The 56,310-nt window shown below is 65.0% G+C and carries 55 protein-coding genes and 1 tRNA gene (2 of these 56 running past the window's edge); 21 read left to right on the top strand and 35 right to left on the bottom strand.

The window, feature by feature from the left end:
- The 3 genes from ACOQOU_RS00640 to ACOQOU_RS00630 all read left to right on the top strand — a co-directional run.
- On the top strand, positions 1–49 hold the end of the coding sequence (locus tag ACOQOU_RS00640; protein WP_306025558.1) for a glycerophosphodiester phosphodiesterase family protein. 668 nt of this gene lie to the left of the window's left edge; only the last 49 of its 717 coding nucleotides appear in the window; its start codon lies off the left edge, out of view; it ends in the stop codon at positions 47–49.
- A 51-nt stretch (positions 50–100) separates the two neighbouring features.
- A complete protein-coding gene (locus ACOQOU_RS00635; RefSeq protein ID WP_306025557.1) occupies positions 101–1,309 on the top strand; it encodes a GNAT family N-acetyltransferase in 1,209 nt (402 codons plus the stop codon).
- A gap of 61 nt (positions 1,310–1,370) precedes the next feature.
- Positions 1,371–1,799: an HIT family protein gene (locus ACOQOU_RS00630; protein WP_109767217.1), complete on the top strand. Its 429-nt coding sequence runs from the start codon at positions 1,371–1,373 to the stop codon at positions 1,797–1,799.
- 6 nt (positions 1,800–1,805) lie between these two features.
- Here ACOQOU_RS00630 and ACOQOU_RS00625 read toward each other — a convergent pair whose 3' ends face one another.
- The 10 genes from ACOQOU_RS00625 to ACOQOU_RS00580 all read right to left on the bottom strand — a co-directional run bounded on the left by ACOQOU_RS00625 (position 1,806) and on the right by ACOQOU_RS00580 (position 9,707).
- On the bottom strand, positions 1,806–2,129 hold the full coding sequence (locus ACOQOU_RS00625; protein WP_109767170.1) for a TfoX/Sxy family protein: 324 nt from the start codon (positions 2,127–2,129) through the stop codon (positions 1,806–1,808).
- 205 nt (positions 2,130–2,334) lie between these two features.
- Complete coding sequence (gene sufA / locus ACOQOU_RS00620) at positions 2,335–2,718, bottom strand: Fe-S cluster assembly scaffold SufA (RefSeq protein ID WP_109767171.1); 384 nt, start codon at positions 2,716–2,718, stop codon at positions 2,335–2,337.
- Between the two features lie 61 nt (positions 2,719–2,779).
- Positions 2,780–3,172 carry an SUF system Fe-S cluster assembly protein gene (locus ACOQOU_RS00615; protein WP_420578894.1) on the bottom strand — a complete coding sequence of 131 codons (393 nt, stop codon included), beginning with the start codon at positions 3,170–3,172 and terminating at the stop codon, positions 2,780–2,782.
- A gap of 27 nt (positions 3,173–3,199) precedes the next feature.
- Entirely contained in the window at positions 3,200–4,444 is a 1,245-nt protein-coding gene (locus ACOQOU_RS00610; RefSeq protein WP_306025556.1) for a cysteine desulfurase, read from the bottom strand.
- Complete coding sequence (gene sufD, locus ACOQOU_RS00605) at positions 4,444–5,730, bottom strand: Fe-S cluster assembly protein SufD (RefSeq protein WP_306025555.1); 1,287 nt, start codon at positions 5,728–5,730, stop codon at positions 4,444–4,446. Before sufD ends, ACOQOU_RS00610 begins: the two co-directional genes overlap by 1 nt.
- A 1-nt stretch (position 5,731) precedes the next feature.
- Complete coding sequence (gene sufC, locus ACOQOU_RS00600) at positions 5,732–6,487, bottom strand: Fe-S cluster assembly ATPase SufC (protein WP_109767175.1); 756 nt, start codon at positions 6,485–6,487, stop codon at positions 5,732–5,734.
- A 25-nt stretch (positions 6,488–6,512) separates the two neighbouring features.
- Positions 6,513–6,710: a hypothetical protein gene (locus tag ACOQOU_RS00595; protein ID WP_109767176.1), complete on the bottom strand. Its 198-nt coding sequence runs from the start codon at positions 6,708–6,710 to the stop codon at positions 6,513–6,515.
- Complete coding sequence (locus tag ACOQOU_RS00590) at positions 6,710–6,874, bottom strand: hypothetical protein (RefSeq protein WP_306025554.1); 165 nt, start codon at positions 6,872–6,874, stop codon at positions 6,710–6,712. The genes ACOQOU_RS00595 and ACOQOU_RS00590 overlap by 1 nt, the downstream gene beginning before the upstream one ends.
- A gap of 36 nt (positions 6,875–6,910) precedes the next feature.
- Positions 6,911–8,380 (bottom strand): Fe-S cluster assembly protein SufB, encoded by a 1,470-nt coding sequence (gene sufB, locus ACOQOU_RS00585; protein ID WP_109767218.1) that lies wholly within the window; start codon positions 8,378–8,380, stop codon positions 6,911–6,913.
- Between the two features lie 184 nt (positions 8,381–8,564).
- Positions 8,565–9,707 (bottom strand): cysteine desulfurase family protein, encoded by a 1,143-nt coding sequence (locus ACOQOU_RS00580; RefSeq protein ID WP_420578760.1) that lies wholly within the window; start codon positions 9,705–9,707, stop codon positions 8,565–8,567.
- A gap of 180 nt (positions 9,708–9,887) precedes the next feature.
- Here ACOQOU_RS00580 and ACOQOU_RS00575 point away from each other — a divergent pair, with 180 nt between their 5' ends.
- On the top strand, positions 9,888–10,568 hold the full coding sequence (locus ACOQOU_RS00575) for an alpha/beta hydrolase (RefSeq protein WP_109767219.1): 681 nt from the start codon (positions 9,888–9,890) through the stop codon (positions 10,566–10,568).
- A gap of 168 nt (positions 10,569–10,736) precedes the next feature.
- Positions 10,737–11,987: a tyrosine--tRNA ligase gene (gene tyrS / locus ACOQOU_RS00570; protein ID WP_306025552.1), complete on the top strand. Its 1,251-nt coding sequence runs from the start codon at positions 10,737–10,739 to the stop codon at positions 11,985–11,987.
- 45 nt (positions 11,988–12,032) lie between these two features.
- On the opposite strand, the gene ACOQOU_RS00565 is transcribed toward tyrS, so the two are convergent.
- Positions 12,033–15,467 (bottom strand): DUF3971 domain-containing protein, encoded by a 3,435-nt coding sequence (locus ACOQOU_RS00565; protein WP_306025551.1) that lies wholly within the window; start codon positions 15,465–15,467, stop codon positions 12,033–12,035.
- Positions 15,468–15,625: 158 nt separating this feature from the next.
- Between ACOQOU_RS00565 and bcp the strand changes: the two genes are divergently transcribed.
- Positions 15,626–16,099, top strand: a complete 474-nt coding sequence (gene bcp / locus ACOQOU_RS00560; RefSeq protein WP_109767180.1) for a thioredoxin-dependent thiol peroxidase — start codon at positions 15,626–15,628, stop codon at positions 16,097–16,099.
- A gap of 145 nt (positions 16,100–16,244) precedes the next feature.
- On the top strand, positions 16,245–17,507 hold the full coding sequence (locus ACOQOU_RS00555; protein WP_306025550.1) for a M23 family metallopeptidase: 1,263 nt from the start codon (positions 16,245–16,247) through the stop codon (positions 17,505–17,507).
- A gap of 13 nt (positions 17,508–17,520) precedes the next feature.
- On the opposite strand, the gene recJ is transcribed toward ACOQOU_RS00555, so the two are convergent.
- The 5 genes from recJ to ACOQOU_RS00530 all read right to left on the bottom strand — a co-directional run bounded on the left by recJ (position 17,521) and on the right by ACOQOU_RS00530 (position 23,588).
- Positions 17,521–19,302 (bottom strand): single-stranded-DNA-specific exonuclease RecJ, encoded by a 1,782-nt coding sequence (recJ, locus tag ACOQOU_RS00550; protein ID WP_306025549.1) that lies wholly within the window; start codon positions 19,300–19,302, stop codon positions 17,521–17,523.
- A gap of 58 nt (positions 19,303–19,360) precedes the next feature.
- On the bottom strand, positions 19,361–20,341 hold the full coding sequence (gene glpX / locus ACOQOU_RS00545) for a class II fructose-bisphosphatase (protein WP_109767221.1): 981 nt from the start codon (positions 20,339–20,341) through the stop codon (positions 19,361–19,363).
- Between the two features lie 123 nt (positions 20,342–20,464).
- Complete coding sequence (locus tag ACOQOU_RS00540) at positions 20,465–21,823, bottom strand: homoserine dehydrogenase (protein ID WP_306025548.1); 1,359 nt, start codon at positions 21,821–21,823, stop codon at positions 20,465–20,467.
- Between the two features lie 21 nt (positions 21,824–21,844).
- Positions 21,845–23,062 (bottom strand): LL-diaminopimelate aminotransferase, encoded by a 1,218-nt coding sequence (locus ACOQOU_RS00535; protein ID WP_109767183.1) that lies wholly within the window; start codon positions 23,060–23,062, stop codon positions 21,845–21,847.
- A 70-nt stretch (positions 23,063–23,132) separates the two neighbouring features.
- Positions 23,133–23,588: a hypothetical protein gene (locus ACOQOU_RS00530; protein WP_306025547.1), complete on the bottom strand. Its 456-nt coding sequence runs from the start codon at positions 23,586–23,588 to the stop codon at positions 23,133–23,135.
- A 135-nt stretch (positions 23,589–23,723) separates the two neighbouring features.
- Here ACOQOU_RS00530 and ACOQOU_RS00525 point away from each other — a divergent pair, with 135 nt between their 5' ends.
- The 4 genes from ACOQOU_RS00525 to radC are packed head-to-tail and all read left to right on the top strand — an operon-like array spanning position 23,724 to position 27,953.
- Entirely contained in the window at positions 23,724–25,571 is a 1,848-nt protein-coding gene (locus tag ACOQOU_RS00525) for a PHA/PHB synthase family protein (RefSeq protein ID WP_306025546.1), read from the top strand.
- A 25-nt stretch (positions 25,572–25,596) separates the two neighbouring features.
- Complete coding sequence (gene sfsA / locus ACOQOU_RS00520) at positions 25,597–26,316, top strand: DNA/RNA nuclease SfsA (RefSeq protein ID WP_306025545.1); 720 nt, start codon at positions 25,597–25,599, stop codon at positions 26,314–26,316.
- A gap of 26 nt (positions 26,317–26,342) precedes the next feature.
- Positions 26,343–27,176 carry a type I methionyl aminopeptidase gene (gene map, locus ACOQOU_RS00515; RefSeq protein WP_109767223.1) on the top strand — a complete coding sequence of 278 codons (834 nt, stop codon included), beginning with the start codon at positions 26,343–26,345 and terminating at the stop codon, positions 27,174–27,176.
- Positions 27,177–27,179: 3 nt separating this feature from the next.
- Complete coding sequence (radC, locus tag ACOQOU_RS00510; protein ID WP_306025544.1) at positions 27,180–27,953, top strand: RadC family protein; 774 nt, start codon at positions 27,180–27,182, stop codon at positions 27,951–27,953.
- A gap of 183 nt (positions 27,954–28,136) precedes the next feature.
- On the opposite strand, the gene ACOQOU_RS00505 is transcribed toward radC, so the two are convergent.
- Together ACOQOU_RS00505 and ACOQOU_RS00500 are read right to left on the bottom strand one after the other, a co-directional pair.
- Complete coding sequence (locus ACOQOU_RS00505; protein WP_306025543.1) at positions 28,137–29,669, bottom strand: acyl-CoA carboxylase subunit beta; 1,533 nt, start codon at positions 29,667–29,669, stop codon at positions 28,137–28,139.
- 72 nt (positions 29,670–29,741) lie between these two features.
- On the bottom strand, positions 29,742–30,527 hold the full coding sequence (locus ACOQOU_RS00500; RefSeq protein WP_306025542.1) for an ATP12 family chaperone protein: 786 nt from the start codon (positions 30,525–30,527) through the stop codon (positions 29,742–29,744).
- A 139-nt stretch (positions 30,528–30,666) separates the two neighbouring features.
- Between ACOQOU_RS00500 and parE the strand changes: the two genes are divergently transcribed.
- Positions 30,667–32,715, top strand: coding sequence for a DNA topoisomerase IV subunit B (gene parE / locus ACOQOU_RS00495; protein WP_120222624.1), 2,049 nt, complete (start codon positions 30,667–30,669; stop codon positions 32,713–32,715).
- Between the two features lie 42 nt (positions 32,716–32,757).
- On the opposite strand, the gene ACOQOU_RS00490 is transcribed toward parE, so the two are convergent.
- Positions 32,758–33,393, bottom strand: a complete 636-nt coding sequence (locus ACOQOU_RS00490) for a hypothetical protein (RefSeq protein ID WP_306025541.1) — start codon at positions 33,391–33,393, stop codon at positions 32,758–32,760.
- A gap of 88 nt (positions 33,394–33,481) precedes the next feature.
- On the opposite strand from ACOQOU_RS00490, the gene ACOQOU_RS00485 reads away from it, so the two are divergent.
- Entirely contained in the window at positions 33,482–33,937 is a 456-nt protein-coding gene (locus ACOQOU_RS00485; RefSeq protein WP_306025540.1) for a MarR family winged helix-turn-helix transcriptional regulator, read from the top strand.
- 5 nt (positions 33,938–33,942) lie between these two features.
- Here ACOQOU_RS00485 and ACOQOU_RS00480 read toward each other — a convergent pair whose 3' ends face one another.
- The 3 genes from ACOQOU_RS00480 to ACOQOU_RS00470 form a co-directional block, all read right to left on the bottom strand.
- The gene (locus ACOQOU_RS00480) at positions 33,943–35,082 is read right to left on the bottom strand and encodes a DUF2336 domain-containing protein (protein ID WP_306025539.1); all 1,140 of its coding nucleotides are present in this window, start codon (positions 35,080–35,082) and stop codon (positions 33,943–33,945) included.
- Between the two features lie 100 nt (positions 35,083–35,182).
- Positions 35,183–35,788 (bottom strand): flavin reductase family protein, encoded by a 606-nt coding sequence (locus tag ACOQOU_RS00475; protein ID WP_109767908.1) that lies wholly within the window; start codon positions 35,786–35,788, stop codon positions 35,183–35,185.
- Positions 35,789–35,790: 2 nt separating this feature from the next.
- The gene (locus tag ACOQOU_RS00470) at positions 35,791–36,399 is read right to left on the bottom strand and encodes a nitroreductase family protein (protein WP_306025538.1); all 609 of its coding nucleotides are present in this window, start codon (positions 36,397–36,399) and stop codon (positions 35,791–35,793) included.
- Between the two features lie 79 nt (positions 36,400–36,478).
- On the opposite strand from ACOQOU_RS00470, the gene ACOQOU_RS00465 reads away from it, so the two are divergent.
- Entirely contained in the window at positions 36,479–37,474 is a 996-nt protein-coding gene (locus ACOQOU_RS00465) for a hypothetical protein (RefSeq protein WP_306025537.1), read from the top strand.
- Between the two features lie 19 nt (positions 37,475–37,493).
- Here the strand turns inward: ACOQOU_RS00465 and ACOQOU_RS00460 are convergent, their stop codons facing one another.
- A complete protein-coding gene (locus ACOQOU_RS00460; RefSeq protein WP_109767909.1) occupies positions 37,494–38,366 on the bottom strand; it encodes a lysophospholipid acyltransferase family protein in 873 nt (290 codons plus the stop codon).
- Between the two features lie 94 nt (positions 38,367–38,460).
- A complete protein-coding gene (thrS, locus tag ACOQOU_RS00455; protein ID WP_306025536.1) occupies positions 38,461–40,452 on the bottom strand; it encodes a threonine--tRNA ligase in 1,992 nt (663 codons plus the stop codon).
- A 198-nt stretch (positions 40,453–40,650) separates the two neighbouring features.
- Between thrS and ACOQOU_RS00450 the strand changes: the two genes are divergently transcribed.
- From ACOQOU_RS00450 to ACOQOU_RS00440, 3 genes are all read left to right on the top strand, one after another.
- Positions 40,651–40,735, top strand: a tRNA-Leu gene (locus ACOQOU_RS00450).
- A 59-nt stretch (positions 40,736–40,794) separates the two neighbouring features.
- A complete protein-coding gene (locus ACOQOU_RS00445) occupies positions 40,795–41,571 on the top strand; it encodes an NAD kinase (RefSeq protein ID WP_420578759.1) in 777 nt (258 codons plus the stop codon).
- A gap of 101 nt (positions 41,572–41,672) precedes the next feature.
- The gene (locus ACOQOU_RS00440) at positions 41,673–42,143 is read left to right on the top strand and encodes a hypothetical protein (RefSeq protein ID WP_196780241.1); all 471 of its coding nucleotides are present in this window, start codon (positions 41,673–41,675) and stop codon (positions 42,141–42,143) included.
- Between the two features lie 95 nt (positions 42,144–42,238).
- Here ACOQOU_RS00440 and ACOQOU_RS00435 read toward each other — a convergent pair whose 3' ends face one another.
- Positions 42,239–42,685 (bottom strand): fasciclin domain-containing protein, encoded by a 447-nt coding sequence (locus ACOQOU_RS00435; RefSeq protein ID WP_245412744.1) that lies wholly within the window; start codon positions 42,683–42,685, stop codon positions 42,239–42,241.
- Between the two features lie 333 nt (positions 42,686–43,018).
- Here ACOQOU_RS00435 and ACOQOU_RS00430 point away from each other — a divergent pair, with 333 nt between their 5' ends.
- A complete protein-coding gene (locus ACOQOU_RS00430; protein ID WP_306025534.1) occupies positions 43,019–44,470 on the top strand; it encodes a DEAD/DEAH box helicase in 1,452 nt (483 codons plus the stop codon).
- Positions 44,471–44,479: 9 nt separating this feature from the next.
- Here the strand turns inward: ACOQOU_RS00430 and ACOQOU_RS00425 are convergent, their stop codons facing one another.
- The 5 genes from ACOQOU_RS00425 to ACOQOU_RS00405 all read right to left on the bottom strand — a co-directional run bounded on the left by ACOQOU_RS00425 (position 44,480) and on the right by ACOQOU_RS00405 (position 49,191).
- Positions 44,480–44,833, bottom strand: a complete 354-nt coding sequence (locus ACOQOU_RS00425; RefSeq protein ID WP_306025533.1) for an AzlD domain-containing protein — start codon at positions 44,831–44,833, stop codon at positions 44,480–44,482.
- Positions 44,830–45,588, bottom strand: a complete 759-nt coding sequence (locus ACOQOU_RS00420; RefSeq protein ID WP_109767914.1) for an AzlC family ABC transporter permease — start codon at positions 45,586–45,588, stop codon at positions 44,830–44,832. Before ACOQOU_RS00420 ends, ACOQOU_RS00425 begins: the two co-directional genes overlap by 4 nt.
- Positions 45,589–45,724: 136 nt before the next feature.
- A complete protein-coding gene (gene clpA / locus ACOQOU_RS00415; RefSeq protein ID WP_109767915.1) occupies positions 45,725–48,226 on the bottom strand; it encodes an ATP-dependent Clp protease ATP-binding subunit ClpA in 2,502 nt (833 codons plus the stop codon).
- Positions 48,226–48,573, bottom strand: a complete 348-nt coding sequence (gene clpS, locus ACOQOU_RS00410; protein ID WP_306025668.1) for an ATP-dependent Clp protease adapter ClpS — start codon at positions 48,571–48,573, stop codon at positions 48,226–48,228. Before clpS ends, clpA begins: the two co-directional genes overlap by 1 nt.
- A gap of 285 nt (positions 48,574–48,858) precedes the next feature.
- Positions 48,859–49,191, bottom strand: a complete 333-nt coding sequence (locus ACOQOU_RS00405) for a phasin family protein (RefSeq protein ID WP_109767916.1) — start codon at positions 49,189–49,191, stop codon at positions 48,859–48,861.
- Positions 49,192–49,509: 318 nt separating this feature from the next.
- Between ACOQOU_RS00405 and ACOQOU_RS00400 the strand changes: the two genes are divergently transcribed.
- Positions 49,510–50,757 (top strand): serine hydrolase, encoded by a 1,248-nt coding sequence (locus tag ACOQOU_RS00400; RefSeq protein ID WP_420578893.1) that lies wholly within the window; start codon positions 49,510–49,512, stop codon positions 50,755–50,757.
- A gap of 39 nt (positions 50,758–50,796) precedes the next feature.
- On the opposite strand, the gene ACOQOU_RS00395 is transcribed toward ACOQOU_RS00400, so the two are convergent.
- The 5 genes from ACOQOU_RS00395 to ACOQOU_RS00375 form a co-directional block, all read right to left on the bottom strand.
- Positions 50,797–51,501: a DnaJ domain-containing protein gene (locus ACOQOU_RS00395; protein WP_109767918.1), complete on the bottom strand. Its 705-nt coding sequence runs from the start codon at positions 51,499–51,501 to the stop codon at positions 50,797–50,799.
- Entirely contained in the window at positions 51,498–52,232 is a 735-nt protein-coding gene (locus ACOQOU_RS00390; RefSeq protein ID WP_306025532.1) for a VWA domain-containing protein, read from the bottom strand. Before ACOQOU_RS00390 ends, ACOQOU_RS00395 begins: the two co-directional genes overlap by 4 nt.
- Before the next feature lie 81 nt (positions 52,233–52,313).
- Entirely contained in the window at positions 52,314–52,751 is a 438-nt protein-coding gene (locus ACOQOU_RS00385; protein ID WP_306025531.1) for a DUF1489 family protein, read from the bottom strand.
- A gap of 64 nt (positions 52,752–52,815) precedes the next feature.
- A complete protein-coding gene (locus ACOQOU_RS00380; RefSeq protein WP_306025667.1) occupies positions 52,816–54,216 on the bottom strand; it encodes an L-serine ammonia-lyase in 1,401 nt (466 codons plus the stop codon).
- Positions 54,217–54,391: 175 nt separating this feature from the next.
- Positions 54,392–54,538, bottom strand: a complete 147-nt coding sequence (locus ACOQOU_RS00375) for a hypothetical protein (protein ID WP_158585138.1) — start codon at positions 54,536–54,538, stop codon at positions 54,392–54,394.
- A gap of 341 nt (positions 54,539–54,879) precedes the next feature.
- Here ACOQOU_RS00375 and ACOQOU_RS00370 point away from each other — a divergent pair, with 341 nt between their 5' ends.
- Complete coding sequence (locus ACOQOU_RS00370; protein WP_109767922.1) at positions 54,880–55,836, top strand: DMT family transporter; 957 nt, start codon at positions 54,880–54,882, stop codon at positions 55,834–55,836.
- Positions 55,833–56,310 carry the start of a heparan-alpha-glucosaminide N-acetyltransferase gene (locus tag ACOQOU_RS00365; protein WP_306025530.1) on the top strand. 512 nt of this gene lie beyond the right edge of the window, so only the first 478 of its 990 coding nucleotides appear in the window; the start codon lies at positions 55,833–55,835; its stop codon lies off the right edge, out of view. The genes ACOQOU_RS00370 and ACOQOU_RS00365 overlap by 4 nt, the downstream gene beginning before the upstream one ends.

Here is a 56,310-nt window from a genome sequence, read left to right as displayed (position 1 = left end):
CCATGCCGACCAGATGACGTTTGAAGGGTTCGATCCCGACGCGGCATGAAAATCGCCGCCGCGCCTTGCGGCGCGTTTGCGATGCAATACATCTCGGTTGATGACCGATCCCACCGCCGCCACAGCCGCGCCCGAGGGCCAGCCCGCCCATGTCGTGCGGGTTCACGAGCGCATCGCCGACGTCCCCCGCGCGGTCTGGGACCGGTTTGCCGGCACCAGCCGTGCCAGCGGCGCGGCCTACAACCCGTTCATGCGGCACGATTTCCTGAGCGCGCTGGAAGAAGCGGGCTGCGCCATCGCCGACACGGGCTGGCACGGCCAGCACCTGGTGCTTGAAGATGGCGGGGGAAACGCGTTGGCAGCGGCCCCTGCCTATCTGAAGGCGCACAGCCAGGGCGAATATGTCTTCGACCATGCCTGGGCCGACGCCTGGGAGCGTGCCGGCGGCCGCTATTACCCGAAGCTGCAACTTTCGGTGCCGTTCACACCGGCCACCGGCCCTCGCCTTCTGATCGGCCCCGACGTCAACGCCGAGGCCGCCCGCGCGGCGCTGGCCAACGCGATCGCGCAACTGACCGAACGGCTGGGTCTCTCCTCGGCGCATGTGACGTTTGCGCAAAAGCCCGATCTCGACGCGCTGCTCGAGGCCGGCTTCCTGCACCGCACGGACCAGCAGTTCCATTTCATCAACAAGGGCTACGGCTCCTATGCGGAGTTCCTGGAAACCCTGTCCTCACGCAAGCGAAAGGCGCTGAAAAAGGAGCGCGCGACCGCCCTTGAGAACGGCATCACCATCGACTGGCTGACCGGTTCGGACATCACAGAAGCGGCACTCGACGATTTCTACGTCTTCTACACCGACACGGGCGAACGCAAATGGGGCCGGCCCTATCTCAACCGGCGCTTCTTCTCGCTTGTCGCCGAGCGCATGGCCGACGACATCCTGCTTGTGATGGCCAGTCGAAACGGCCGCAACATTGCAGGCGCGATCAACTTCATCGGCGGCGACACGATCTTCGGCCGGCATTGGGGCTGTGTCGAGCATCACCGCTTCCTGCATTTCGAGGTCTGCTACCACCAGGCGATCGATTTCGCGATCGAACGCAAGCTGGCCGTGGTCGAAGCGGGCGCGCAGGGCGAACACAAGCTGGCGCGCGGCTATCTGCCGGTGACTACCCATTCGGCCCATTTCATCCCGCATGAGGGTTTCCGCAAGGCCATCGAGGACTACCTGCACCACGAGCGCGCCGATGTGGCGCGGTTCGGCAAGATCCTCGCCGACGCGGGACCGTTCAGGAAGGCCGATTGAATCGCCGCGCAACTGCGCCTAGACCGGATCGGCAACGATGCCCGGAACGGCGGACGAGGACATGACAGCATACGACACCGACAACATCTTCGCCAGAATCCTGCGTGGCGAAATCCCGTCCCACACGGTGCATGAGGACGAAGACACGCTGGTGATCATGGATGTGATGCCGCAGGCCGACGGCCACGCGCTGGTCATCCCCAAATCCGCGTCACGCAACCTGCTCGATGCCGAGCCGATGGCGCTTGGCGCGGCGATTGCGGTCGTCCAGCGCGTGGCGCTAGCCTCAAAGGCGGCGTTCGCTGCCGATGGTATTTCGGTGATGCAGTTCAACGAAGCGGCGGGCGGCCAGTCGGTGTTCCACCTGCATTTCCACGTCATTCCGCGCCATGACGGCACGCCGCTGCGCGCCCATTCGGGCCAGATGGAAGACCAGGACGTGCTGACGGCCAACGCCGAGAAGCTGCGTGCGGCGCTCGCCGCGCTCTGAACAGGATTACTTGCGCGCCCGGCGTGCCGTTTCGACGGCGAGGCGCCCCCAGGGCTCCATCGCATCGGCACTTTCCAGTGCCTCGTCGGGAACCTGCCAATAGGGCATGGCCGTGGGCCGCCGGTTCTTGTGGCCCTCATAGACCCAGCGTTCCATGCCCTCGGCCTCATAGACCGGCGAGGATTGGTCGTCGCCCTTCACATAGAGCTTGTCGAAGGCAACGAGCGCAAAGATGCCGTGCGCGCAGTAGACGCCCTGCCCGCCGAACATGCGCTTGATGGTGATCGGCCCGAACGGGGCAAACAGGTCCCTGAGATAGTCTTCATCCATCGGCGTCCCTCGACGGTCCTTACTGCTCGAGACGGAAATGCTCGTGACACGCCGGGAAGGTCGCGCCCGTCCGGCGGAAGGCGGCGACCAGCGCCGCGGCGGCACAAGTCAGGCCGATGAAGAATCTGACGGCACGCTCCCGGTTGGGTTGCATTTGGTCCGCGCTGCGTTTCGAGCCGGTGGAGGGTCGAGCGCCTGTGTCGGGCTACAGTTCGCCCCGCGCCTCGGCCAGTTCCTTCAGATCGGCGGGCTTGAGTTCGACCGATTCGCCGCACCCGCACGCCGAAGACTGGTTGGGATTGTTGAAGACGAAGCCGGTACGCAGCTTGGTCACCTCGAAATCCATCTGCGTGCCCAGCAGATAGAGCATCGCCGCCGGATCGACCCATACATGGGCGCCCGCATGGCTGATATGGTCGTCCTTGGGATCGGGTTCGGTGACCAGATCGACCGTATATTCCATGCCCGCGCAGCCGCCCTTCTTGATGCCGACCCGCACGCCCTGCGCACCCTGTTCGGCGCGTCCGGCGACGATCTCGCGCACGCGATCCGCAGCCTGGTCGGTCATGGTCATGATGGCAAAGGCCATGGGTTCAACTCCTGTCGTTGCCTGAGATTTATGCACGCCCGGCAGCGCGCGCAAGCGGCCGTCAGTAGAGCCCCACCGCGATCTGCGCTTCCTCGCTCATCCGGTCCGGCGTCCAGGGCGGATCGAAGGTCATCTCCACCTCGACATCCATGACGCCCTCGACGGTGCGTACTGCGTTTTCGACCCAGCCCGGCATCTCGCCGGCCACCGGGCAGCCCGGCGCCGTCAGGGTCATTTCCACCTTGACCGTCCGGTCGTCCTCGATGTCGACGCGGTAGATCAGGCCGAGTTCGTAGATGTCGGCCGGAATCTCCGGATCGTAGACCGTCTTCAGCGCGGCGACGATATCGTCGGTCATGCGCGCCAGTTCGTCGCGCGGCAGCGCCGACGGGGTCGGCGTGGCCGCCGTTGCCGGCGCTTCGGTTTGTGCGGTTTGTGGTGTCTGGTCTTCCATCATGGGATCATCCTAGCACGACGGTGCTCATGCAAAAAACTCCCGCGCCTTTTCCAGCGCTTCGACCAGCGCGTCGACTTCGGCGCGCGTGTTGTACATGCCGAACGACGCCCGGCAGGTGGACGTGGCGCCGAAGCGCTTGAGCAGCGGCTGGGCACAATGGGTGCCGGCACGCACGGCAACACCCGACCGGTCGATGACCATGGAAATGTCGTGCGCGTGCAGCCCCTCGATCTCGAACGCGATGATCGCCGCCTTGTCGGGCGCGTTGCCGATGATGCGCAGCGCGTTGATGCGCGAAAGCTGCTCATGCGCGTAGGCGCGCAGATCGGCCTCATGCGCCGCGATGGCGGGACGGCCGATCCGGTCCATGTAATCGAGCGCGACGCCGAGCCCGATCGCCTGGGCGATGGGCGGCGTGCCCGCCTCGAACCGGTGCGGCGGATCGGCGTAGGTTACAGCATCCTCGCTCACATCGAGGATCATCTCGCCGCCGCCCTGGAACGGTTTCATGGCCGCAAGGCGTTCCGCCTTTCCGTAGAGCACGCCGATTCCGGACGGCCCGTAGGTCTTGTGGCCGGTGAAGACGTACCAGTCGCACCCGAGATCCTGAACGTCGACCGGAAGATGCACGGCACCCTGGCTGCCGTCGACCAGAACGGGAATGCCGCGCGCATGGGCGATCTCGCAGACCTTCCTGATCGGCACGACCGTCCCCAGGACGTTGGAGACATGGGTCAGCGCGACCAGTTTGGTCCGGTCGGTCAACCGCGCCTCGAATTCGGCAATGTCGAACCGACCCTCATCATCGACGGGCGCCCAGACGAGCCTGGCGCCTATGCGCTCGCGCAGGAAATGCCAGGGCACGATGTTGGCATGGTGCTCCATGATCGAAATGACGATCTCGTCGCCCTCGCCGATCGCGTCCGCGCCGAACCCGTGGCTGACCGTGTTGATCGCCTCTGTCGCCGACTTGGTGAAGACGATCTCGTCGACCGAGTCCGCATTCAGAAAGCGCCGGACGGTTTCGCGCGCTGCCTCATAGGCATCGGTCGTCGCGTTGGACAGGTAATGCAGCCCGCGATGCACGTTTGCATATTCGTGTTCATAGGTGCGCGCCACCGCGTCGATCACCGCACGCGGCTTTTGCGCCGATGCGCCATTGTCCAGATAGACCAGCGGCTTGCCATAGACTTCCCGGGAAAGGATCGGAAAGTCGGCCCTGATCGCGTCGACATTGTAAGCAGCGTTCGAGACCGGATCGGCGCTCATTACCCGTTCGCCTCCAGCCAGTCGGCAATGCGGATTTCAAGCGCCTCGATCAGCGCATCGTCGTCCAGTTCCTCGACGATCTCGTCGACAAAAGCCTCGATCAGCAGGCCTCGCGCCGTCTTGGCCGAAATGCCGCGCGCCATCAGGTAGAACAGATGATCCTCGTCGATCTCGGCGACCGTGGCACCATGGGCGCAGACGACGTCGTCGGCAAAGATCTCCAGTTCCGGCTTGGTGGCAAAACCGCTTTCATCGGAGAGCAGCAGCGTGTTGCAGGCCATCTGCGCGTCGGTCTTCTGCGCGGCCCGTGCGACGCGGATCTGACCCTGGAACACGCCCTGCGCCTTGCCGGTGACGACGTTGCGCACCGTCTCGGTCGATGTGGTGTTGGCGACGAGATGGTCCAGTTCCAGCGTCACGTCGCAATGAGTCTTTTCGCCGATCATGTTGATCGCGCGGAAGGCCAGTTCGGCGCCCTCGCCGGTCGCTGCGGCATGAACCTCCTGGCGCACCAGCCGGCCGCCATAGTTGGCGATGAACAGGGTGGCTTTTGCGTCCTTTTCGAGCGTCAGCCTGAAAGTGCCGAGATGGGACGCAGCCGCTCCCTGTTCCTGCACGATGATCCAGCGGACTTCGGCGCCTTCGCGCACCGTCAGTTCGGTGGCATTCGACGCGAGCACGTCTTCGTCCGACCCCATGTGCCGGTCGATGAAGGCGGCTTTGGCGCCGGCGCCGACGGTGACGAGGTTGCGCGTGTGCACCTGCCCGCCATCATGGACCGACTGCAGTTCGATCGGCCGGCTGATATCGGCACCCTCGGCGACGGTGAGGCGCACGCCGTCGGTCACAAACGCGGTGTTGATCGCGCCGATCGCATCGTCGGCTTCGGTCGGCGCTTCCAGGATCACACCGCCCACATCGGCGCGCAGCGCGTCGGCCACCGCCTCGATCTGACAGCCCTCGATTTCGGTCCGCTCGATCAGCTGACCGTTGATCAGGACGAACCGGTGGGCATTGTCGACAAGCGGATCGGCGGGCCCGGCAGCCACATCGCTGCGCCATTCGGGCATCGCGTTCAGAAGCCGGCGCAGGTCCGTATAGTGCCAGGCTTCCACCTTGCGCGTCGGCAGCCGGTGCGCCTTGATCGCCTGCACCGCCTGATCGCGCGCCATCACGGTATCGGCATTGCCGGGCAGATGGCTGCTGCGGTGGCCGAATTGCGCAACCAGCGCCGTTTCGGCCGCCGTCAGCGGCGCCTCGGCGGGCTTTTTCAGCGTTGCAACCATGTCAGGCCGCCTCGGCGATGATGTCGGTATAGCCCTTGGCTTCGAGCTCGAGCGCCAGCGACTTGTCGCCGGTCTTGACGATGCGGCCCTTGGACAGGACATGCACCGTATCGGGCACGATATATTCGAGCAGGCGCTGATAGTGGGTGATCACGATCACGGCGCGGTCGGGCGAACGCAGCGCGTTGACGCCATCGGCAACGATCTTCAGCGCATCGATGTCGAGGCCGGAATCGGTCTCGTCGAGCACGCACAGTTTCGGCTCGAGCAGCTTCATCTGCAGGATCTCGGCCCGTTTTTTCTCGCCGCCCGAAAAGCCGACATTCAGGGGACGCTTGAGCATCTCCATCTCAACACCGAGCGTGCCGGCCGCCTCGCGCACCTTCTTGATGAAGTCCGGTGTCGTCAGCTCGTCCTCGCCGCGCGCCTTGCGCTGCTCGTTGAGCGCCACCTTGAGGAACTGCATGGTGGCGACACCGGGAATTTCCACCGGGTACTGGAAGGCCAGGAACAGGCCCGCGCTGGCGCGCTCGGCCGGGTCCATCTCGAGAATGGATTCGCCGTTGTAGAGAATGTCGCCCTCGGTCACCTCATAGTCGTCCCGGCCAGCCAGCACGTAGGACAGCGTCGACTTGCCCGAGCCGTTCGGCCCCATGATCGCGGCCACTTCTCCGGCTTTCACGGTCAGGTTGAGACCGTTGATGATCTCGGTGCCATCCTCGGCGATCCGCGCGTGCAGGTTCTTGATTTCCAGCATTTTCTTCGTTCCCAACTCGGTCTTTTCAGTCTTGTTTCTTCTTCACGAACAGCCCGCGCATGGCGTAGCTGATGGCGGCGACACCGCCCAGAAGCCCGGCGCTCAGATAGCGGTCGCCGAACGGGTTCCACAAATAGCCGGCCACCGTCACGAACAGGATGGTGGCAGCGCCCGCCAGGCGGATCGTGCCGGTCAGATCACGGTTGTCGTCATTTTTTCGCATCACAACCCCAGGGCTGCGCGGACCGGCGGCAACAGGCTGGCTGCCACGATGCCGACGACGGCACCGACAAGAATGCGCCGGTTGCGGTTGCCAAGCGAAGGTGCGAGCGCGGCGAGCGCACCGCAGATCGCCGCGTACCAGACGATGGTTGTCGGATCGAACATGGCTGTTCTCCGGCCTGTGCCGAAAACCGGCTGCTGCTACCCAACGCTGCCTTCCAGCGAAATGCCGATCAGCTTCTGTGCCTCGACGGCGAACTCCATCGGCAGCTCCTGGATGACCTCCTTGACGAAGCCGTTGACGATCAGCGCGATCGCCTCCTCTTCGGGAATGCCGCGCTGCATGCAGTAGAACAGATGGTCCTCGGAAATCTTCGAGGTGGTCGCTTCGTGCTCGAGCTGCGCCGAGGAATTGTTGGCCTCGATATAGGGCACGGTGTGTGCGCCGCAGCGGTCGCCGATCAGCAGCGAATCGCACTGGGTGAAATTGCGCGCGTCGGTCGCCTTGCGATGCACGGACACCTTGCCGCGATAGGTGTTTTCCGACGTACCCGCCGAAATGCCCTTGGAGATGATCCGGCTCGACGTGTTCTTGCCCAGATGGATCATCTTGGTGCCCGAATCGATCTGCTGCGCACCGTTCGACACCGCGATCGAATAGAATTCGCCGCGTGAATTGTCGCCGCGCAGGATGCAGGACGGGTACTTCCAGGTGATTGCCGAACCGGTCTCGACCTGGGTCCAGGAAATCTTGGAATTGTCGCCCCGGCAGTCGCCGCGCTTGGTGACGAAATTGTAGATGCCGCCCTTGCCCTCGGCATCGCCCGGATACCAGTTCTGGACGGTCGAGTATTTGATCTCCGCATCCTCGTGCGCGATCAGTTCGACCACGGCGGCGTGAAGCTGGTTCTCGTCGCGCTGCGGCGCCGTGCAACCCTCGAGATAGGACACGTAGGCGCCCTTTTCGGCGATGATCAGCGTGCGCTCGAACTGGCCGGTGTCCTTCTCGTTGATGCGGAAATAGGTCGACAGTTCCATCGGGCAGTGCACGCCCTCGGGCACATAGACGAACGAACCGTCCGTGAAGACCGCCGAATTGAGCGCGGCGTAATAATTGTCGGAGACCGGCACCACCGAAGCGAGATATTTCTTCACCAGTTCGGGATGCTCGCGCATGGCTTCGGAGATCGACATGAAGATCACGCCGGCCTTGGCGAGCTCGGCCTTGAAGGTGGTGACGACGGACACCGAATCGAACACCGCGTCGACGGCAACCCTGCGCTCCTGCACGCCGGCCAGGATTTCCTGTTCGGCAAGCGGAATGCCGAGCTTTTCATAGGTGCGGCGGATTTCCGGATCGACATCGTCAATGGTCTTCGGGCCGGTCTGCCCCTTGGGCGCGGCGTAGTAGTAGATGTCGTTGAAATCGATCTTGGGATAGTTCACCCGTGCCCAGTCGGGTTCCTCCATCGTCAGCCAGCGCCGATAGGCGTCAAGCCGCCACTCCAGCATCCATTCGGGCTCTTCCTTCTTGGCCGAGATGAAGCGGATGATGTCCTCGTTCAGGCCCTTTGGGGCCTTGTCCATCTCCAGGATGGTCTCAAAGCCGTATTTGTACTGATCGACATCGATCTTTGCGACCTGATCGATCGTCTCCTGAACCGCGGGCATGGCGATCTCTCCTTCCAACCGAACTGCATGCAGCGCTACCGCGCGCACGATGGCCGTCTGACGCGGCCTTCATCATGGTCAATCTAGTCCATACATCAGTTTTGAAAAGTTCTAAAGAGCGAAAATCTGACTTTTTGCCATAGGTTTTCCATCATGTGGCATTTCTTGCCGCGAAGGCAAGCCGTCAGGCGGCGCGCATCCGTCCGATCAGCGGCGTCAGCGCATCGACCAACGCGGACAAATCCGCCCAACCCGTTCCCAATCCGAACGAGACACGGATCGCGCCATCGTCGCCCTCGACGCCCATCGCTTCGAGCACATGGCTCTTGCCCACCTTGCCCGATGAGCAGGCCGAGCCTGAAGACACGGCGAACCCGGCCAGGTCGAGGCCAATGGCCAGTGTCTCCGCCTTGATGCCCGGCACGGTGAAGAAAACGGTGTTGGCGACGCGCGGCGCGGCGACGCCGTGCACGACGACATCAGCGGCCGCACGCCGCAGTTCGGTCTCGAAGCGATCGCGCAACGGTGCCAGTTCGGAAAAACCGTTCAACCCCGCAACGGCGGCGTCGGCGGCCGCGCCAAAACCCGCGATCAGCGCCGGCGATTCGGTACCGCTCCTGTGGCCGCGCTCCTGCCCGCCGCCGGCGATCAGCGGCAGCGGCATCATCAGATCGGACGCTCCGGCAATGGCGCCCATGCCTTTCGGTCCGCCGATCTTGTGCGACGACAGCATCAGGAAATCGGCCAAACCCGTTGAAAGATCGACCGGAATGCGCCCCAGCGCCTGCACCGCATCGAGGACGAGGATGCCGCCGGCGCCGCGCACGACGGCGCTGATCTCCTCGACGGGCTGGATCACGCCTGTCTCATTGTTGACCCAATGAACCGCGACGAGCGGCAGACCCGCGGCCTTGTCGTGCGCGGCGAGCCGTCCTTTGAGCGTCTCAAGATCGAGCAGTCCATCTGGACCGACGCCGATTCGCGTGACCGCTTCGGGCAGGAAACGCCCGCCCGCCAGAAGGCAGGGGTGATCGGCGGCGCAGACATAAAGATGGCCCATCGTCAGCGACGACCGGCCCATCGACCAGTGCGGCGTCAGCAATGTCGCGGCCGCCTCGGTCGCGCCGGAGGTAAAGACGATGTGGTCCGGCGCGGTGCCGACCAGCCCGGCCACCTGCCGCCGGGCTTTCTGGACCATGGCGCGCAGGGCCCGACCGTTCCTGTGGACGGACGACGGATTGCCCTCGATCTCCATCGCCGCAAGCACTGCCTCGCGCGCGGCCTCCAAAAGGGGCGCCGAGGCGTTATGGTCCAGATAGTGCGTCACCGGCCGCTCTTTTCCCGCCAGGTGCGGGATTTCCTTGATATTTCGGGGTCGATGGTCATATGACGGCCTCCGCGCTTGCATTCAACCTTTTCAGACCTTGAAACCGGGCCGCAAACACGCATCTCAATGCCGGCAGCGCCGCATGCGATGGGCCGCCGACGGTTTTGCCAAGGAGACCCGATGCCAGAAGTGATTTTCAACGGACCGGCGGGACGCCTCGAAGGCCGCTACCAGCCGGCCGCCGACAAGACGGCGCCGATCGCGATGATCCTGCATCCGCATCCGCAGTTCGGCGGAACGATGAACAACCCGATCATCTACAATCTGTTCTACATGTTCCAGAAGCGCGGCTTCACCACGCTGCGCTTCAATTTCCGCTCGATCGGCCGCAGCCAGGGTGAGTTCGACCATGGCGTGGGCGAACTGTCGGACGCCGCCGGCGCGCTCGACTGGGTGCAGTCGCTGCATCCCGAATCGAAATCGTGCTGGATCGCCGGCTATTCCTTCGGCGCCTGGATCGGCATGCAGCTTCTGATGCGCCGGCCCGAGATCGAGGGCTTCATGTCGATCGCGCCGCAGCCCAACACTTACGACTTCTCTTTCCTGGCGCCATGCCCCTCGTCCGGACTGATCATCCACGGCGATAGCGACAAGGTCGCGCCGCCCGACGCGGTGCAGGGGCTTGTCGACAAGCTGCACACGCAAAAGGGCATTCTGATCACCCAGAAGACCCTGCCCGGCGCCAACCATTTCTTCTCGGGGATGGAAGAAACGCTGCTGGGCGAATGCGCCGACTATCTCGATGCCCGCCTGCGCGGCGAACTGGTGCCGGACAATGTCCGGAAGCTTGCCGGGCGGTAGAGCCCTCATGCGTCGTTACCTCGCAGACCTGTCGAGCGCCGCACCGGCTTGATCTTGACCAAGCAAACCGCCATGACGGCGTGAAACCGGAACAGACCGGTTTTGCACGGCAATGGTCCGCACCTGCGGGCAAGGCCGGCCACCTCATCTGCACGGAACACCGCACCCATGCCCGCCTACAAGTCCGACTTTCTGAACGTCCTGAACGAACGCGGTTTCATCCACCAGATCTCCGATCCTGAAGGACTGGACGCAAAGTGTATGGAAGGGCCGATCACCGCCTATGTCGGCTATGACGCGACGGCGACCAGCCTGCATATCGGCAATCTGATCTCCGTGACGATGCTCTACTGGCTGCAGCAGACCGGCCACCGGCCGATCACGCTGATGGGCGGCGGCACGTCCATGGTCGGCGACCCCTCGTTCCGCGACGACCAGCGCCAATTGCTGACGCCCGAAAAGATCGAGGACAACATCGCCGGCATCAAGACCGTCTTCGGCCGCATTCTCGATTATGGCGAGGGCGAAACCGGCGCGCTGATGGTCAACAATGCCGAATGGCTGATGGAACTGAACTATGTCGACTTCCTGCGCGAGGTGGGCCGGCACTTCTCCGTCAACCGGATGCTGACCTTCGATTCGGTCAAGCTTCGGCTCGACCGCGAGCAATCGCTGTCGTTCCTCGAATTCAATTACATGATCATGCAGGGATACGACTTCACCGAACTGAACCGGCGCTATGACTGCATTTTGCAAATGGGCGGCTCGGACCAGTGGGGCAACATCGTCAACGGGCTCGACCTGTCCCACAAGATGGGCGGCCCGCAGCTCTACGCGCTGACGACGCCGCTTTTGACCACATCGTCGGGCCAGAAGATGGGCAAGACCGCGCAGGGCGCCGTCTGGCTGAACGAGGACCTCTTCAGCGCCTATGATTTCTGGCAGTACTTCCGGAACACCGAGGACGCCGACGTCGAGAGGTTCCTGAAGATCTTCACGCGCCTGCCGCTCGACGAGATCGCCAAACTCGCCGCGTTGAAAGACACCGAGATCAACGAGGCCAAAAAGGTTCTGGCGACCGAGGCGACGGCAGTGGTGCATGGGCGCGATGCTGCCGAACAGGCCGCCGAGACCGCGCGCAAGACGTTCGAGGAAGGGGCGCTGTCGGAGAACCTGCCGACGATCGAGGTTCCAGCCGCCGACCTGTCGGCCGGCATGGGGCTGTTGAACCTGCTGGTTGCCGCGGGCCTTGCCGTATCGAACGGTGAAGCGCGCCGGCATGTGAAGGGCGGCGCCGTGCGGGTCAACGATTCGGCGGTGAGCGACGAGCGCCTGACGGTCGATGAAGGCGCGGTCGCCGACGGCGTCGTCAAGCTGTCCGTCGGCAAGAAGAAGCACGTGCTCGTCCGGCCGGTGTGACGGCGCCACTCGCCGACCTCCCCTCAAGGGGGAGGTGGACAGATGTCACCTGAACTCGAAGATCGACCGGAACAGGCCGGGCGCGATCACGGACAAGGGATTGACCGTGATCTGCGGCCGTTCGAACGAGCCTTCGAGCTTGAAGGTCACGCCGATCAGCCCGCGTTCGCGCCCATTGCCCAGGAAAAGCCCCAGGATCGGTATTTCCGAGAACAGCGAATTGACGCCGTAGGCGGGCATGAATGTGCCCGTCATCCGCATCTCGCCGTCCCGGTCATAGACCTGGCCCTGAAGCGCGAAGCCGACCATCGGGCCACGCACGATGCCCTGGCCGATCGAAAGGCCGCCCGGCGCAAAGACCGCGTTGGCCTGCGCCACGTCGAAGACGACCTCGCGCGTGTCGATGTCGCGGCGCACCGCTTCGCTCAGGCTGGCGGTTCCGTCGCCGCGCGTCGAGACGAGCTGCGACAGTTTCGGCTCGTCGAACACGCTGAAACCGGTCATCTGCACGGGACCGGACAATTGGCCGCCCGGCGCGCCGGCCAGGCTGGCATTGAGGACGCCGCCGCGAATCTGTCCGTACAGATCGAGAAAACGCAGGAACCCGCCGGCGTCCAGCGCCTCGATGCGCACGCGCCGCCCGGCGCCCTGCCCGCGAATCGCCACCGAGAACGGCATGCCGGTGTCGCTGGTGCCGGTAATCGACAGGTTTTCCACCCCGCCGTCACGGATCGACAGTTCGGTGCGCACGTCGCGCATCTCCACACCGCGAAAACCGCGCACGGTGCCGAGCGACGCCGAGACCGTCACCGGCGTGCCGCCGCCCTCGCCGCTTTGCTGCATCTGCCTGCGGACGTGGCGGATCAGCGCCCGCGCATCGACGGCCTGCCCTTCGACATCGACCGCGTACCCCGCGCCCTCGCGGCGAACATCGACGGAGACGCTGTCGCCCTCATTGAGCCGCAGTGAGCCGAAGCGGGCCTGGCTCAACCCCTTGCCATCGACCGCGATCCGCCCCTCGGCGCCGAACGGACCGCCGGTCAGGCTGAACGCGTCGAGCACCGCCGTCTCGCCGTCCAGAAGCAGATGGAAGTTCGCTCGGGCGCCGACGCCGGCGCCCTTCGACCAGCCGATCCAGGGCAACAGGAGTTCGGCCGATGTCAGATCGGCCGACACGTGGAACGCCGCGCCCGTGCCCTCCATTTCCAGCGGGGTCGGTCCACGCAGCAGCACGTCCAGCCCAGGCGCGAAAGTCTCGCGGCTGGCATCGTCGAGCCGCAGCGTGATCGACCTTGCCGCCTCGACATCCGATGCGAACGGGATCGTCATGGCGATCTCGGCGGGCAGACCGTCGATCGCCCCGGTCAGATCCAGCTCGGCGCGCGCGGGCGTGACGCTGACGGCGCCGTTCAAGCCGGTGAGAAGCGAGCCGTCGACGGGCTCGGCAATGGCCGCGTCCGACAAGTCCATGTCGACGGTCCAGTCGGGTCTCGGCCCGTCCTCGCCGCCATTGAGAAACAGGCCGATGGCGATCTGCGCATCCACATTGCCGCTCAAGTCGTCGGGGTCGTAGGCGCGATACTGCATCGCGTTGATCGGCCGGTATGCGATGATCTCGCCGAGCGCTGCGGCCGTGCCGCGGACGCGCACACTGACATCGGCGCCGACCAGCCCGTTCTCATCCTCGGGCTGGATCACCATCACGCCGTCGCTGGCCTCGGCCGTCCGGCCCGACGGCAGGAACACCGTGCCCGATCGCAGCAGCATGCGGGTGGTCTGGTCGGAATGCTCGATCCGGCCGACCGCATCGCGAACCGGCGGTAGATCGCCGGCAATGTCAAAGCGCACGCCTTCAACCTCGAGCGCGATCTCCGTGTCGCCAAGGACGCGCTGGTTCGTGCCCGGCAGGCGCCGCCGCAGCGGCTCAACGATGTCGAAACGGCCTGAAACCACCCGCCCGCCTGCGAGATTGTCCAGAACCCAGCGCCTTGCGCCGCGCGCCACCGGCGCCGGCCAGAACTGTTTGAGCCCGGCGACCGACATGTCCTCGATGTCCATCTTGAACACCGCGCTCGGCGCGGCAGCGTAAAAGCTCATCTGGCCCTCGGCGCTGGCGCCGCCGGCGTCAGACTGCATCTGCATGTCGGTGAACCGCACAAGCCGTTCGGCGGGATCGACGATGCCCCGCGCGCGCGCCGCAAAACGCAGTGATTGCTCGGGCGAATCGGCCGGCGACAGGCGCCCGCGATTGGCGATCGCATCGAATTCGAGCGGCGCGAAAGCAGCGCCCGGCGCGGGAGCCGCGTCAACGGCATCGCGCATGCGCACCGACAGTTCGAAGGTCGAGCGGCCGAGCGACCATTGCCGCGGTTCGACCGAGAGCACCCGGTCTTCGAAACCATAATCGGCGACGATCCGTCCGCCGAGCGGCACGAAATCGTCCGCCCCAAGCTTCAGGGTCAGATCTTGCGGCGCAAGCGTCGCCCGAAGCACGTTGGCGGCTGAATCGCGCGGCGTGTGGACCAGTTCCAATACCGTCTCGGTGGGCACGGGCGGCCGTTCGGCGCCGGGCTCGTGATCGGCGGCCACCTCGGAGAACAGCGTTGGCAGGCGGCGCCAGGGAAACGGCATCGCATCGACTGTCACCAAGAGCTGCGCGGGTTCCGACGGCTGGTCGGCGCGTGGAACGTTCAATTCGCCCGAAACGGCCGAGATGCTGCCGTCGAAAGCGATCTCGCCCTCGAATACGGCATTGCCCCTGGCATCGGCGCGTCCCGTCAGCCGCTCGACGGAGAGGGTCGAGACCATGCCGCCCTCACCCAGCACAAGGGTGCTGTCGGCAATGTTCAGGCGCAGTCCGCCCTCCTGGTGCAGGTGGATCGCGCCCCATCGACGCATCGCCGCAAACAGGGCGTCGAACCGCTCGGGCACTTCGGAGAGTGCGAACGGCACGCCGGGCGCTTCGTCGCCGCCGGCATTGAACGCGGCCATGGCCGCTCTGTCGATGTGCACGCCCTTGACGGCGATGCCGGCCACGCGGGGGTTGTCGCGCACAAGGCTGACGGGGTCGATCTGCACGGACAGCCGGCCGACCGTCGCCACCGGGTCGGCCTGGGGACCGGGCGCAAGCGACACGTCGTCGAACGTCACCGCCACGCTTGGCGGCCAAGAGAGGCGGACATCGGTGCTGCCCAATGTCAGCGCAAACCCCTCGGGCACCATGCGCTGCAGCGTTTCGCCGGCCATACGCTGGGCGGGACCGGCCAGAAGCCCGCTGGCGGCAAGCATGGCGGCCAGCAAGACCACCGCCACGACCGCCACAACGGAAAAGCCGATCGTCCGCCGCGCGAGGCGGCGGACCGGGGGCAGAAGCGGCGCATGCACCGGCCCCTTGCGGCGCCCGCCATGGGACGGCAGCGTTCGCAGGCGCCGGCCCGCGTCGCGCTCGAACTTCACATATTGGGTGTCGTGCCTGTTCAAATCGTTCCGACCGTTCGCGCACCTGGCAGGTAAGCGGGAATCGCCGTGGACGCCCGCGCACCATCGCTTATATGTCATGGCGTGCAAGACTGCGACGCGTCCGGCGCGACGCATGATCCGCACGCCCCGACCCAACCCGATGACGAGGAAACCGATCCGTGACGACAATCGATGCCGGCGCCGAAGCGCCCGATTTCACCCTTCCGGCCGACAATGGCGAAACCGTGTCGCTCTCCGCGTTCCGGGGCCAGAAGGTGGCGCTGTTCTTCTACCCCAAGGACGACACCAGCGGTTGCACCAAGGAAGCGATCGCCTTTTCCGGCCTGCTCGACGACTTCAAGGCGGCCAACACGGCGGTGATCGGCATGTCGCCGGACAGCGCCGCCAAGCACGACAAGTTCAAGGCCAAGCACGATCTCACGGTCACCCTCGCTTCCGACGAGGAAAAGACCACGCTCGAAGCCTATGGCGTATGGGTCGAAAAAAGCATGTATGGCCGCAAATACATGGGTGTCGAGCGCTCCACCTTCCTGATCGATGCCGACGGCAAGATCGCGCAGGTCTGGCGCAAGGTGAAAGTGCCCGGCCATGCCGAAGCGGTGCTGGAGGCGGCCGTCGCGCTCAACGGCTGATCCCGGCCGCCGCGGGGCCGCCAGCGACCGGCGGCGATACGCTTTGTTAACCCTAACGCCTTCTAATTCCGGGTCAGGATAATGACACTGGAGACGGGGTATCGTGGGTCAATCCGCCGTATTCGGACGCCGCCGGCAGCCGCACATGATCGTCATCGCCCAGGGCGACCGGATCAGGCATTTCACCGTCCGGCCCTGGGCCGTCGCGCTTGGCGCTTCGCTTCTGTTGGCGGTCGCCGCCGGCTATCTGATCGCCACAGGCTATCTGATCATGCGTGACGATCTGATCAACGCCGCAGTGCTGCGTCAGGCCCGGGTCCAGCACGCCTACGAGGACCGGATCGCGTCGCTGCGCGCGCAGGTCGACCGGATCACTTCGCACCGGCTGCTCGACCAGCAGTTCATGGAAAGCAAGATCGCCGAACTGGCAACGCGGCAAAGCGCGCTGGCCGAGCGGTCGGGAACGCTGGCGCCGCTGCTCGAACGGGCGCGCGGCCGCGGTATCGGCGCGCAGGCGGTTCCCGCGGACGCCCTGCCCGTCCCGGCGCTCAGGCCGGGCGCCGACCAGGCCGCGCTTGAGACCATCGTGCCCGCCAATCCGCTGCTGGCGCCGGCCACGCGGCCCGTTCGGGCCGGGCTCGGCTACGCGCCAGCCACGCGCTCGGCGGCGAGCACCAAGGCCGACCGTCTCGGCCCGGCCGATCCGCTCACCGCGCTCAGCAGCGTCACCTCGACGCTGGACGAGATCGAGACCGCGCAGCTTGAGCAACTCGGCGTTCTCGCCCGCGCCGCACACTCCAAGCGCAACGCGATCATCGCGGCCGCAAGGGAATCGGGTCTTCCGATCCGCTCGGAGACCACGCCGCTCGACGCGGTCGGCGGCCCGTTCGTGCCGATCGGCGACATCTCGGCGGATGAATCGTTCGAAACCGGCATCGAAGCGCTGCAGACCGCGCTTGACGCGCTTGAACGCACAAAGAGCGAAGTCACCGCCTTTCCGATCGCCCATCCCGCGCCCGGTCAGCGGATCACCAGCGGTTTCGGGCCGCGCCGCGACCCGATCCTGGGCCGCAGCGCCTTTCACGCCGGCATGGACTTCCGGGCGCCGACAGGCACGCCAATCCGCGCACCGGCGAGCGGCAAGATCGTCCGGGCCGGCCGCAATGGCGGTTACGGCAAGATGGTCGAGATCGACCATGGCAACGGGCTGAAGACGCGCTTTGCCCATCTGAGCCGCATTCAGGTGAGGGTCGGCGAGGAGGTTTCCGCCGGCCAGCGGATCGGCGCATCGGGCAATACGGGACGGTCGACGGGTCCGCACCTGCATTACGAAGTGCGCAAGGACGGCCAGGCCGTCAATCCGATGCGCTATCTGAAGGCCGGAACGCGCCTCGGCAGCCACCTCTGACAGACCCGACGGGTTATCGGTCCGGAATCGCGGCGTCGATGACGCGCAATTGCGGGATCTGCCGGCCGTTCCAGTGATTGATGGACACGGTGCCTGCCAGATGCAGGCTGCGTCCGGCATTTTCGGCCAGCATCTTGCCCAGCGGTTCGTCCCGCACCCTGAAGGCGATCGCATCGAGCGTGCCCGGCCCCATGCCGCGCAAGCCGAGCTTCAGGTGACCGTTGCCGACCGGTTTGACATGCGCGATCTGGTGACGCGGCAGGGCGAACACCGGCTCCGGATGGCCGGCGCCGAACGGGCCCGCCCTGGCGAGCTTGTCGATCAGCGCCGCCGTCACGCCCGACGCCGAGAGCGCGCCATCGATCTCCAGAGCATCGTTTTCGATCAGCCGGCCCACCGCCTCGCTGGCCTTGTCCTCGAAGAAGGCGCGCAGTTCGCCGAGCTTTTCCGTGCGGACGGTCAGACCCGCGGCCATGGCATGGCCGCCGCCTTTTTCGAGGATGCCCGCTTCCACGGCCGCGCGTACCATCCGGCCCATGTCGAAGCCGGCAATCGACCGGCCAGACCCGGTGCCGATGCCGTTGGCATTGAACGCGATGGCGAAAGCGGGCTTGCGCAGCGCTTCCTTGAGGCGCGAGGCGATCAGCCCGGCTATGCCCGGATGCCAGTCATGGCTCGCGGTCACGATCACCGAAGGCGGATTGGCCGACTGAAGCTCGCGCTCGGCCTCGGCGCGGGCCTCCTCGACCATCTGCACTTCGATCGCCTGGCGCTGGGCGTTGAGCGCGTCGAGTTCGCCGGCCAGAGCCCGTGCGCCGTCCTGATCGTCGGCGGTGAGCAGCCGCGCGCCAAGCGCGGCATCGCCGATGCGCCCGCCGGCATTGATGCGCGGGCCCAGAACGAACCCGAAATGAAACGGTGCCAGCGGTTCGCCGATCCGCGCCACCGAGGCCAGGGCGGCAAGGCCGGCATTGGTCTGGCGGCGCGCCACGGCCAGACCCTTGACGACAAAGGCCCGGTTGAGGCCGACGAGCGGCACCACGTCGCAAACCGTCGCCAGCGCGACCAGATCGAGCAGCGCCATCAGATCGGGCAGATCGCGCCGGCCTGCGCTGCGCAACTGGCGCGAGACATCGACCAGCGTCATGAAGACGACGCCAGCAGCGCACAGATAGGTGAGCCCGGACATGTCGTCGTCGCGGTTCGGATTGACGACCGAGACCACTTGGGGCAGCGGCCCGCCGACCTGGTGATGGTCGAGCACGACGATGTCGGTGCCCGAGCCCGCCACGGTTTCGAACGCGGCCGCGCTGTTGGTGCCGCAATCGACAGTGACGATCAGGTCGGCGTTTTCGGCGAGCTTGGCCATCGCCGCCGGGTTCGGGCCGTAGCCCTCGAAAATGCGGTCGGGAATGTAGATGTCCGCTGCGATCCCGAAATGCGCCAGATAGCGGGAAAGCAGCGCGCTCGACGCGGCGCCGTCGACATCGTAGTCGCCAAAGATCGCGACGCGTTCGCCTTCGGTGATCGCGCGCGCGATCCGCTCGGCCGCTTCATTCAGTCCGGTGATCACCGACGGATCGGGCATCAGCGCCTTGATCGTCGGGTCGAGAAAGCCGGCCGCCTCGCCGGCGGTGACGCCGCGCGCGGCCATCACGCGGGCGATGATCTCTTCGATGCCATGCGTCTGCGCCATGTCGAGCGCGATGTTCGCCTGTGCCGGCGTCAGCTTCTCGATCCAGCGCCTTTGCCGGGCCGACTGGCGCACATCGAGAAAGGCGGGGCGGCTGGTCATGGCCTCATGTCGCCCCTGCCGGTGGCAGCGTCAAGCGTGACCGATGGCCCGGCAGGTCTCAGAACTTGTCCATGTCCAGGTGACGCGCGGTGATTTCGCGGATCGTCTGCGAACGCGAACGCATGACGATCGTCTCGGTCTGGATGTAGTTGCGGGCAAAGCGCACGCCGGCCAGCATGTTGCCGTCGGTGACGCCGGTCGCCGCAAACAGCACGTCGCCGCTGGCCATGTCCATGACCGAATAGATGCGGCGCGGATCGTCGATGCCCATGCGTCCGGCGCGGGACAGCTTCTCGTCGGTATCGAGGATCAGCCTGCCAAGCATCTGGCCGCCGACGCAGCGCAGCGCAGCGGCTGCCAGAACGCCCTCGGGCGCGCCGCCCGTGCCGATATAGATGTCGATCCCGGTGTCCTCGGGGTCGGTGGTGTCGATCACCCCGGCCACGTCGCCGTCACCGATCAGCCGGATCGCGGCACCGGCGTCGCGCACCGCCTCGATCAGTTTGGCATGGCGCGGCCTGTCCAGAATGCAGGCGGTGATCTCGTTGACCGGCACGTTCTTGGCGTTGGCCAGCGCATAGATGTTATCGGCCGGGCTCGCGTCGATATCGATCAGCCCGTCCGGATAGCCCGGACCAATGGCGATTTTCTCCATGTAGACATCGGGCGCGTTGAGAAGGCTGCCCTTGGTGGCGATGGCGATGACGGCCAGCGAGTTGGGCTGGTTCTTGGCGCACACTGTGGTGCCTTCCAGCGGATCGAGCGCGATATCGACGGCCGGCCCGCCGCCCGCGCCCACTTCCTCGCCGATATAGAGCATCGGCGCCTCGTCGCGCTCGCCCTCGCCGATCACCACGGTGCCGGCGATCGGCAGACGGTTGAGTTCGGCGCGCATCGCATCGACCGCGACCTGGTCCGCCGCCTTCTCGTCGCCTCGGCCGCGCAGCCGCGCGGCGGCCACCGCCGCGCGCTCGGTGACGCGCGCAAGTTCGAGCGACAATTCGCGGGTCAACCCCGGCGTTTGCATGGTTTCGTTCATGAAATCAGACCCGATCCTGTTCTTGTCGGCCCGCACTGACCACAGGGGCGGCCCGGGCAAAAGGCCGAAAACGCCCCCGCCCCAAACAAAATCGATTTAGGTGCCAGCGGTTTGACCGTTGTGTCAGCCGGCCCGCTCGATACGGATGACCTGTGGGCGCGAAACCAGATGGCCGTCCTGCAAAATGCCCTCGATCGCCTTGCGGATCGCCTGTTCGGTCGTTTCGTGGGTGATCAGGATGACGGTCTTCGGGTCGGTCCCGTCCAGATCGTCGCCATAGGGGTTGTCCGGTCCCATCGGCACGGGATGCGGCGCGGCGCCGTGCTGGACGATGGATTCCAGCGAGATGTCCTGTTCGGCCATGCGGGTGGCCAGAGCGGCGAAAACGCCGGGCCGGTCGTGCACGGTCAGGCGCACGAAATAGCCGCCCTCATGGGTCCGCATACGCGCCCGCTCATAGGGTTCGAGCAGGTCCGCCGGCCGGCCGAGCGCCGGTGCCTGCTGGCGGCCCGGCTGGGCCTTGGCGATGTCGGCCAGATCGCCGATCACCGCCGATGCGGTGGCGTTGCCGCCGGCGCCGGGCCCGGACATCATCAGCGTGCCGATCACGTCGGCCTCGACGGCCACCGCATTGGTGACGCCATCGACCTGGGCGATGACCGAGCCGAGCGGCACCATGGTCGGGTGGACGCGCTGTTCGATACCGCTGGCGGTGCGCTGGGCAACGCCCAGAAGCTTGATCCGGTAACCCAGTTCCCGCGCCGCCTCGATGTCGCCGAGCGCGATGTTGGAAATGCCTTCCATGTAGATGTCGTCGGCGGCGATCTGCGTGCCAAATGCGATCGATGCCAGGATGGCCAGCTTGTGGGCCGTGTCATGGCCCTCGATGTCGAAGGTCGGATCGGCCTCCGCATAGCCGAGCCGTTGGGCGTCGGCGAGACATTCGGCAAAGGTGATGCGGTCGCGCTCCATGCGGGTCAGGATGTAGTTCGCCGTGCCGTTCATGATGCCGTAGACGCGGCTGACCTTGTTGCCCGACAGCGATTCGCGCATCGTCTTGATGATCGGAATGCCGCCGGCGACCGCCGCCTCGAAATTGAGGATCACGCCGGCCGCCTCGGACTTGCGCGCCAGTTCGACACCGTGTTTGGCGAGAAGGGCCTTGTTGGCGGTGACGACATGGCGGCCCGCATCGAGCGCGGCGGCGACGCTGTCCAGCGCCGGCCCCTCATCGCCGCCGATCAGCTCGACGAACACGTCGATATGATTGCTTTGGGCCAGCGCGACGGGATCGTCGAACCAGTGCATTTGCGTGTGATCGAAGCCGCGATCCCGGGACCGGTCGCGGGCGGAAACGGCGGTGATCTCGACCGGGCGGCCGCACTGGGCCGCCAGTTCGTTCGCTTTTTCGGCGATCACCTTCGCCACCGACGCACCGACCGTGCCAAGGCCCGCAAGCCCGACCCGCAAACTCTCACTCATAACCTTGATCCCCTTTGGGTCCTACCGGTGGGCGCTCAGCGACACGACATTGTGGAGATTGGTGTCGGCGCTCGCCAGAAACCGCTTGATGTTGCGCGCGGCCTGCCGGATTCGGTGCTCGTTTTCAACCAGCGCGATACGCACATGGTCGTCGCCATGCTCGCCGAAGCCGACACCGGGCGCCACCGCCACATCTGCCTTCTCGATCAGCAGCTTGGAGAATTCGAGCGAGCCCAGCTCGCGGAACTTTTCGGGCACCGGCGCCCAGGCGAACATGGTCGCCTCCGGCGCAGGCACGTCGAAGCCGGCCTTGCCGAAACTGTCGACCAGAACGTCACGGCGCTTGCGATAGGTCTCGCGCACCTCTTCAATGTCGGAACCGTCGCCATTGAGCGCGGCGGTTGCCGCCACCTGGATCGGCGTGAACGCGCCATAATCGAGATAGGACTTGACCCGTGTCAGAGCGCCGATCAGCCGCTCGTTGCCGACCGCAAACCCCATCCGCCAGCCCGGCATGGAAAAGGTCTTGGACATGGAAGTGAATTCGACCGCGACATCCATCGCACCGGGCACTTCCAGCACCGATGGCGGCGGCGCATCGCCGAAATAGATCTCGGAGTAAGCGAGATCGGACAGGATGATCAAATCGTGCTTGCGCGCGAACGCGACCACGTCCCGGTAGAAGTCGAGCGTCGCCGTCAGCGCGGTGGGGTTGGACGGATAGTTGAGGATCACCGCCAGCGGCTTGGGTATCGAGTGGCGCACAGCGCGGTCGAGCGCCTTCATGAAACCCTCATCGGGGGTGGCCTGCATCGAGCGGATGACGCCGCCCGACATGATGAAGCCGAAGGCGTGGATCGGATAGGTCGGGTCCGGACACAGAACCACATCGCCCGGCGCGGTGATCGCCTGGGCCATGTTGGCAAAGCCTTCCTTGGAACCGAGCGTTGCCACGATCTGGGTTTCCGGATCGAGTTTCACGCCGAAGCGGCGCGCATAGTAGGCGGCCTGGGCCTTGCGCAGGCCGGGAATGCCCTTGGAGGAAGAATAGCGGTGGGTGCGCGGATCGCGAACGGTGTCGCACAATTTGTCGACGATCGATTGCGGCGTCGGCAGATCCGGATTGCCCATACCCAGATCGATGATGTCACGGCCGGCGGCGCGGGCGCTGGCCTTCAGCCTATTGACCTGCTCGAACACATAGGGCGGCAGACGCTTGGTCTTGTGAAATTCTTCCATGGCGCGGCTCTCGTCGGGATATGGGGCGCTATAGCCTGCAAAGCGGCAAAAAGCGAGGCCAGAGAACCGGTCACTCGCCCTCGATCCGGCGCAGCACCTCGGCGGAATGGGTGGCCGCCAGCCGCTGCAGTGCGGCCATCCGCGCCGCACTGGATTCGGTGGGCACGCGCCCGGCATCGAGTTCGGCCTGCAGTGCCTGCATTTCCGCCATCATGACGGCTCGCTCGGCATCGGTGATCTGGTTTTGCGAGGGCGGCGGCTCATCGTTGATGTTGGGGAAAGCGCCCGTCTTGCTCGCCGCGCCGGAGGACGGCACGGGGACAAGTGCCTGCTGCGTGAACGGCTCGGACGGCGCGTTGAGCGGCGCAAGCGGCTCGGACGGGGCCGGCAACGGATCGAGCGGCTCCGACGCAACCGGCTGTCCGACATCGGAAAAGGCGGTATCGATGGTCGAGGTCGATGTGCATCCTGCCAGCATCAAGCCGGCCGGCAGCAGTCCCAAAAGGCCGCCGCGTAGGAAAACCAACAGTTTTGTCGTAACATGAGACAAAGCGGTTACGGCCTTGGTTCCGGTTGATAGTCATCTTTCTGCAACGCTAGTATGGCGTCAGCAAGACCGCCGCAAGAAGCGGGCCGGAACAAAACGAACGGGATGGAAACGATGAGTGCCAAGGCGCGCGACGACGACGCCGTGCATCAGTCCGAAAAAGGGCTGGAGGCGATCGATGCCTATGTGATCAAGGACCCCGAGGCATTCGCGCGCAATCTGGCGCGGATGGTGCAGGCCGCCGGCCATGCCGCCGCCGAGTGGGTTGGCCCGCGCGAAAAGGGCGAAGCACAGGACACCATCTCCGAGCCGGCCGCCGACATGGCCAAGACATTCTCCAAGGTCACCGAATACTGGCTCTCCGATCCTCAGCGCGCGCTCGAAGCCCAGACCAAGCTGTTTTCGGGCTACATGAACATCTGGGCCAATTCGATCAAGCGGATGGGCGACCCGTCGGTCGGCGAGGCGGTTCCCGCCGCCCCGCGCGACAAGCGCTTTGCCGATGAGGACTGGACCGGCAACGCCTTCTTCTCGTTCCTCAAGCAGGCCTATCTGATCACGTCGAAATGGGCGACCGACCTGGTCGACGAGGCCGAGGGCCTCGACGATCACACCAAGCACAAGGCGCAGTTCTACGTGCGCCAGTTCACCAATGCGCTGTCGCCGTCCAACTTCATGATCTCCAACCCGGAGATCTTCAAGGAAACGGTCGCGACCAATGGCGAGAATCTGGTGCGCGGCATGGAACTGCTGGCCGAGGATCTGAAGACCGGCAAGGGCGAAGTGCGCATCCGCCAGGCGGACTATTCGAAGTTCGAGATCGGCAAGAACATCGCCACCACGCCCGGCAAGGTGGTCGCGCGCAACGAGCTGGTGGAGATCATCCAGTACGAGCCGACCACCGAAAAGGTGCTCAAGCGGCCGCTTCTGATATGCCCGCCCTGGATCAACAAATTCTACATTCTGGACCTGAATCCGGACAAGAGCTTCATCAAGTGGGCCGTCGATCAGGGCCACACCGTGTTCGTCATCTCCTGGGCCAACCCGGACACGCGGCACGCGCAGATGGACTGGAACGACTATATCCGCCAGGGCCTGTTCTTCGCGCTCGACACGGTGGAGCAGTCGACCGGCGAAAAACAGGTCAACGCGATCGGCTATTGTGTCGGCGGCACGCTCCTGTCGGCGGCGATGGCGCTGATGGCGCGCGAGGGCGACGACCGAATCGCCACCGCGACGCTGTTCACCACCCAGGTCGATTTCACCCATGCGGGCGACCTCAAGGTCTTCGTCGACGACGAGCAGCTCGAAATCCTCGAAGCGCGGATGAAGGAAACCGGTTATCTGGACGGCTCGAAGATGGCGACGGCGTTCAACATGCTGCGTTCGGGCGACCTGATCTGGCCTTATGTCGTCAACAACTACATGAAGGGCAAGGATCCCCTGCCCTTCGACCTGCTCTACTGGAACGCCGATTCGACGCGCATGGCGTGCGCCAACCACATCTTCTACCTGCGCAACTGCTATCTGGAGAACAATCTCGCCAAGGGCGAAATGCGCCTTGGCGGTGCGCCGATCAATCTCGGTGACGTCAAATTGCCGATCTACAATCTGGCGACACGCGAGGATCATATCGCGCCGGCCCTGTCGGTTTTCGAAGGCTCGAAGCTATTTGGCGGCGATGTCACCTACGTGATGGGCGGTTCCGGCCACATTGCCGGCGTCGTCAACCCGCCCCATCGCGGCAAGTACCAGTTCTGGACCGGTCCGAAGGTGGAGGGCGCGTTCGAAGCCTGGATCGAAAAAGCGGAAATGACCGAAGGGTCCTGGTGGCCGCACTGGCATGACTGGATCAGGAGCCATGACGATACGGAGGTTGCCGCGCGCACCAAGCTTGGCACCGGCGGCAAGAAGAAACTGCTCGGCGACGCACCCGGCGAGTATGTCAAGGTGCGGGTTTGAAGCCTTGCCCTTCTGATCGTCTCGGATGAAGTTTGACCCGCCGCTTGTCGAAGCGCGGCTGATCCGCCGCTACAAACGCTTCCTCGCCGACGTGACGCTGGAGGACGGAAGCGAGATAACCGTTTCCGTGCCCAACACCGGATCGATGATGGGGCTGACCGAACCGGGCAGTCGGGTGTTCCTGTCGCGCTCGGACGATCCCAAACGCAAATACGCCCATCGCCTCGAAATCGTCGAAGCGGACGGCACGCTGGTCGGCATCAACACCGGCCTGCCCAACCGGCTCACCGAGGAGGCGATCGCCGCCCGCATGATCGGCGATCTCGGTTCCTACGAAACGCTCAGGCGCGAGCAGAAGTACGGACAGAATTCGCGCATCGACCTATTGCTGGACGACCCGGCGCGCGGGCGCGCCTATGTCGAGGTCAAGAACGTGCATTTGCGCCGGGCGCCCGGGCTGGCCGAATTTCCCGACACAAGGACCGCGCGCGGCGCCAAGCATCTGCGCGAACTGGGCGACATGGCCGAGGAAGGCCACCGCGCGATCATGGTGTTCCTGATCCAGCGCGCGGACTGCGACAGCTTCCGCCTGTGCCGCGATCTCGACCCGGATTACGCGCGCGAATTCGACCGGGCGATTGCCCGCGGGGTTGAAGCCTTTGCGGTTCGGTGCCACATCTCGCAGGCGGCCATCGCGCCGGAGCGGCTTGTGGCGATCGACGAGGCCATCCTGCGCGCCGCGTGACCGGAAACCATCCAGCGGACCCGACCATGGTGACCTATCTTGACGCAGCCATCGCCCCGGTGAAGAACACCGGCCAGATCCGCCTTCACGGCACGGCCGGCTTCGACGGCATGCGCAAGGCCGGCGCGCTGGTCGCCAAGGCGCTTGACGAGGTCGCCCCGCTGGTTCAGCCCGGCACCACCACCAGCGCGATCGACAAGTTCCTGTTCGAGTTCGGCATGGATCATGACGCGGTGCCCGCAACGCTCAACTATCGCGGCTACACCAAATCGTCCTGCACCTCGATCAACCACGTGGTCTGCCACGGCATCCCGAACGACAAGCCGCTGCGCAACGGAGACATCGTCAACATCGACGTCACCTATGTGCTCGACGGCTGGCACGGCGATTCCTCGCGCATGTATCCGGTCGGCCAGCCCAAGCGGGCCGCAGAGCGGCTGATGGACGTCACCCACGAATGCCTGATGCGCGGCATCGAAGCCGTCAGGCCCGGCGCGCGGATGGGCGCCATCGGCGCGGCGATCCAGGCCCATGCGGAGGCCGAGCGCTGTTCCGTCGTTCGCGATTTCTGCGGCCATGGCATCGGCCAGCTCTTCCATGATGCGCCGAACGTGCTGCATTACGGCCGCACCGACGAAGGCGCGGAGATCAAGCCGGGCATGATCTTCACGATCGAACCGATGATCAATCTGGGCCGCGCCCACGTGAAGGTGCTGTCGGACGGCTGGACGGCTGTGACGCGCGACCGCTCGCTGTCGGCGCAATATGAGCACACCGTCGGCGTGACCGAAGACGGCTGCGAGATTTTCACCCTGTCGCCCGGCGGCCTCGATCGCCCGGGCCTGCCCATCGCGCGGTAGACGATGACCGACGATGGCGACGAGCATGACGAGCGCGCCGCCTTTCTGCGGGAAATCCGCGACGACACGCCGTTCGCGGCGTCCGCGCCGCCCAAGTCTGCGCCGCCCTCGCCCCATGCCGGCCATCGCCAGCGGCTGCGGACGCGCTTTGCCAAGGCCGGCGCCGAAGCGCTGGCCGACTACGAACTGCTCGAACTGCTGCTCTACCGGTCGATCCCGCGCCGCGACACCAAACCCATTGCGAAAGCGCTGATCGCGCGGTTCGGCTCGTTCGGCGCGGTGCTCGGCGCCGATCCGGCCCGGCTGGCCGAGGTGCCCGGCATGGGCCGGTCGAGCGCGCTCGACCTGAAAATCGTCGCCGCATCGGCGCGGCTGATGGTGCGCCAGGGCATCGACAACCGCACGGTCCTCAACTCATGGCAGACGGTGATCGACTATTGCACGGCAGCCATGGCGCATGAGAGCCGCGAGCAGTTCCGCGTCCTTTATCTCGACAAGAAGAACGGCCTGATCGCCGACGAGGTGCAACAGACCGGCACGGTGGACCACACGCCGGTCTATCCGCGCGAGGTGCTGCGCCGCTCGGTCGAACTGCACGCCACGGCGATCATCCTGGTCCACAACCATCCCTCGGGCGATCCGACGCCCTCGCGCGCCGACATCCAGATGACCCGCAAGATCATCGATGCGCTGGAGCCGCTCGATATCACCGTCCACGATCATGTGATCATCGGCAAATCCGGCCATGCCAGCCTGAAGGGGCTGGGGCTGGTTTGAGCGGCGGGTGTGCGCCTCTCGCCTCCCCCTTGAGGGGAGGCACGCGAGACCGAGCGTGCGATGGTCGCGCGGGTGGGGGTAACAAATGACCGCGATGTCCGCACCGGCACCCCCACCCGGCTCTGCCTCATTTCACTCGGCACTCGCCGACCTCCCCTCAAGGGGGGGGGGTGACCGCGCACCTTACAAAGGAATGTTGTCGTGCTTCTTCCAGGGGTTTTCGAGATCCTTGTTCCGCAAGAGCCGCAGCGCGCGCGCGATGCGCTTGCGCGTGACGCGCGGCATGATCACCTCGTCGATGTAGCCGCGCTCGGCGGCGACGAACGGTGACAGGAACCGGTCCTCATAGGACTGTGTGTGGGCGGCGATCTTGTCGGGATCGCCCAGATCCTTGCGGTGGATGATCTCGACCGCGCCCTTGGCTCCCATCACCGCGATCTGCGCCGATGGCCAGGCATAGTTGATGTCGCCGCGCAGATGCTTGGACGCCATCACGTCATAGGCGCCGCCATAGGCCTTGCGGGTGATCAGCGTCACCTTGGGCACGGTCGCCTCGCCATAGGCGAACAGGAGTTTGGCGCCATGCTTGATCAGCCCGCCATATTCCTGCGCGGTGCCCGGCAGAAAGCCCGGCACGTCGACGAAGGTGACGATCGGGATCGAAAACGCATCGCAGAACCGGACGAAGCGCGCCGCCTTGCGGCTGGCGTCTGAATCGAGCACGCCCGCCAGCACCAGCGGCTGGTTGGCGACGAACCCCGTCGTGCGGCCCTCGATGCGGCCGAAACCGGTGACGATGTTCTTCGCAAAATCGGCCTGGATCTCGAAGAAATCGCCCTCGTCGACGGTCTTTTCGATCAGTTCCTTGATGTCATAGGGCTTGTTGGCATTGTCGGGCACCAGCATGTCGAGCGAGCGGTCCTCGTCGTCCACCGGCTGGTGGCTTTCCAGTTCCGGGATCGGCGCGGTGTTCGACGCCGGCAGGAAATCGATCAGACGGCGCATCTGCAACAGCGCGTCGACATCGTGATCGTAGGCGCCGTCGGCGATCGACGAGCGCGTTGTGTGCACCTTGGCCCCGCCCAGTTCCTCGGCGGTCACGGTCTCGTTGGTCACGGTCTTCACCACGTCGGGGCCGGTGACGAACATGTAGGAGCGGTCGCGCACCATGAATATGAAGTCGGTCATCGCCGGCGAATAGACGTCGCCTCCGGCGCACGGCCCCATGATCAGCGAAATCTGCGGAATGACGCCGGAAGCGAGCACGTTGCGCTGGAACACTTCGGCATAGCCGCCGAGCGCGGCCACTCCCTCCTGGATGCGCGCGCCGCCCGCATCGTAAAGCCCGATGATCGGCGCGCGGTTCTTCAGCGCCATGTCCTGGACTTTCATGATCTTCTGGGCATGGGTTTCCGACAGCGAACCGCCAAAGACGGTGAAATCCTTGGCGAAGACGAACACCGTCCTGCCGTTGACCGTGCCCCAGCCGGTGACGACGCCGTCGCCGGGAATCTTTGTCTCGGCCATACCGAAATCGGTGCAGCGGTGCTCGACGAACATGTCGAACTCCTCGAAGCTGCCCTCGTCGAGCAGGACCGTCAGCCGCTCGCGCGCGGTCAGCTTGCCCCGCCCGTGCTGTGCCTCGATCCGCTTCTCACCCCCGCCGAGCATCGCCACCGCACGGCGTTGCTCAAGCTCTTCGATCACGTTTTTCATGAACAGTCCCGCCCTGTCGTTTCGTGGCCATCGCTAGCAAGCCATCGCCCGGACGCAAAGGCGTCTTTCGGCCTATTCGCCCAGCGCCGCCGCCATCCGCGCGGCGGCGTTCATCTCCGTCCAGCGCCGGGCGCGGCGCGCCTTGGCTTCGGCGTCCTCGCCCCACTGGGAGATGTTGAAATCCTCGTCCACATGGGCGGCCGTCCAGGCTTCCTCTGCGCTCCAGGCGCCGCGCAGCGTACCCAGCGCCAGGATCGCCGAGCCGGTCAGCGTCGTCATCGAATGAAGCGCGGCGAGCGCAACCGGATCGGCGATCTGGCGCAAATGCACGCCCATCGCCGCCAGCGTCTCGCGCGGCTGGGCGACATGCATGACGCCTTCGGCCAGTGCGAAACGCGATCCGGCCATCTCTTCGGCCCATGCCAGAGGGCCGTCCCATTTCTCCCGCTGCGCCGCCACCAGCGTTTCCGGCTCTCCGGCGCGGTAGCACAGAAGATCGGTGCCGAAGAACCGCACCACATCCTCGAGTACCGCCTGCGGGTCGGTCGCAACGCCATCGATCGCCGTGTTGACCAGCCGGAAGCAGGGCATCGATGCCGGATCGATCGTCTCGCCCTGCGCGGCGAATTCGTCGGCGACCATCTGCGCGGCCGCCTCGGTCGCCAGCACGAACGGCGCACGGCCGGGCGTTTTCGCGGTGCGGCCGTCGAGCTGTACGGCATGGCCGTCGCCCTCCGGCGCGACGCCCGCCGTCTTGTAGAAGCGCCTCGGCAGCGGCGTGCGCATCGCCTCCTGCGCCGCCTTGACCGGGTCGGCCCGGCCATGCCCGGTTTCGGGGTCGGAAAGTTGATCGCGCACGGCTGTCGCTCCCTCGTTTCAGCGGCCCCAGATAGCCTTTCCGACCGGCCATGCACAAGCGCACCGCGCATTTCGCGCCGCCGGGCGGGCTGTGCCATAGTGCGGCCTGATTCGGGGCCCTCATCGAGCAGTCATGACCATGGACGACACAGGCGATCTTTTCGGCGCATCCCAACCGGCACCGGCGCGCCCGGCGGCGACGCCGCCAGCCGCCGCAAAGGCCGGCAGGTCCGCGCCGGCACCGGCGGCTGGCACCGACTATGACGCCTCCTCGATCGAGGTGCTCGAAGGGCTCGAGCCGGTCCGCCGGCGTCCGGGCATGTATATTGGCGGCACCGACACCAAGGCGCTGCATCATCTGTTCGCCGAAGTGATCGACAATTCGATGGACGAGGCGGTCGCCGGCCATGCCACCTTCATCGAGGTGTCGCTGGCCGCGGACGGCTCGCTGACCGTCAGCGACAATGGCCGTGGCATCCCGGTCGACCCGCACCCCAAATTCAAGGACAAGTCGGCGCTCGAAGTGATCATGACGACGCTGCATGCGGGCGGCAAGTTCGACGGCAAGGCCTATGAGACCTCGGGCGGCCTGCACGGCGTCGGGGTCTCGGTGGTCAACGCCCTGTCGGACAGCCTCGAAGTGGAGGTCGCGCGCAACCGGCAGCTCTACCGGCAGCGTTTTTCGCGCGGCAAGCCGATGGGCGGGCTCGAAAATCTCGGCGAGGTGCACAACCGCCGAGGCACGCGCGTGAAATTTCATCCCGACGCGGAAATCTTCGGCGAGAGCGCGAAGTTCGATCCGGCGCGGCTCGCCAAGATGGCGCGGTCGAAGGCCTATCTGTTCGGCGGCGTGGAAATCCGTTGGGAATGCGCCGAGGAACTGGTCGCGCCCAAGGATCGCGACAAGACCCCGCTCAAGGCGACGTTCCATTTTCCGGGCGGCCTCAAGGACTATCTGGAGGCATCCCTGCCCGGCGATCACCGGATCAGCGAAACGGTCTTCGCCGGCAAGACCGAAAAGAGCGGCGGGCACGGCGCGGTCGAATGGGCGATCACCTGGCACACCGGCGACGGCTTCGTGAACTCCTACTGCAACACCATCCCGACGCCCGAGGGCGGCACGCACGAGGCGGGCCTGCGCCTTGCCATGACGCGCGGCCTGAAAGCCTATGGCGAGATGACCGGCAACAAGCGCGCCTCGGTGATCACGACCGACGATGTGATGATCTCGGCGGCGGCGATGCTGTCGGTGTTCGTGCGCGAACCCGAGTTCGTCGGCCAGACCAAGGACCGGCTGGCGACCATCGAAGCGCAGAAGATCGTCGAGACGGCCCTGCGCGATCCGTTCGACCACTGGCTGACGGCGTCGCCGCAACAGGCCAACCGGCTTCTGGAATGGGTGGTCGAGCGCGCCGACGAGCGCCTGCGGCGGCGCAAGGAAAAGGAAATCAATCGCAAGAGCGCGGTGCGCAAATTGCGCCTGCCCGGCAAGCTGGCCGACTGCTCGCAAAATTCGGCGGCGGGCGCGGAACTGTTCATCGTCGAGGGCGATTCGGCGGGCGGGTCGGCCAAGCAGGCACGCCACCGCGCCACCCAGGCCATCCTGCCGCTGCGCGGCAAGATCCTCAACGTCGCCTCGGCGGGCCGCGACAAGATGACCGCCAACCAGCAGATCGCCGACATCATCCAGGCGCTGGGCTGCGGCACACGCTCGAAGTATCGCGACGACGATCTGCGTTACGAGCGCGTGATCATCATGACCGATGCCGATGTCGACGGCGCGCACATCGCCTCGCTTCTGATCACCTTCTTCTATTCGGAGATGCCCGAGCTGATCCGCAACGGCCATTTGTTCCTGGCCGTCCCGCCGCTTTACAAGCTCACCCAGGGCGGACGGACGCTCTATGCCCGCGACGACGCCCACCGGGCCGAACTCATGGCGCGAGAGTTCAACGGCAAGGGCAAGGTCGAGGTCTCGCGCTTCAAGGGCCTCGGCGAAATGCTGCCCAAGCAGCTCAAGGAAACAACGATGGACCCGGCGCAGCGCAGCCTGTTGCGGGTGGAGATCGATGAACTGGACCCCGGCTCGACACGCAAGACGGTCGACGAACTGATGGGCACCAAGCCCGAGGCGCGTTTCCGTTTCATTCAGGAAAACGCCGAGTTCGCCAAGGATCTCGATATCTGAGGTGAAGAGCGGTCGCAGGGCTGCGACCGCTCGCTTTCCAACTTACTGTGTGGCCAGCGTGCCGGGGCCAAAGACCGCACCCGCCTGCTCGCGAACCACGTCGAGCGCGTCGTTCATCAAGGGCTGCATGTCGTTGCGCACGAAACGCTGCACAAACGGTTGCATCAGTGCCAGTCGCGGGCGCAACGAGTATGTCCAGGTCAGTTCCGAGCGTCCGTCTTCCAGCGCGGTCCATTCCTGCTGGGCGACGGCGTAGGCAATGTTGCGACCGGCAGGTGCGGTAAAATTCCAGACCTGGTAGCGAAACAGGTCGGGAAAATCGTTCTCCAGCACCTTCTCCAGGACGAAGTTGCCGTCCGACATCTCGAGCCGACGCACCGAACCCGTTTCCGGCCATGTGCCGTGGAGAGTGACGCTGGCAACCGGTTTCTTGATGTTGTCGGTCTCTTCCATCGCAGCGACGATGCGACCGCCTTCGTCGATCCACTGGCGCAGCGGCACGAGCGGAGCCTCAAAGACCCGTACCGTTTGGTAGGTCGCATAAGGCCCACCGGTTATTTCCGGTGTTTCGCCGGAGTATCCGGGCGGCTCCGCCGCGTCGGCCGACGCGGGCAAGAGTGTTATCGTTGAAAAACCGGCCACAATGGCGGCTGCGAGCGTGACAAGAAGCGGATTCACGGCTATCTCCCATCTGTTTCCATGTACGAATTCCGTATACGATTTTCGCATACGAATTTCGTATAGACAAGAGAATTGTGGAGTCATCATGGCAACGGACGATGCCGAACGCCTGCTGAAGTGCATCGGGACCCTGCTGGAGGTTTTTCTGGTCAATGAGGACCGTTTTCCGACGGCCGGCGGCAAGGCCCGCTACAACCCGATCGATTTTGCAACGCTGCGCTACGTGCAGACCTATCCCGGATGCAGGGGCGCGGACATTGCGCGCCATCTGAAGGTGGCGGCAACCACGCAGCAGTCAGTGCTGGACCGGCTTATTCGGCGCGGATTGGTCGTTCGCGGGGACCACCCCGATGGCGGCGGTGCCAAGGCCCACCATCTCACCGAAGAGGGCCAGGCAATGCGCGATGCCATCCACGCCCAGGATATTGCCAACATGAATGCCATGCTCGCCATCATCGGTCCCGACGACCGGCAAACCGTCCTCAATGCAATCGACAAGATCGCCGATGTGCTGGGCAAGGAGAGTTCCGAAACGGGATGAGTGAGTCAGGCTGCGGCCAGATCGCGGGCGTGGGCGCGGGCATTGTCGCGCATCGCATCGAGATGGATCGCGCGCAAAATGCCGACGATGTCGTCGTTGGCCGCGCTGCGGCGTGCGGCAGCTTCGGCTTCCACGCGCTCGATGATGCGGCGCGTCACTTCCTGAACGCCGGCGGAGACGCGGCCGGTGGCGACATCGCGCCAAAGCCCGACGGCATGGACGAATACGGGCTGGACCGTGTCGGCCAGCCCGGCATTGGTCAGCAGCGCCCGCAACTGGTTGGTCCGCTCGTTGACGAGGATCGAGGTCACTCGCTGCAACGGCACACCGGCAAGACCGGACAGGACGGACGCCAGGAAATCGATCTGGCCGCGGCATGCCGCGCGCACCAGAAGCACCGTCGTCAGGTCGCCCTGATCGCGCATCGTATCGACCAGCGCGTCGCACGCCCTTTTGTCGAGCGTCGCCAACAATGCGCCGAATGCCTTTTGTTCGCTGTCATGGACGAGATGGTCGGCCGTGTCCGGGCCCGCCACGCCGCGAAGGAACGGACTGTCGGCCAGGGCCCGTCCGGCGGCCTTCATCAGCCTGTAGCGCAGGTCCGCCTCGATATCGGGATGGTCGAGCAGCGCGCCGCGCACGCCGGCATCCGATCCGTGCCTTTCCACGATCAGCGCCCTGCCCTGGCGGCAAAGCCGCGCATTGGGATTGGAAACCAGGACGATGGCGCTCGCCGCAGATCCGTGGCGCGCCAGCGCCATGGCCAGCGGCTGGGAGACTTCGGCGCGGCCGGCAATCACGCATTGCAGCGCGCCGGACGACGTCCGGGCCCGTTCGATCAGGTCGCCGTCGCGAATGACGGGCGAACGGGCAATGACGATCGAAGCGATGTCGATCTGGTCGTGGACGAGCGCGGTGACGATCTGCTCCGGCGCATGAATGCTGGCGGCCAGCGCTTCGGCCAGCGCGAGCCGCACCTTGGGAGACGGATCGTCCAGAAGCAGGGTCAGCGCCGCTTCTGCCGCCACACGGTCGTCCAGATCGAGATCGGACTGCAGATAGGCCCGCGCGAGCGCGGAGGCTGCGGCGGTGCGCCGCGCCACATTGGCCGAATCCTTCCATTTGAGGAAATGCTGGACAATCAATGCCTTGGCCCCCGGAACGCTCTGACGGTCAACGCTAGGGCCAAAAGGTTTATGTTTGGTTCACCATGTTTCTTCCGGTGCCGTTAACCGCGATGCCGCGTCAGCCGTCCGGGCGATCGAGCGCAAACACCGGCCCGAGCCGGCCGAAATCGCGATAACCCATGCGCATCACCGGGTCGGCCTTCGCCGTGTCGAACCGGCCGTCTTCGAGAAAGGCGGCGGCGATGTGCACGCCGACCACCTCGCCGAACACCGTCCAGACATCGAGCGTGGTCCCGTTTCTGTCGTGCTGCTGCATGATCTGCGTGACAACGCATTCGAGCGCCGCCGGCGCGGCGGCAACGCGCGGCGCCGCAACGATGCGGCACGGCGCCGTGGCCAGCCCGGCCAGATCGAACTCGGAGGTGCCGCGCGGTACGCTTGCCGAGGTCCGGTTCATCCGATCGGCAAGATCGGCGCTGGCGAAATTACAGACGAACTCGCCGCTTTCCCGTGCAAGAGACACCGAGTCCTTTTCGCCATCCGACGAAAACATCACGATCGGCGGACGGCCTGCCACGGCGTTGAAGAAGGAATAGGGTGCCAGATTGACCGTGCCATCGGACCCGCGCGTCGATATCCAGCCGACCGGACGCGGCGCGACGATCGCCTTGAACGGATCGTGCGGCAGGCCGTGTCCCTCTTCGGGGCGGTAGAAATGGGTCATGGTCAGGCTCTCGCCGGGCCGCCATAGGTGCTGATCAACGCGTCCGTGTCCGGCCGCGGACGGTCGGGCACCATGGTGTCGTAATCGCCGATATGGACGATGCCGGCCATGCGCTCGTGCGGTGAAAGGCCGAGAACCGCCCGCGCCTCGGCATCGTCCGAATACCACCCCGTGACCCAGTTGACCGCATATCCGTGGGCGGTGGCGGCGGTGACCAGATTCATTGCAGCCGCACCGGCGGACAGGAACTGTTCCCAGACCGGGATGCGTTCGTGCTCGGCCGCGGTGGAGACAACGCCCACGGCAACCGGCGCGCGGCTGAGCCGCTTGCGTTCCCGGTCCAGCTCGTCCTCGCGCATGTGCGGATTGCGCCGGAGGGCGAGTTCTGCCAGCGCCTCGCCGATCCGCGCGCCGTGCTCGGGCCGGTAGATGATGAAACGCCAGGGCTCCAGCCGGCCGTGGTCGGGCACGCGGGTGGCGATGCTGATCAGCCGCCGCAGCGTCGGCTCATCGGGCCCCGGCCCGCGAAACTGCGACAGCGGCACGGATTTGCGGTGCTCGAGGAAGGACAGAACGCTTTCGTGGCGCTCCCCGGGTGTCATGGTCGGCATGTCGTTTCCCTTGATCGGACGGTCGCGATATGGATCATCCGCCTTGAAATTGCCACCGCTTTGCGGTCAGAACGCAGCCATGAACGCGTCTGTCTCGACCTTCCGGCCCGGCCGTCCGGCGATTGCCCTTCTGAGCGCAGCGATTGCCATGCTTGCCCTGTTGGCGATCCCATCTGGCGCAAACGCCCAGGATACCGGTCTGGACCCGCCGGCGCTGGCGCCCGAAGACACCCTCCCCGACCTCGATCTGCCCGGCCTGACCAGCTACGCACCGGCCAATCGCGTCGCGCCGCTGACCGGCGTGACGACGGGCGAGTTGTTCCTCGAAGCGCGCTTGACCGAAGACGGAGCGCCGGTTGCCAACGGCCTTTTGTGGCGGATTTTCGGCACGCAGACCGACCCCGACGGCAAGCTGCCGCTGATCGCCACGGCCAGTGGCGGCGGCGCCCAGTTCGCGCTGGAGCCGGGCAGCTATCTCGTCCATGCCGCCTTCGGCCGCGCCAGTGCCAGCGCCCGCATCTCGATCGGCGAGGAGGCCCGCCGCCAGACCATGGTGCTCAACGCGGGCGGGCTGAAACTCGATGCAACCCTGCCCGACGGCAGCGCGGTCCGCGAAGCCAAGCTGGCCTTCGACATCTACGACATGGGCGCCGATGGAGAGCGCGACCTGATCCTCCCCGAAGTGCCGCCGGGCAAGACGGTGCGGCTTCCGGCGGGCACCTATCATGTGGTTTCGCGCTATGGCGACATCAACGCGACCATTCGCGCCGATCTGCGGGTCGAGCCGGGCAAGCTGACCGAAGCTGCGATCGAACACCGCGCCGCACAGGTCACGCTCAACCTCGTGCGGTCCGAGAACGGGTTCCCGTTGGCCGACACCGCGTGGTCGGTGATCGGCGTCTCCGGCGAGGTGCTCGCCGAGCATGTCGGCGCCTATCCGACGCTGATCCTGGCGGCTGGTGAATACACCGCCATCGCGAACCATCGCGACGCGATCTACCAGCACACATTCGATGTGGTCGCCGGGCGTGACGTGACCGTGCGCGTCATGGCCAGTGAGGAAAACGCGCAGTAGGCCGGCGTCCGGCTCCGCCTCAGCCGCAGGGACCGGCTTTCACCTCTTCGGTGCGGGCACCGCCCTGGCCGCGCGGATCGAGGTCGAAGACGCTGTCATGCAGATGCTGCAACAGCACCTTGCGGTCCTTGATCTTTTCGAGATCGTCCCACGGCATCACCTCGCCGATCCACGCCTTGATCTGCTTGCCGTAGAGCCGCTGGAATTCGCGGATCAGAAGCGAGGTGCGCAGCGTCAGGGAAAACTGGCTGACCAGATGGAAGACGCGGCCGTTCTGCCCCTCGAAATAGACCGGAATGACCGACGCCCGTGCCGTCTGCACCAGCCGCGCCACGAACATCTTCCAGGGCAGGTCCTGTGCCCGGCCCAGCCCCTTGGGCGCGGTGGCGACGCCGCCGGACGGGAAGATGATGATGGTCACACCTTCCTTGAGAAGCTGGACCGCCTCCTGCCGGGTCTTGAGGTTGAGCGCCAGCGCTTCCTTGGTCTCCTCGAACGAGACCGGCAGCGAATAGGGCCGCATCTCCGGCACCTTCATGAGATCGTTGTTGATGATCACCCGGAACGGGCGACCCAGCCGTTCGGCCAGTGACAGGAACGCGATCCCGTCTCCGATGCCGTAGGGATGGTTGGCGATCAGCACGAGCGGCGTGTCGGGAAGGTTCGTCGGAGGCCACTCGCCGCCCGCGTCGAGCCTGACCTCGATCAGGTTGAGCATTTCGGTGAAGACGTCGTCGCGCTTGCCGAAAATTTCGCTGCGCCAGAACTCGTAGAGATCGGCCAGCCGCTCGCGGCCCGACATGTTTTCGACCGTGCGGATCAGCCAGCGCTTGACCGGCGGATCGGTGGGCCGCGCATAGGACAGTTCGGCAAATCTGACGCTGCGTGGCATGTTCGGTGACGGCCCGGCCCCTGGTCGTGGTGCGCGAATGTATCAAGTTCGCTCGATCCTGTCCCGCGTTTCCGGGACAGGATCGATGCGACGTTTACGCGGCGGCGCGCCCATCGGATTGCCGCGCCCGCTTGATGTCGGGCGGCGTCGCCTCGTCGGCCAGTGCCGCGACCACCTCGTCAAAGCCCAGCATGGTCTGGTCGCGCGAGCCCAGCCGGCGCATCGACACGGTGCGTTCGTCCGCTTCGCGGCGCCCACAGACCAGGATCACCGGCACCTTCTGGACCGAATGTTCGCGCACCTTGTAGTTGATCTTCTCGTTGCGCAGATCGGTCTGGACATGCAGGTCGGCGCGCGTCAGCGCCGCCGCCAGCTCCTCCGCATAAGGGTCGGCTTCGGAGGTGATGGTCGCCACGACGACCTGTACCGGCGCCAGCCACAGCGGCAGGTGTCCGGCATGGTTCTCGAGCACGATGCCGAGGAACCGTTCCATCGAGCCGCAGATTGCGCGGTGCACCATCACGGGCTGCTTCTTCTCGGAGTCCGAGTCGATGTAGAAAGCGCCGAACCGTTCCGGCAGGTTGAAGTCGACCTGGGTCGTTCCGACCTGCCAGTCGCGGCCGATCGCATCCTTGAGCGTATATTCGAACTTGGGTCCGTAAAACGTCCCCTCGCCCTCATTGATGCCCGCCGTGATGCGGCTATCCTCGCGCACCATGCGTTCGAGCGACGCTTTCAAGATGCCCTCGGCATGGTCCCAGGCCGCATCGGTCCCGACACGCTTTTCAGGACGCGTCGCCAGCTTCACCTCGACTTTCTCGAAGCCGAAATCGGCATAGACCGACATCATCAGTTCATTGATCTTCAGGATCTCGGCCTCGAGCTGATCCTCGGTGCAGAAGATATGCGCATCGTCCTGGGTGAAGGCGCGCACCCGCATCAGCCCGTGCAGCGCGCCGGACGGCTCGTACCGGTGCACCACGCCGAATTCGGCCAGGCGGATCGGCAGGTCGCGGTAACTCTTGAGCCCGTGCTTGAAGATCTGCACATGGCCCGGGCAGTTCATCGGCTTGAGCGCAAAGGTGCGCTGGTCCTCGACATCGGGATCGGCAGAGCGCACGCCGAACATGTTCTCCTTGTACCAGCCCCAATGGCCGGACGTTTCCCAAAGGTCGGAGACCAGCACCTGCGGCGCGTTGACCTCGTCATAGGCACCCGCAAGACGCCGCCGCATATAGGCGATCACCGTCTGGTAGATGCGCCAGCCCTTGGCATGCCAGAAGACCGTGCCCGGCCCCTCTTCCTGGAAGTGGAACAGGTCCATCTCGCGGCCGAGACGCCGGTGGTCGCGCTTTTCGGCCTCCTCGATCATGTGCAGATAGGCGTCGAGCTCTTCCTGCGTCGACCAGGCCGTGCCGTAGATGCGCGACAGCATCTCGTTGTCGGAATCGCCGCGCCAATAGGCGCCGGCCACCTTGGTCAGCTTGAAGGCATTGCCGATCTGGCCCGTCGAAGCCATGTGCGGCCCGCGGCACAGGTCGAACCATTGCCCTTGCGCGTAGATCTTGACGTCCTCGCCCTCGGGGATCGCGTCGACCAGCTCCACCTTGTACCGTTCGCCCATCTCGGCGAACACCTTCTTTGCCTTGTCGCGCGGCCAGACCGCCTTTTCGAACCTTTCGTTGCGCTTGATGATCTCGCGCATCTTCTTTTCGATGACCGGCAGGTCGTCGGGCGTAAACGGCTCGTTCTTGGCGAAATCGTAGTAAAAGCCGTTCTCGATCACCGGGCCGATGGTCACTTGCGTGCCGGGCCAGAGTTCCTGCACGGCTTCGGCCATCACATGGGCCGCATCGTGCCGGATCAGTTCGAGCGCACGCGGGTCGTCGCGGGTCACGATTTCGATCGTGCCGTCCTCGACGGGATCGGCCAGGTCGCGCAGTTCGCCGTCGAGCGCGATGGCGACCGCCTTCTTGGCAAGCGATTTGGAGATGGATTCGGCGACAGCGCGGCCGGTCGTGCCGGCGTCGTACGCGCGTTCGGAGCCATCGGGGAATACAAGTGAAACACTGCCGGAAGCGGCCATGGTGTGATCTCCTTTCCAGTCCCGCCAACACATGCGGGTGGTTCTGTTGCACGGCGCAGATAAGCGATCGCGCCGGGCGGGTAAAGGGCCCGCGCAGGCGGCCCGGGGGAAGGGAAAATCGCCGGCCACGCCCTTGTGCAATGGAATCGGGTTTGCTATCGGCTGCGAGCCCGCTCACGCGGGCAATTCTGGCGGTGTGCGGCCGTGGCGGAATTGGTAGACGCGCAGCGTTGAGGTCGCTGTGGGGCAACCCGTGGAAGTTCGAGTCTTCTCGGCCGCACCAGCCACGCGCCCCACAAGTCCTCTGGCAAAATGCTGGACGAACGGGTGGAGCGCGGGACGATGGACCAGACGGTGACCGGTGGCCTTGCCTTCCTGTCTTCCGGCACGCCCGAGGCCGATGAGTCGGCCCGCCACCTTGCCGCACTTTACGGACAATCGGCGACCGCCGATGCCAGCACGATCGTCGCGCTGGGCGGCGACGGCTTCATGCTGCAGACCATCCACCGTTTCATGAATTCGGGCAAACCGATCTACGGCATGAACCGGGGCTCGGTCGGCTTTCTGATGAACGAATATGGAGAAGACAGTCTGCGCGAGCGGATCGCCGCCGCCGAGCGCGAGACCATCCGGCCCTTGCGGATGACCGCCATCGGCGAGGACGGCACCGCGCACCGCGCGCTGGCGATCAACGAGGTTTCGCTGTTCCGCCAATCCTACCAGGCCGCCAAGCTGAGGATCACGGTCGACGGCAAGGTGCGCATGGAGGAACTGGTCTGCGACGGCGTCATGGTGGCAACGCCTGCGGGCTCGACCGCCTACAATCTGTCGGCCCAGGGGCCGATCGTGCCGATCGACGCGCCGCTTCTGGCGCTGACCCCGGTGAGCGCGTTCCGGCCAAGGCGTTGGCGCGGCGCGCTGCTGCCCAACCGGGTGACGGTCGACATCCAGGTGCTGGAAGCGTCCAAGCGCCCCGTCAACGCCGTTGCCGATCACACCGAGGTCAAGTCGGTGCAAAGGGTGACCGTGCGCGAGGCCCGTGACGCGACGGCGACGATCCTGTTCGACGCGAACCACTCCTGGGACGAGCGTATCCTGGCCGAGCAGTTTCGCTACTGAAGCGGCCTGCCGCTCCCTGCCCGCCGCCGCGCCTCCGCTTCGGAAAATTGACATCACGCAGTGCGACAAATAGTCTCAATCGGCTTTCAGGGAGGCTTACCATGATGCGATTGATCCTCGCGGGACTGATGGCGAGTTTGGCCACAGCCGCGTTTGCTTGTCCGGATTATACGATCTGGGGCGACAAATACACATTCTCGGGCGACGAACTGTATTCGCCGAAATCGCTTTCGGTGGTCGCTGGCGGTCAGAACAGCCTGACCAAATGCGGCATCAGGGCGCAGAACTATCGCGGCGCACTGCCGGGCTACACCACCAGCAGCCCAGACTTTTCGATCACCGTCCAGGGCATCAGCGGCTACTCGATCGAGTTTCGCGTGCGCAGCGAGTGCGACTCGGTGCTTCTGGTGAACACGGCCGCGCGCAACTGGTATTTCGACGATGACGATCTGGGCGCCGGCGACGCCAAGATCCGGCTGACGCGGCCGGCCGGCGACGGGATCTTCGACGTCTGGGTGGGCACCTATGACGGCAGTTCGTGCGATGCGCGGCTGATCATCGAGACGTTCTGAGCGCGTCGCGGACCGCTCAAACATGAAAAACGCCGGACGGTTGCCCGTCCGGCGTGATGAAAGCGGGCGGCCAAAACCGCCCGTGTCTTGAAGGCTTACATGATGCCTTCGGGCACGATCACCTTGTCGATCACATGGATGACGCCGTTCGACGTTTCGATGTCGGCGGTCACGACGTTGGCATCGTTGACCATGGCGCCATTGTCGAGATCGATCGTGATGTTCTGGCCCTGGACGGTGGCGACCGAAGCATCATCGACCAGGTCGGTCGACATCACCTTGCCGGCTACCACGTGATAGGTCAGGACTGCGGTCAGCGCGTCCTTGTTCTCGGGCTTGAGCAGTTCTTCAACGGTGGCTCCGATCGCCGCAAAGGCTTCATCGGTCGGCGCGAAAACCGTAAACGGTCCTTCGCCCTTCAGCGTTTCGACGAGTCCGGCGGCCTGAACCGCGGCGACCAGGGTCTCGAAGTCGTCGTTTGCTGCGGCGGTGTCGACGATATCCTTGGCGCCCATGCCGCCGGCCAGCGCGGCGCCGGTCATGATGCCCGTGGCAGCGATGGCAGCGATGGCGGTCTTGATGATGGTCATCGAATAGTCTCCCGTATTGAGGTGTGACGAGATGCGCGGTCATTGCGCGCCTCACACCCTTCTACGCACAGCCAGGCCGACGGTTCTTCCAGACGGGGGTGAAGACAACGATGCGGCTTTGAACCCGGCGGGCCTTTAAAGTCACAATTGCCGTCATAAGCAGCCCAAATGCCTTTGATTCCGGGGGTTCTGGTTGACATTGGGCCGGCTTTTGCCTATCGCCGGCGCAGGAGCGCGGCCCGAGAGGGGCTTGGCGCACATCCCAAACCCAAACGGATATTACTTTTGGTCGCATTTGCCGAACTTCCCTTGTCACCCAAGGTGATCAAGGCCGTCGAGGACGCCGGTTACACAGAGCCCACGCCGATCCAGGAACAGGCGATCCCCCATGTGGTCGCAGGCAAGGATGTCCTCGGCATCGCCCAGACCGGAACCGGCAAGACCGCCTCTTTCGTGCTTCCGATGATCACGCGCCTGGAACGCGGGCGCGCGCGGGCACGCATGCCGCGCACGCTGATCCTGGAGCCGACGCGCGAACTGGCCGCGCAGGTGGACGAGAACTTCCAGAAATACGGCATCCACCACAAGCTGTCGGTGGCCCTTCTGATCGGTGGCGTCTCGTTCGACGATCAGAACCGCAAGCTGGAGCGCGGCGTCGACGTCCTGATCGCAACGCCGGGCCGGCTGCTCGATCACACCGAACGCGGCAAGCTGTTGCTCAACGGCGTCGAAATTCTGGTGATCGACGAGGCCGACCGGATGCTCGACATGGGGTTCATTCCCGATATCGAGCGGATTGCCGGCCTTATTCCCTTCACCCGCCAGACGCTGTTCTTCTCGGCGACCATGCCGCCGGAGATCGCCAGCCTGGCCGACAAGTTCCTGTCCGCGCCGGTGCGCATCGAGGTGGCCAAGGCCTCGTCGACCGCATTGACCGTCGAACAAAAACTCCTGAAGACGGGCTCCAAGGACTTCGAGAAGCGCGCCGCGTTGCGGGATCTTCTGCGCTCCCAGGACGACATCAAGAACGGCATCATCTTCTGCAACCGCAAGCGCGATGTGGCGACGCTGTTCCGTTCGCTCGACAAGCACGGCTTTTCGGTCGGCGCGCTGCATGGCGACATGGACCAGCATTCGCGCACGCAGATGCTCGACGGGTTCCGCAACAACAAGATCCAGCTTCTGGTTGCGTCCGACGTGGCCGCGCGCGGGCTCGACATTCCCGATGTGAGCCATGTGTTCAATTTCGACGTGCCGATCCACGCCGAGGACTATGTCCACCGGATCGGCCGGACGGGCCGCGCAGGGCGCGCCGGCAAGGCGTTCACGCTGGTCGACCGGTCGACGATGAAATATCTCGAATCGGTGGAAAAGCTGATCGACAAGTCGCTCGATTATGTCGACGGTATCGCCGCGCCCGCCGAAACCGACGGCGAGGAGGAGGACACCCGGCCGGCGCGCGGGCGCGGACGGGACCGCAAGCCGCGCCGCGACAAGATCAAGGACGACAATCGCCAGCGCGCCAAGGCCGCCGATGAAGCGGTCGAAGACACGGCGCCGGCCAAAACCGACAATGAGGCGCGGCCGGCTGCGGCTGCCAATGACGATGATGCCGGCAAGGGCGACAAGCGCGGCCGGTCGCGGTCGCGCAAGCCCGAGCGCGACAAGTCCGAGCGCGGCGATGCGCCGGTCGGCTTCGGCGACGACATTCCTGCCTTCATGATGATCGGCCGCTAAAGCGTTCGGTCAAAGGCCGAGCGCCATCCCCACGCCCAGAACGCCCAGCGCGCCGAACACACCCACGGCGACGCGCTGACCGAAACCCAGGAAGGCGGCAAAGCCGGCCCCGCCGGCTGCAAGCCGCAGACCAAGCGACGTCTGCTCGGCCAGCGCGCCGCTCGGAAAGACGATCAGCTGGGCGATGACCGCGGCGACGAGCGCGGTGGCCACGGCGCGAACGAAGACCAGCACTTCCGACGTTTCGCGGATCCGGTTGCCGAGCAGCACGCCCATAACACGCCACAGGTCGGTTGCGATCCATCCGGCGATCAGGATGAAGGCGATCTGCCACCACAGCGCATCGATCGATTGGTAGGTCATGTCCGGTTGGCCCACCAGCGCGCAAAGCGCCCTGCCCCGTATGCCGCAACGCCAGCCACCGCGCCGGTCGCCAAGAGGCTGACGCCCGGCACGAGCAGGTAGAAGACCGGCCCCAGCAGCAGGCCGAAAACCATGGCCAACTGGCCGGACGGCTCGCGCGCGGACCCCCACAGCGAGCACAGGAAATAGACCGGCGTGAGGAAGAACAGCGCGCCGAGCAGCTCCGCCGGCAAGCTGGGCGCGAGCCCGTAGACCACGCCGACCAAAGCGGTGTTGCCGAGCGTCAGCGTGCAGCCGAGGCCTGCAAAGAACGTCGTCCGCCACTCGCGCGGAACCTCCCGGAACCGATCCATCGCGATGACCCAGGCTGTGATCGCTACGAAATGCGACAGGAAGACCAGCACCCAGGTGCGCGTGCCCTTCGTGCGCATTTCGGGAACGATCGAGACGACCATCGGCATCAGCCGCGCCGACGACAGGGTCACGGCGATGAAGGCGGCGGCCAGCGACGCGCCGGACTGGATGGCGGCGGCCAGGACGAATTTGGCCGGCAGCGCCCAGATCATCAGCGTCATCAAAACGACCTGCCCGGCGGGAAGGCCGGCCTCGCGTGCAAAACCGGCAAAGCCGACAAATGCCGTCATCAGCATCAGGGCAGGCAGCGAAAAGACCTCGCGCAGGCCGCGTCCGTACCAGTACCAAAATCCGCCGCTGGCAATCGGCTCATCGTGTTTCGGCACGGCACTTTCGGTCATTGGATCGCGCTAGCACGGATGGACGCGCGCGACGAGATGCCAAGACGAACGAACGGTTCGCAGCGCCGAGCGATCTGGTCGGCCCAAAGAAAAACCCGCCCGAAGGCGGGTTTTCCCTAACCGGTATTGCTGGTGGCTATTTGCGCGGCACGCGGGGCACCGCCGAGCGGGAGGCCTTGGCTTCGCCGGAATCGCCGCCCTTGCCGGGCGCCGCAGCGGAGCTGCCGCCATCGCCCTTGGTCGACGGCTTGCTGGCGGCGGGCTTGGCCTTGGTCGTCGCGGTCTTGGCCTTGGCGCGCGGTTTGCGCTTGGCCGGCGTTTCCCGCTTGGGCTTGACCGGCACCTCATCGGCGACGGCCTCGAGCTGGAGCTTCTCCTCGCCCAGTTCGTCCTTGGCGACGGTGACCTTGACGGTGCCGCCGGTCTTGAGCTTGCCGAACAGCACCTCGTCCGCGAGCGGCTTCTTGATCTGCTCCTGGATGACGCGCCCGAGCGGTCGCGCGCCCATGCGCTCGTCATAGCCCTTGTCGGCCAGCCAGGCGACGGCAGCCTTGTCGAGATCGAAGGTGACGCCGCGCTCGGACAGCTGCGCCTCGAGCTGCATGACGAACTTCTGCACCACCTTGTGGATGACCGGCACCGGCAGCGGACCGAACGGGATGATCGCGTCGAGCCGGTTGCGGAACTCGGGCGTAAACAGGCGGTTGATCGCCTCCATGTCGTCGCCTTCGCGCCGCGACGAACCGAAACCGATCGCGTTCTTGGTCATTTCGGCGGCGCCCGCATTGGTCGTCATGATCAGGATGACGTTGCGGAAGTCGATCTGCTTGCCGTTGTGGTCGGTCAGCTTGCCGTGGTCCATCACCTGCAACAGGATGTTGAACAGGTCCGGATGGGCCTTTTCGATCTCGTCGAGCAGCAGCACGCAATGCGGATGCTGGTCGACGCCGTCGGTCAGCAGGCCGCCCTGGTCGAAGCCGACATAGCCGGGCGGGGCGCCGATCAGGCGAGAGACGGTGTGCCGCTCCATATACTCGCTCATGTCGAAGCGCAGCAGTTCGACGCCCATCGAGCTTGCGAGTTGCTTGGCGACTTCGGTCTTGCCGACGCCGGTGGGGCCGGAGAACAGATAGGCGCCGATCGGCTTTTCGGGCTCGCGCAGGCCGGCGCGGGCCAGCTTGATCGAGGACGCCAGCGCCTCGATCGCCAGATCCTGACCGTAGACGACGCGCTTGAGTTCCTTTTCGAGGTTCGCAAGCACCTTCTCGTCATCCTTGGAGACCGACTTGGGCGGAATGCGCGCCATCGTTGCGATCGTCTCCTCGATGTCGTGGACATTGATCGTCTTCTTGCGCTTCTTGGCGGGCACCAGCATCTGCCGCGCGCCGGTCTCGTCGACCACGTCGATCGCCTTGTCCGGCAGCTTGCGGTCATTGATGTAGCGCGCCGACAGTTCGACCGCCGACTTGATGGCATCGTCGGAGTATTTGACCTTGTGGAAGTCCTCGAAATAGGGCTTGAGCCCCTTCATGATCTCGACCGCGTCGTCGAGCGTCGGCTCGACCACGTCGATCTTCTGGAACCGGCGCACCAGCGCGCGGTCCTTCTCGAAGAACTGGCGGAACTCCTTGTAGGTCGTCGAGCCGATGCAGCGGATCGCACCGTTCGACAGGGCCGGCTTGAGCAGGTTGGACGCATCCATCGCCCCGCCGGACGTCGCGCCGGCGCCGATCACGGTGTGGATCTCGTCGATGAACAGGACGGCGCCGTCAAATTCTTCCAGTTCCTTGACGACCTGCTTGAGCCGTTCCTCGAAATCGCCTCTGTAGCGCGTGCCGGCGATCAGCGCGCCCATGTCGAGCGAGAAGATGGTGGCGTCGGCCAGCACTTCGGGCACATCGCCCTCGACGATCCGCTTGGCGAGCCCTTCGGCGATCGCCGTCTTGCCGACGCCCGGATCGCCGACATAGAGCGGGTTGTTCTTGGAGCGGCGGCACAGCACCTGGATCGTCCGGTTGATCTCGTCGGTGCGGCCGATCAGCGGATCGATCTTGCCGCCCCTGGCCTTGGCGTTCAGGTCGATGCAATAGGCGCCGAGCGCGCTTTCCTGCTTCTTTGCGCCCTCTTCGCCCTCGTTCGCCTGGTTGGGTTCGTTCTCGTCGTCGGCGCCGTTCGGTGTGCGGGCGACCGAGGCGCCGGGGCGCTTGGCGATGCCGTGGGCGATGTAGTTGACCGCGTCATAACGGGTCATGTTCTGCTCTTGCAGGAAATAGGCGGCGTGGCTCTCGCGCTCGGCGAAGATCGCCACCAGCACATTGGCGCCGGTGACCTCCTCGCGGCCCGAGGACTGCACATGGATCACCGCGCGCTGGATGACGCGCTGGAAGCCGGCGGTCGGCTTTGCGTCCTCATCATAGCCGGTGACCAGATTGGACAAATCGTTGTCGACATAATCCGACAGCGTCTTGCGCAACGCATCCATGTCGACATTGCACGCATCGAGCACGGCGCGTGCATCCTTGTCGTCGATCAGCGCGAGCAGCAGATGCTCAAGGGTTGCATATTCATGTTCGCGTTCATTGGCGAAGGTCAGTGCCTGGTGCAATGCGCGTTCGAGTGTCTGGGTAAAGGCCGGCATTATTTCTTCTCCATCACGCATTGCAGGGGATGCTGGTTCTGGCGGGCGAAATCCATCACCTGGGTCACCTTGGTCTCGGCAACCTCATAGGTGTAGACGCCACATTCGCCGACGCCGTGATTGTGCACATGCAGCATGATGCGCGTGGCCTGATCACGGTCTTTCTGGAAAAAGCGCTCGAGCACATGGACGACGAATTCCATTGGCGTGTAGTCGTCGTTGAGCAGGAGCACCCGGTAGAGGCTTGGTTTCTTGGTCTTTGGTTCGGTTCGGGTGATGACCGAGGTGCCGCGGCCGGTGCCGCCTTCGCGGTCATCGTCGCCGTCCGCGGCCCTGATCGGCGACATGTTCGTGCGGGCGGGCACGCGGTGTGGTTTGCTGGTATCCGGCAAGCTGTCCATGATCTCCGGTTTCGATTGGTCGTCTGGATTAACCGGTGGGTCCGATTCCCGCATTATCTAGGTCGTATTCAGCGCATTTTAAGTCCCTGCCATCGAGGCGCAAGACACAGATCGGTGTCAATGGGCGGCCGATTTCGCTTGCCGCGTCCGGCAACGAAAAAGACCCGCGTGCCGGAGCGCGCGGGCCTGATGGCGGCGCAGCGTTGAAACGCGCGCCCGATTCGACACAGCTTACTTGGTGGCTGCGGGAACCATGCCTTCGAAGGGCTTGTAGGCTTCTTTGGCCAGATCGGTGTAGAGTTCACCCATCTTGGTGGCCTGAGCGACCAGACCTTCATAAGCCGACTTGGCGTATTCGGTCTGAACTTCCATTGCCTTTTCCAGCGACTTGGAAGCGGCCAGCTTTTCAAAAGCGGCGGCACCGGCTTCGTAGGAAGCCTTCGAATAGTCGGTGGCTTCGGTGGCGATGGCCTGCATGCCCTTGGTCACGGCCGCATAGCTCTTCAGCGAGCTGTCCATCATTTCCTTGTTGGATTTGCTCATATCTTCAAATGCTTTCATCATGGTGTCACCTGTCGGTTTGCATTTATCTCGGGTCGGCATCGTGACGCGATGACGTCCTCGCACCCTGTATAGTGTGCAGTGCACAAAAATGCAAGAATTTTTTTGCATTGCACAAAAAAACTTTGACACAAATCGAACAGGTCCGGTCAAGGAACCGGTTACCATAAACCGATTGGTAACGCTGGCGCCGTAGCCTCTTTCCAGTTTGCCGGCCCGTCCGGCCGTGTGCGTCCCGTGTAACGAGAGTGCCCGCCCGTGTTCCAGTCACCCCTCGCCTCCGGCGCTGCGTTTGCGCCTGTCCGCCTTGTCGCTCTTGCCCTGATTGCGCTGTGCCTTGCCGCTGCGGCCCCCTCGCCCGCCAAGGCCAATCCCAAATATGCCGGCATCGTCATCGACGCCAACACCGGCGAAACGCTTTATGCCTATCGCGCCGACAGCCAGCGTTTTCCCGCATCGCTGACCAAGATGATGACGGTCTACATGATGTTCGAGGCCATGGAGCAGGGAAAGCTGCGGCCCAACACGCCGATCCGCATCTCGCCCCACGCGGCATCCATGATTCCCTCGAAGCTCGGCATACGGGCCGGCGGTACGATCACGGCGGAAAACGCCATCAAGGCGCTGATCACCAAGTCGGCCAATGATGTCGCCGCCGCCGTCGCCGAACATCTTGGCGGCACCGAAAGCGAATTCGCGCAGATGATGACGCGCAAGGCACGGCAGCTCGGCATGAGTTCGACGACGTTCCGCAACGCGTCCGGACTGCCCAATTCACGCCAGGTGACCACGGCGCGCGACATGGCGCGCCTCGGCATCGCCTTGCAGGAGCATTTCCCGCGCCAGTTCGATATGTTCTCGACGCGCTCGTTCCGCTATGCGGGCGTAACCCACCGCAACCACAACCGCCTTCTTGGCCGCGTGCGTGGCGTCGATGGCATCAAGACCGGCTACATCCGCGCGTCAGGTTTCAACCTGGTGACGTCGGTCAACCACAATGGCCGCTCGATCGTCGCCGTGGTGATGGGTGGGCGCACCGGCGCATCGCGCAACGCCCAGATGGAAAAGCTGGTCGCCCAATACTTCCCCAAGGCATCGCGCCGCGATCGCGGCCCGCTGATCGCGCGCAACGGTTCGACCAATTTCGCCATCCGCGGCGCGTCGATCGCCTCGATCCCGCTCAACCGCCTGCCAATTCCGGCCTTCACCGACCGGGTGGCGGAGGCCGCGCCCGCGCCGGCCGCGCCCGTCGTCGCCTATGCGCCGACACCGCAGCCGCGCGCCAGCGTCGACCCGATCGTGACCGCAACGGCCGAAAGCCGTTCGGGCTGGGTGATCCAGATTGCGGCGCTCGAAACGCAGGACCAGGCGGTCGATTATCTGCGCGTCGCACAGGCCCGCGCGCCGGGCATTCTCGGTGCACGCGAGCCGTTCGTCGAGCAGTTCGTCAAGAGCGGCGTGACCTACCACAGGGCGCGCTTTGCCGGCTTTGCGTCGAAGTCGCAGGCATGGAACGCCTGTTCGGCGCTCAAGAGCCACAACTATTCGTGCCTCGCCTACCAGAACTAGTGCCGCGGCATTTCGCCGTCCCGTTTTTGTATCCGCGTATCAGGACCGCTCGCCATGAAGCCGCAACAGAAAATCCTTCGCCTCGTTAATCCGCTGCGCCAAAAAGGAACTGCCGCCGAGATCGGGGTGGACGCGCTGCATCAGGCTGCGATGGGCCTTTCGGATCGCGGCAAGATCCGCCCCCGGCTCAAGGCCAAGGATCTGGTAGGCCTCCTGCTCTGTCATGGCGCCCGCCTCAGCCGTGCTTCTCTGCCGCGCGGTGTCGTCCGGCTCCGCGTCGTCGCGCCAGCCGGGCATGCGGCGGTCAAGATACGCCTCCAATAGCTGCGCGCTTTCGGCGTCGTCGCGCACCTCGCGCGCAAGCTCCAAAAGTTCGGCTTCGCTCATCTGGTTCAACTGGCGGCCCTCGAACGTGCCGCCGAGCACCATGCCGTCCATCTCTCCAGTATCGTGGTCGAGCATCATTTCCAGCATGGCGCTGCGTACTGTCGATCGCTGACCCGGCGTTGCGCGAACGCTGGCGGTCCGCCGCGCCCGGGCAAACAGCGCGTAGGCGAAAAACAGAAGCGGCGCGCCAAGTCCGATCCGGCCCGTCAGGGTCATGATGACGCCGAGCAGCGCGACCAGGGCCGGCACCACATAGCGCAACGTCCGGGCAACCTTTTCGGGCGGCGTGACGACGAAGTACCAGACCGCCAGCCCTGCGAAACCGAGCGTTCCGATCAGCACGAGCAGCGCGTTCATCGTCCCGACGCGCCTCCCTTGAGCTGGGTCAGGAGCCGTTTGTCAGACCCCGTGCCCCGCGCTTCCAGCGCCTTCAGCCCGCCGGTCGCATAGACGGCGATGGATTTGAGGAGGTCGGCAAGCACCCTGGGCGAGGACGGATCGAAGCGGAACCAGCCGCCGCGCGTCAGCCGGGCAATCTCCCGGAACACAAGCTCAGCGCCCGGCTCGCGGCCTTCCTGGAAGATGAAGGCGGGCACGCCGCGTACGCCGAGCTGGCCGGCCACATGGCCAAGCGCATCGGCGTCCTCCTCCATCGCATCGCCAATATAGATCAGCGCCGAGATCGGCGACTTGCCGTGCTCCTTGAGCGCATGCTTGAGTACCTTGCCGATCTGGGTGCGGCCGGCGCGGCAGTCGATCCGGGTCATCATGGTGCCGAGCTCGCGGCCGTTTTGCGCCCAGCGCGAGGCGCGGCATTCGCCGAATCCGCGAAAATAGACAAGCTGCATGGTCAGCGCGGTGGAGCTTGCAACGCTCTCGAACATCTCGGCCTGGATGGCGGACGCCATGTCCCATGTCGGCTGGCGGCTCATCGTGGCGTCGAGCGCCAGCACGATGCGGCCGGCGCCGCCTTCGCCCGGTTTGACCGCCCTGGCCGCGTTAAGGAACGCGGCGATGTCGCCCGACGACGACGTCTTGGCTTCGGGGCTGCGTTCCGATCGATCGGTTCTGACCGGTGATTTGCTCATGATGCCAAGATGGCGTTCTGTGCGGCGGATGCAAGATGGAATGCGTTCGATCGATTCCGGCCAAATTGGCGCACCGTGAGCCTACAGGAGCCCAAGTTCCGACAGTTCGGCGCGCATCTCCGACGGCATTTCGGCGAGCGCTGCGGCAGCGTCGGACAGATCACGCGGTGCATCCTCCGCTTTCAGATAGCGCCAGCCCTGGAACGGACGGCGCGACTGCGGCACGGTCAGAACCAGTTCGGGATCGAGCACCAGATCGCAGCGCGATATGCCCTGGGCATCGACGAACGGCCTGATGTCGACAATGCGCTGACGGCTCTGCACCTTGCCCTTGGTCACCCAGTAGAGCGACCCGTTGCCGATGATCTCGTCGGCGCGTTTGGGGATCATCCGTGTGGTGTGTGTCTGTTCGGGCGGCAGGCCGGCCTTGCGCAGCGCGTCAATGCGCGCCTCGATCCAGGCGCGGTGATCCTCGACGCTCTCTGCGCCAACGCACAGTTTGAGAAGGTGCAGGGCCATCGGTCCAATGTGGCGTCTCGTCGGCGCGGATCAATGCGGCATGTGCCGCCATCCACAAGCCTGTTCAGCAGGCCGGCAGATTGACGGCCAGGCCCGCCAGCGATGTTTCCTTGTAGCGCACATCCATGTCGGCGCCGGTCTGGCGCATCGTCTCGATGCAATTGTCAAGCGGCACCACATGCTCGCCATCGCCGTTGATCGCCAGCGAAGCGGCAGTGACCGCCTTGACCGCTGCGATGCCGTTGCGCTCGATGCAGGGCACCTGGACAAGCCCGGCCACCGGGTCGCAGGTCATGCCCAGATGATGCTCAAGCGCGATTTCCGCCGCGTTTTCGATCTGCTGCGGCGTGCCGCCCATCACCGCGGCAAGACCGGCGGCGGCCATCGCGGCAGCGCTGCCCACCTCGCCCTGACAGCCGACCTCGGCCCCCGAGATCGAGGCATTGTGCTTGATCAGCCCGCCGATCGCCGCCGATGTCAGAAGGAAGGTGCGCACATCCTCCTTCGTCGCGCCCTCGTGGAACTGCGTCATGAACTTGATCACCGCCGGCACCGTGCCTGCCGCGCCGTTGGTGGGCGCGGTGACGACGCGGCCGCCCGCCGCGTTCTCCTCGTTGACAGCCATCGCATAGACCGTCAGCCAGTCATTGGCGGCCATCGGATTGAAACGGTTGGACTTGGCGCGCTCGGTGAGTTTTTCTGCCAGGACGGCGGCACGGCGGCGCACCTTGAGCCCGCCGGGCAGTTCGCCGGTCGCCTTCATGCCGCGCTCGATGCAGCCCTCCATCGCCTCCCAGACCGCATCGAGACGCGCATCGAGATGGCTGTCGGGCGCGCGGGCGAGCTCGTTGGCGCGCTTCATCTCGGCGATGGACAGGCCGGATTTGTCCGCCATGTGTAACATCTCGGCGGCGCTCGCGAACGGGTACGGCACGTGATCGTCCTCGGCCCTGGCGCCGTAGACCGTCGTCTCCGCAATCTCGTCCTCGCCGACGATGAAGCCGCCGCCGACGGAATAGTAGCCGCGCCTCAAGAGCAGCCGGCCGTCATCGTCATAGCCATAAAACGCCAGACCGTTGGCGTGGCCGGGCATCGCCTCGACCTTGTCCAAGACCAAATCCGCATCGGCATCGAAGGCGTAGCCGGAATGGCCGGGCGGTTCGACGCGTCCGGTCGCCCGCACCCTGTCGAGGATCGCCTGCATCGCGTCGGGATCGACCGTATCGGGCCGTTCGCCGGCCAGACCGAGAATCACCGCGCGATCGGTGGCATGGCCGACGCCGGTAAAGGCGAGCGAGCCGTGCAGCGAAACGCCGAGCCGCGTCACGACGGCGCCGGACGGTCTGGGCCAGGCATCGGACTTCAACTCGTCGAGAAACCGCGCGGCGGCGCTCATCGGTCCCATCGTGTGCGACGAGGACGGGCCGATGCCGATCTTGTAGAGGTCAAACACCGAAAGAAACATGGCACCACCGTGATTGCCGAATTCGGCCATTGTCCGCGCGCCGTACGCGGCGGACGCCGCCCGGACCGACATCAAGTGCCACGGGCGCGACATGGTCAAGCACGGAAAAAAAGAAGGGCCGCCGGCACGGCAGCCCTTTTCTCATCGATTGTGCGTTGGACCGTTGAACGACCCGTCAGGACGCGGTGGCCGTGGTCTCCGTGACCACCAGATCACCGCCCGGTTTGGCGCCGGCGACGTAGACGGCCAGCGCGACCAAGACAAATCCGGCCAGGGCCCACATTGTGAGGTTCCAGCCCGGCTTTGCAGTGTGTCGATCCATGAGTGCTCCTGTTGGCCGCCCGGCGGACGGCATTCCCATCGGCTCTTGGTGGCGCGGCGTATAGGCAGATCGCCGGGGGCCCGCAAGTGCAAAAAATGGCGAAAAAGCGGCAACGGTTCCGCGCGCATCTCGCGGTCATCGGCGTTTTTGCATTGCAGTCAGCGGCTTGCGCAGCTTGGCTGAGGTTAATTCCGGTTAGGATTTGCGACCAAAGATTGTCGTGAGTTCGCTGCAGTGCGGCCTGAAACAGGTGCGCCGCAACATTGACGCCCTCAATGCCACCCCGGCCTTGCAAGGCGTTGCGGCCTGTGCCACCGCTTTGGACCGCAAGGGAACACCAAATGAGCCAGCAGACATCCGTCCTGCCCGCGCCGGACGGGACGATCCGCAGGGCCGGCCCGATCGATGTGAGCCTCTTGGTGCTGGTGGCGATCATCTGGGCCTCCGCCTTCATCGCGATCAAGATCGCCGTGCCGCACACGGGTCCGCTGTGGCTGGCGGCGATCCGCGTGACCATCGGCGCCCTGGTGCTGGCGCCCTACGCCCTTTGGCGCGGGTTGGTGCTGCCCGATACAGCGAAGGTCTGGGGCCTTGTGGTGGCCATGGCGATGCTCAATGTCGCCGTGCCTTTCTTCCTGATTTCATGGGCCGGATTGACGATCGATGCCGGCATGCTGGCACTCCTGATGGGCACCGGCCCGCTGATGGCGCTTGTCGGCAGCCATCTGTTCACCGTCGACGACAAGATCAACGCACTCAAGCTGATCGCGGTGGCGCTCGGCTTTTCCGGCGTCATCGTGCTTGTCGGCGGCGCGACCATTGGCGGGCTCGGCGGCGCCCACATCGTGGCACAGTTGGCGACGCTGGCCGCCTCGCTGTGCTATTCGACCTCCGGTCTTCTGGTGCGGCGCATCGACATTCCGCCGACGCGCATGGCGTTTCTGGCGCTGTGCGTCGGCGCGGCGCTATTGATCCCGCTGGCCGCCTTGGTAGACGGCGTACCGACCGCGATGCCGTCAGGTTCGGCAATCTGGGCGCTTGTCTATCTCGGTGCGTTTCCGACCGGCCTTGCCTATGTGATGCGCTACCAGCTCATCCGCGCGATCGGCTTTTCCACGTTTGCCCTGTCGATCTACATGATTCCGGCGTTCGGTGTGTTGCTGGGGGTGCTGATTCTCGATGAAGAGCCGCAGCCGAAAATGCTGATCGCTCTCGGGCTGATCATGGCCGGCCTGTTCTTCGCGCGCGCCGGCAGCGGCGCGGCGATTGCGCACCCTGCCCGGAAGCGCCCGTCATGACGGACGTTTCGACGACCGAGACGGTGCCCCGCAAGCGCATCGACGCGCTCGATGTGGCCCGCGGCGTCGCGCTCGTCGCCATGGCGACCTATCATTTCTCGTGGGATCTCGAATTCTTCGGCTATCTGGAGCCCGGCACATCGACGACGGGCGCCCTGAAATACTATGCCCGGTCGATTGCCGCTTCGTTCCTGTTCCTGGTCGGCGTCGGCATCATGCTCGCCCATGCGAACGGCATTCGCTGGCCTGCGTTCGCAAGGCGCTGGCTGAAGATCGCCGCGGCCGCGGCGCTGATCACCATCGCCACATGGTTCGCAACCCGCGAGACCTTCGTCTTCTTCGGCATCCTGCACCACATCGCGTTCGCAAGCCTTGCAGGCCTGTTCTTCCTGGGCCTGCCCTGGTGGGCGCTGGCTGCGATCGCGGCGGCAATCTTCATCGGAACCCCGTTTCTGCAATCGCCGATCTTCACGC

The sequence above is a fragment of the Oceaniradius stylonematis genome, assembly GCF_965223445.1.
Taxonomy (GTDB): domain Bacteria; phylum Pseudomonadota; class Alphaproteobacteria; order Rhizobiales; family Rhizobiaceae; genus Roseitalea; species Roseitalea stylonematis.
Note: the sequence above shows the minus strand (reverse complement) of the source record. Positions and strands in the feature narration are given on the sequence as shown.

Coding starts and splice junctions, on each gene's coding strand:
- ACOQOU_RS00370 (WP_109767922.1), top strand. CDS start 54,880: ATGAGCCAGCAGACATCCGTCCTGCCCGCGCCGGACGGGACGATCCGC.
- ACOQOU_RS00540 (WP_306025548.1), bottom strand. CDS start 21,823: ATGAGTGAGAGTTTGCGGGTCGGGCTTGCGGGCCTTGGCACGGTCGGT.
- ACOQOU_RS00635 (WP_306025557.1), top strand. CDS start 101: ATGACCGATCCCACCGCCGCCACAGCCGCGCCCGAGGGCCAGCCCGCC.
- ACOQOU_RS00505 (WP_306025543.1), bottom strand. CDS start 29,669: ATGAAAAACGTGATCGAAGAGCTTGAGCAACGCCGTGCGGTGGCGATG.
- clpS (WP_306025668.1), bottom strand. CDS start 48,573: ATGTCGCCGATCAGGGCCGCGGACGGCGACGATGACCGCGAAGGCGGC.
- ACOQOU_RS00630 (WP_109767217.1), top strand. CDS start 1,371: ATGACAGCATACGACACCGACAACATCTTCGCCAGAATCCTGCGTGGC.
- ACOQOU_RS00425 (WP_306025533.1), bottom strand. CDS start 44,833: ATGACCTACCAATCGATCGATGCGCTGTGGTGGCAGATCGCCTTCATC.
- ACOQOU_RS00590 (WP_306025554.1), bottom strand. CDS start 6,874: ATGTTCGATCCGACAACCATCGTCTGGTACGCGGCGATCTGCGGTGCG.
- ACOQOU_RS00485 (WP_306025540.1), top strand. CDS start 33,482: ATGGCAACGGACGATGCCGAACGCCTGCTGAAGTGCATCGGGACCCTG.
- ACOQOU_RS00420 (WP_109767914.1), bottom strand. CDS start 45,588: ATGACCGAAAGTGCCGTGCCGAAACACGATGAGCCGATTGCCAGCGGC.
- ACOQOU_RS00460 (WP_109767909.1), bottom strand. CDS start 38,366: ATGCCACGCAGCGTCAGATTTGCCGAACTGTCCTATGCGCGGCCCACC.
- ACOQOU_RS00435 (WP_245412744.1), bottom strand. CDS start 42,685: ATGACCGGCGCCGCGCTGGCCGGCGGCATGGGCGCCAAGGATATCGTC.
- ACOQOU_RS00440 (WP_196780241.1), top strand. CDS start 41,673: ATGATGCGATTGATCCTCGCGGGACTGATGGCGAGTTTGGCCACAGCC.
- sufA (WP_109767171.1), bottom strand. CDS start 2,718: ATGGCCTTTGCCATCATGACCATGACCGACCAGGCTGCGGATCGCGTG.
- map (WP_109767223.1), top strand. CDS start 26,343: ATGGTGACCTATCTTGACGCAGCCATCGCCCCGGTGAAGAACACCGGC.
- ACOQOU_RS00405 (WP_109767916.1), bottom strand. CDS start 49,191: ATGATGAAAGCATTTGAAGATATGAGCAAATCCAACAAGGAAATGATG.
- ACOQOU_RS00525 (WP_306025546.1), top strand. CDS start 23,724: ATGAGTGCCAAGGCGCGCGACGACGACGCCGTGCATCAGTCCGAAAAA.
- ACOQOU_RS00595 (WP_109767176.1), bottom strand. CDS start 6,710: ATGCGAAAAAATGACGACAACCGTGATCTGACCGGCACGATCCGCCTG.
- ACOQOU_RS00555 (WP_306025550.1), top strand. CDS start 16,245: ATGATCGTCATCGCCCAGGGCGACCGGATCAGGCATTTCACCGTCCGG.
- sufC (WP_109767175.1), bottom strand. CDS start 6,487: ATGCTGGAAATCAAGAACCTGCACGCGCGGATCGCCGAGGATGGCACC.
- ACOQOU_RS00625 (WP_109767170.1), bottom strand. CDS start 2,129: ATGGATGAAGACTATCTCAGGGACCTGTTTGCCCCGTTCGGGCCGATC.
- ACOQOU_RS00385 (WP_306025531.1), bottom strand. CDS start 52,751: ATGGCCCTGCACCTTCTCAAACTGTGCGTTGGCGCAGAGAGCGTCGAG.
- sufB (WP_109767218.1), bottom strand. CDS start 8,380: ATGCCCGCGGTTCAGGAGACGATCGATCAGGTCGCAAAGATCGATGTC.
- sfsA (WP_306025545.1), top strand. CDS start 25,597: ATGAAGTTTGACCCGCCGCTTGTCGAAGCGCGGCTGATCCGCCGCTAC.
- radC (WP_306025544.1), top strand. CDS start 27,180: ATGACCGACGATGGCGACGAGCATGACGAGCGCGCCGCCTTTCTGCGG.
- clpA (WP_109767915.1), bottom strand. CDS start 48,226: ATGCCGGCCTTTACCCAGACACTCGAACGCGCATTGCACCAGGCACTG.
- ACOQOU_RS00535 (WP_109767183.1), bottom strand. CDS start 23,062: ATGGAAGAATTTCACAAGACCAAGCGTCTGCCGCCCTATGTGTTCGAG.
- thrS (WP_306025536.1), bottom strand. CDS start 40,452: ATGGCCGCTTCCGGCAGTGTTTCACTTGTATTCCCCGATGGCTCCGAA.
- ACOQOU_RS00610 (WP_306025556.1), bottom strand. CDS start 4,444: ATGAGCGCCGATCCGGTCTCGAACGCTGCTTACAATGTCGACGCGATC.
- ACOQOU_RS00470 (WP_306025538.1), bottom strand. CDS start 36,399: ATGCCGACCATGACACCCGGGGAGCGCCACGAAAGCGTTCTGTCCTTC.
- ACOQOU_RS00575 (WP_109767219.1), top strand. CDS start 9,888: ATGCCAGAAGTGATTTTCAACGGACCGGCGGGACGCCTCGAAGGCCGC.
- ACOQOU_RS00475 (WP_109767908.1), bottom strand. CDS start 35,788: ATGACCCATTTCTACCGCCCCGAAGAGGGACACGGCCTGCCGCACGAT.
- tyrS (WP_306025552.1), top strand. CDS start 10,737: ATGCCCGCCTACAAGTCCGACTTTCTGAACGTCCTGAACGAACGCGGT.
- ACOQOU_RS00395 (WP_109767918.1), bottom strand. CDS start 51,501: ATGAACGCGCTGCTCGTGCTGATCGGAACGCTCGGTTTCGCAGGGCTG.
- ACOQOU_RS00445 (WP_420578759.1), top strand. CDS start 40,795: ATGGACCAGACGGTGACCGGTGGCCTTGCCTTCCTGTCTTCCGGCACG.
- recJ (WP_306025549.1), bottom strand. CDS start 19,302: ATGACCAGCCGCCCCGCCTTTCTCGATGTGCGCCAGTCGGCCCGGCAA.
- ACOQOU_RS00380 (WP_306025667.1), bottom strand. CDS start 54,216: ATGTTTCTTTCGGTGTTTGACCTCTACAAGATCGGCATCGGCCCGTCC.
- ACOQOU_RS00375 (WP_158585138.1), bottom strand. CDS start 54,538: ATGGATCGACACACTGCAAAGCCGGGCTGGAACCTCACAATGTGGGCC.
- sufD (WP_306025555.1), bottom strand. CDS start 5,730: ATGGTTGCAACGCTGAAAAAGCCCGCCGAGGCGCCGCTGACGGCGGCC.
- ACOQOU_RS00465 (WP_306025537.1), top strand. CDS start 36,479: ATGAACGCGTCTGTCTCGACCTTCCGGCCCGGCCGTCCGGCGATTGCC.
- ACOQOU_RS00615 (WP_420578894.1), bottom strand. CDS start 3,172: ATGGAAGACCAGACACCACAAACCGCACAAACCGAAGCGCCGGCAACG.
- glpX (WP_109767221.1), bottom strand. CDS start 20,341: ATGAACGAAACCATGCAAACGCCGGGGTTGACCCGCGAATTGTCGCTC.
- ACOQOU_RS00390 (WP_306025532.1), bottom strand. CDS start 52,232: ATGAGCAAATCACCGGTCAGAACCGATCGATCGGAACGCAGCCCCGAA.
- parE (WP_120222624.1), top strand. CDS start 30,667: ATGGACGACACAGGCGATCTTTTCGGCGCATCCCAACCGGCACCGGCG.